General features: G+C 65.7%; 45 protein-coding genes (1 of these 45 cut by a window edge). 14 read left to right on the top strand and 31 right to left on the bottom strand.

What is annotated here, in order from left to right; translation table 11 throughout:
- The 3 genes in view from DN388_RS18510 to DN388_RS18500 are tightly spaced (at most 8 nt apart) and all read left to right on the top strand, a layout consistent with a single transcriptional unit that may run on beyond the window.
- Window positions 1-1,478 carry the 3' portion of a TonB-dependent siderophore receptor gene (locus DN388_RS18510; protein WP_255001547.1) on the top strand. Its footprint begins 958 nt before the window's first position, so 1,478 of the gene's 2,436 nt are visible here — the last part of the coding sequence; its start codon lies beyond the left edge, outside the window; its stop codon occupies window positions 1,476-1,478.
- 8 nt (window positions 1,479-1,486) lie between these two features.
- On the top strand, window positions 1,487-2,590 hold the full coding sequence (locus DN388_RS18505) for a PepSY domain-containing protein (RefSeq protein WP_253086216.1): 1,104 nt from the start codon (window positions 1,487-1,489) through the stop codon (window positions 2,588-2,590).
- Complete coding sequence (locus tag DN388_RS18500; RefSeq protein ID WP_088514279.1) at window positions 2,577-2,759, top strand: hypothetical protein; 183 nt, start codon at window positions 2,577-2,579, stop codon at window positions 2,757-2,759. Before DN388_RS18505 ends, DN388_RS18500 begins: the two co-directional genes overlap by 14 nt.
- Before the next feature lie 75 nt (window positions 2,760-2,834).
- Here the strand turns inward: DN388_RS18500 and DN388_RS18495 are convergent, their stop codons facing one another.
- The 8 genes from DN388_RS18495 to glnE form a co-directional block, all read right to left on the bottom strand.
- Entirely contained in the window at window positions 2,835-4,277 is a 1,443-nt protein-coding gene (locus DN388_RS18495) for a lipopolysaccharide kinase InaA family protein (protein WP_043863663.1), read from the bottom strand.
- A complete protein-coding gene (locus DN388_RS18490) occupies window positions 4,277-5,029 on the bottom strand; it encodes a lipopolysaccharide kinase InaA family protein (RefSeq protein WP_054915989.1) in 753 nt (250 codons plus the stop codon). Before DN388_RS18490 ends, DN388_RS18495 begins: the two co-directional genes overlap by 1 nt.
- Window positions 5,026-5,760 carry a lipopolysaccharide kinase InaA family protein gene (locus DN388_RS18485; RefSeq protein WP_043863661.1) on the bottom strand — a complete coding sequence of 245 codons (735 nt, stop codon included), beginning with the start codon at window positions 5,758-5,760 and terminating at the stop codon, window positions 5,026-5,028. Before DN388_RS18485 ends, DN388_RS18490 begins: the two co-directional genes overlap by 4 nt.
- Complete coding sequence (rfaP, locus tag DN388_RS18480; protein WP_043863660.1) at window positions 5,760-6,566, bottom strand: lipopolysaccharide core heptose(I) kinase RfaP; 807 nt, start codon at window positions 6,564-6,566, stop codon at window positions 5,760-5,762. The genes DN388_RS18485 and rfaP overlap by 1 nt, the downstream gene beginning before the upstream one ends.
- Window positions 6,563-7,687 carry a glycosyltransferase family 4 protein gene (locus tag DN388_RS18475; protein ID WP_088514278.1) on the bottom strand — a complete coding sequence of 375 codons (1,125 nt, stop codon included), beginning with the start codon at window positions 7,685-7,687 and terminating at the stop codon, window positions 6,563-6,565. The genes rfaP and DN388_RS18475 overlap by 4 nt, the downstream gene beginning before the upstream one ends.
- Complete coding sequence (gene waaC, locus DN388_RS18470) at window positions 7,687-8,745, bottom strand: lipopolysaccharide heptosyltransferase I (RefSeq protein ID WP_054915991.1); 1,059 nt, start codon at window positions 8,743-8,745, stop codon at window positions 7,687-7,689. The genes DN388_RS18475 and waaC overlap by 1 nt, the downstream gene beginning before the upstream one ends.
- Before the next feature lies 1 nt (window position 8,746).
- On the bottom strand, window positions 8,747-9,796 hold the full coding sequence (waaF, locus tag DN388_RS18465) for a lipopolysaccharide heptosyltransferase II (RefSeq protein ID WP_043863657.1): 1,050 nt from the start codon (window positions 9,794-9,796) through the stop codon (window positions 8,747-8,749).
- Window positions 9,797-9,959: 163 nt separating this feature from the next.
- Complete coding sequence (gene glnE, locus DN388_RS18460; RefSeq protein ID WP_255001540.1) at window positions 9,960-12,896, bottom strand: bifunctional [glutamate--ammonia ligase]-adenylyl-L-tyrosine phosphorylase/[glutamate--ammonia-ligase] adenylyltransferase; 2,937 nt, start codon at window positions 12,894-12,896, stop codon at window positions 9,960-9,962.
- 383 nt (window positions 12,897-13,279) lie between these two features.
- Between glnE and aceE the strand changes: the two genes are divergently transcribed.
- The 5 genes from aceE to DN388_RS18435 all read left to right on the top strand — a co-directional run bounded on the left by aceE (window position 13,280) and on the right by DN388_RS18435 (window position 21,963).
- A complete protein-coding gene (gene aceE / locus DN388_RS18455; protein WP_043863655.1) occupies window positions 13,280-15,925 on the top strand; it encodes a pyruvate dehydrogenase (acetyl-transferring), homodimeric type in 2,646 nt (881 codons plus the stop codon).
- A gap of 13 nt (window positions 15,926-15,938) precedes the next feature.
- Window positions 15,939-17,576, top strand: a complete 1,638-nt coding sequence (gene aceF / locus DN388_RS18450) for a dihydrolipoyllysine-residue acetyltransferase (RefSeq protein WP_058541811.1) — start codon at window positions 15,939-15,941, stop codon at window positions 17,574-17,576.
- A 316-nt stretch (window positions 17,577-17,892) separates the two neighbouring features.
- On the top strand, window positions 17,893-20,586 hold the full coding sequence (locus tag DN388_RS18445) for a GGDEF and EAL domain-containing protein (RefSeq protein ID WP_043863653.1): 2,694 nt from the start codon (window positions 17,893-17,895) through the stop codon (window positions 20,584-20,586).
- Window positions 20,587-20,655: 69 nt separating this feature from the next.
- Complete coding sequence (gene msrA / locus DN388_RS18440) at window positions 20,656-21,321, top strand: peptide-methionine (S)-S-oxide reductase MsrA (RefSeq protein ID WP_043863652.1); 666 nt, start codon at window positions 20,656-20,658, stop codon at window positions 21,319-21,321.
- A 9-nt stretch (window positions 21,322-21,330) separates the two neighbouring features.
- A complete protein-coding gene (locus DN388_RS18435; protein ID WP_255001526.1) occupies window positions 21,331-21,963 on the top strand; it encodes a glutathione S-transferase in 633 nt (210 codons plus the stop codon).
- Between the two features lie 179 nt (window positions 21,964-22,142).
- Here DN388_RS18435 and creD read toward each other — a convergent pair whose 3' ends face one another.
- The 4 genes from creD to DN388_RS18415 all read right to left on the bottom strand — a co-directional run bounded on the left by creD (window position 22,143) and on the right by DN388_RS18415 (window position 26,327).
- Entirely contained in the window at window positions 22,143-23,477 is a 1,335-nt protein-coding gene (gene creD / locus DN388_RS18430) for a cell envelope integrity protein CreD (RefSeq protein WP_043863650.1), read from the bottom strand.
- A 94-nt stretch (window positions 23,478-23,571) separates the two neighbouring features.
- Window positions 23,572-25,005, bottom strand: coding sequence for a two-component system sensor histidine kinase CreC (gene creC / locus DN388_RS18425; RefSeq protein WP_043863649.1), 1,434 nt, complete (start codon window positions 25,003-25,005; stop codon window positions 23,572-23,574).
- Complete coding sequence (gene creB, locus DN388_RS18420) at window positions 25,005-25,685, bottom strand: two-component system response regulator CreB (protein WP_229588950.1); 681 nt, start codon at window positions 25,683-25,685, stop codon at window positions 25,005-25,007. Before creB ends, creC begins: the two co-directional genes overlap by 1 nt.
- A gap of 141 nt (window positions 25,686-25,826) precedes the next feature.
- The gene (locus DN388_RS18415; RefSeq protein ID WP_043863647.1) at window positions 25,827-26,327 is read right to left on the bottom strand and encodes an ATP-dependent zinc protease; all 501 of its coding nucleotides are present in this window, start codon (window positions 26,325-26,327) and stop codon (window positions 25,827-25,829) included.
- Between the two features lie 180 nt (window positions 26,328-26,507).
- On the opposite strand from DN388_RS18415, the gene DN388_RS18410 reads away from it, so the two are divergent.
- Complete coding sequence (locus DN388_RS18410) at window positions 26,508-27,398, top strand: acyltransferase (RefSeq protein WP_043863646.1); 891 nt, start codon at window positions 26,508-26,510, stop codon at window positions 27,396-27,398.
- Here DN388_RS18410 and DN388_RS18405 read toward each other — a convergent pair.
- From DN388_RS18405 to glyA, 12 genes are all read right to left on the bottom strand, one after another.
- On the bottom strand, window positions 27,395-28,552 hold the full coding sequence (locus tag DN388_RS18405; RefSeq protein ID WP_043863645.1) for a glutathionylspermidine synthase family protein: 1,158 nt from the start codon (window positions 28,550-28,552) through the stop codon (window positions 27,395-27,397). The genes DN388_RS18410 and DN388_RS18405 overlap by 4 nt on opposite strands.
- Window positions 28,553-28,561: 9 nt before the next feature.
- Window positions 28,562-29,257, bottom strand: coding sequence for a DUF1190 domain-containing protein (locus DN388_RS18400; protein ID WP_054915998.1), 696 nt, complete (start codon window positions 29,255-29,257; stop codon window positions 28,562-28,564).
- Window positions 29,258-29,272: 15 nt separating this feature from the next.
- Complete coding sequence (locus DN388_RS18395; RefSeq protein ID WP_043863643.1) at window positions 29,273-29,701, bottom strand: DUF350 domain-containing protein; 429 nt, start codon at window positions 29,699-29,701, stop codon at window positions 29,273-29,275.
- 71 nt (window positions 29,702-29,772) lie between these two features.
- Window positions 29,773-30,339 (bottom strand): DUF2780 domain-containing protein, encoded by a 567-nt coding sequence (locus DN388_RS18390; protein ID WP_043863642.1) that lies wholly within the window; start codon window positions 30,337-30,339, stop codon window positions 29,773-29,775.
- 172 nt (window positions 30,340-30,511) lie between these two features.
- Complete coding sequence (locus tag DN388_RS18385) at window positions 30,512-32,866, bottom strand: glucose/quinate/shikimate family membrane-bound PQQ-dependent dehydrogenase (protein WP_058541809.1); 2,355 nt, start codon at window positions 32,864-32,866, stop codon at window positions 30,512-30,514.
- Between the two features lie 195 nt (window positions 32,867-33,061).
- Window positions 33,062-34,261 carry a formaldehyde dehydrogenase, glutathione-independent gene (gene fdhA, locus DN388_RS18380; RefSeq protein ID WP_043863640.1) on the bottom strand — a complete coding sequence of 400 codons (1,200 nt, stop codon included), beginning with the start codon at window positions 34,259-34,261 and terminating at the stop codon, window positions 33,062-33,064.
- A 123-nt stretch (window positions 34,262-34,384) separates the two neighbouring features.
- Window positions 34,385-35,242, bottom strand: a complete 858-nt coding sequence (gene purU, locus DN388_RS18375; RefSeq protein ID WP_043863639.1) for a formyltetrahydrofolate deformylase — start codon at window positions 35,240-35,242, stop codon at window positions 34,385-34,387.
- Window positions 35,239-35,871, bottom strand: coding sequence for a sarcosine oxidase subunit gamma (locus tag DN388_RS18370; RefSeq protein WP_043863638.1), 633 nt, complete (start codon window positions 35,869-35,871; stop codon window positions 35,239-35,241). The genes purU and DN388_RS18370 overlap by 4 nt, the downstream gene beginning before the upstream one ends.
- A gap of 130 nt (window positions 35,872-36,001) precedes the next feature.
- Window positions 36,002-39,019, bottom strand: a complete 3,018-nt coding sequence (locus tag DN388_RS18365) for a sarcosine oxidase subunit alpha (RefSeq protein ID WP_255001511.1) — start codon at window positions 39,017-39,019, stop codon at window positions 36,002-36,004.
- The gene (locus DN388_RS18360) at window positions 39,016-39,345 is read right to left on the bottom strand and encodes a sarcosine oxidase subunit delta (RefSeq protein WP_058541806.1); all 330 of its coding nucleotides are present in this window, start codon (window positions 39,343-39,345) and stop codon (window positions 39,016-39,018) included. Before DN388_RS18360 ends, DN388_RS18365 begins: the two co-directional genes overlap by 4 nt.
- Before the next feature lie 13 nt (window positions 39,346-39,358).
- A complete protein-coding gene (locus tag DN388_RS18355; protein WP_043863635.1) occupies window positions 39,359-40,609 on the bottom strand; it encodes a sarcosine oxidase subunit beta family protein in 1,251 nt (416 codons plus the stop codon).
- 15 nt (window positions 40,610-40,624) lie between these two features.
- Window positions 40,625-41,878 (bottom strand): serine hydroxymethyltransferase, encoded by a 1,254-nt coding sequence (glyA, locus tag DN388_RS18350; RefSeq protein WP_054916001.1) that lies wholly within the window; start codon window positions 41,876-41,878, stop codon window positions 40,625-40,627.
- Window positions 41,879-42,055: 177 nt separating this feature from the next.
- Between glyA and DN388_RS18345 the strand changes: the two genes are divergently transcribed.
- Complete coding sequence (locus DN388_RS18345) at window positions 42,056-43,099, top strand: low specificity L-threonine aldolase (protein WP_253086222.1); 1,044 nt, start codon at window positions 42,056-42,058, stop codon at window positions 43,097-43,099.
- Window positions 43,100-43,183: 84 nt separating this feature from the next.
- On the opposite strand, the gene DN388_RS18340 is transcribed toward DN388_RS18345, so the two are convergent.
- The 3 genes from DN388_RS18340 to DN388_RS18330 form a co-directional block, all read right to left on the bottom strand.
- A complete protein-coding gene (locus DN388_RS18340; protein WP_255001508.1) occupies window positions 43,184-45,121 on the bottom strand; it encodes a methyl-accepting chemotaxis protein in 1,938 nt (645 codons plus the stop codon).
- Between the two features lie 159 nt (window positions 45,122-45,280).
- Window positions 45,281-45,583, bottom strand: coding sequence for a cell division protein ZapA (locus DN388_RS18335; RefSeq protein WP_043863631.1), 303 nt, complete (start codon window positions 45,581-45,583; stop codon window positions 45,281-45,283).
- On the bottom strand, window positions 45,580-45,810 hold the full coding sequence (locus DN388_RS18330; RefSeq protein WP_255001497.1) for a hypothetical protein: 231 nt from the start codon (window positions 45,808-45,810) through the stop codon (window positions 45,580-45,582). Before DN388_RS18330 ends, DN388_RS18335 begins: the two co-directional genes overlap by 4 nt.
- Before the next feature lie 278 nt (window positions 45,811-46,088).
- On the opposite strand from DN388_RS18330, the gene DN388_RS18325 reads away from it, so the two are divergent.
- The 3 genes from DN388_RS18325 to DN388_RS18315 all read left to right on the top strand — a co-directional run bounded on the left by DN388_RS18325 (window position 46,089) and on the right by DN388_RS18315 (window position 50,360).
- The gene (locus tag DN388_RS18325; RefSeq protein ID WP_043863629.1) at window positions 46,089-47,714 is read left to right on the top strand and encodes a methyl-accepting chemotaxis protein; all 1,626 of its coding nucleotides are present in this window, start codon (window positions 46,089-46,091) and stop codon (window positions 47,712-47,714) included.
- A 382-nt stretch (window positions 47,715-48,096) separates the two neighbouring features.
- A complete protein-coding gene (locus tag DN388_RS18320; protein ID WP_082405773.1) occupies window positions 48,097-49,518 on the top strand; it encodes a cytosine permease in 1,422 nt (473 codons plus the stop codon).
- Window positions 49,515-50,360 (top strand): nitrilase-related carbon-nitrogen hydrolase, encoded by an 846-nt coding sequence (locus tag DN388_RS18315; protein WP_078480831.1) that lies wholly within the window; start codon window positions 49,515-49,517, stop codon window positions 50,358-50,360. Before DN388_RS18320 ends, DN388_RS18315 begins: the two co-directional genes overlap by 4 nt.
- Here DN388_RS18315 and gbcB read toward each other — a convergent pair.
- A complete protein-coding gene (gbcB, locus tag DN388_RS18310; protein WP_043863626.1) occupies window positions 50,357-51,457 on the bottom strand; it encodes a glycine-betaine demethylase subunit GbcB in 1,101 nt (366 codons plus the stop codon). The genes DN388_RS18315 and gbcB overlap by 4 nt on opposite strands.
- Window positions 51,458-51,739: 282 nt before the next feature.
- Between gbcB and gbcA the strand changes: the two genes are divergently transcribed.
- Entirely contained in the window at window positions 51,740-53,032 is a 1,293-nt protein-coding gene (gene gbcA / locus DN388_RS18305) for a glycine-betaine demethylase subunit GbcA (protein ID WP_043863625.1), read from the top strand.
- 686 nt (window positions 53,033-53,718) lie between these two features.
- Here the strand turns inward: gbcA and DN388_RS18300 are convergent.
- The 3 genes from DN388_RS18300 to dgcB are packed head-to-tail and all read right to left on the bottom strand — an operon-like array spanning window position 53,719 to window position 57,666.
- Entirely contained in the window at window positions 53,719-54,489 is a 771-nt protein-coding gene (locus DN388_RS18300; protein ID WP_043860354.1) for an electron transfer flavoprotein subunit beta, read from the bottom strand.
- Window positions 54,490-54,499: 10 nt separating this feature from the next.
- Complete coding sequence (locus DN388_RS18295; RefSeq protein ID WP_255001490.1) at window positions 54,500-55,720, bottom strand: electron transfer flavoprotein subunit alpha/FixB family protein; 1,221 nt, start codon at window positions 55,718-55,720, stop codon at window positions 54,500-54,502.
- On the bottom strand, window positions 55,717-57,666 hold the full coding sequence (gene dgcB / locus DN388_RS18290) for a dimethylglycine demethylation protein DgcB (RefSeq protein ID WP_043860356.1): 1,950 nt from the start codon (window positions 57,664-57,666) through the stop codon (window positions 55,717-55,719). The genes DN388_RS18295 and dgcB overlap by 4 nt, the downstream gene beginning before the upstream one ends.
- Window positions 57,667-57,671 lie beyond the last annotated feature (5 nt).

Raw genomic sequence — 57,671 nt, 5'->3', positions numbered from 1 at the left:
CCTGGAACGTCGACGACGACACCAGCCTGACCTTCATCTCGCAGTTCACCCGCGACGATACCGGCATCACCGGGCAGTTCCTGCCCTTGCAGGGCACCCGGCTGGCCTCGCCTGCCGGGGCAAAGATTTCCCACCACAAGAACCTCGGTGAGCCGGACTGGGATTTCTACGACCGCACCTACTACGCCCTGGGCTACGCCTTCGAGCACCGCCTCGACGACGTATGGCAGCTGCGCCAGAACCTGCGCTACACCAAGAGCGACCTGTCGTTCCGCGCGGTCAACGTGGCCACCTTCAATACCGTAGAACCCGACGGCACGGTCAACCGCGAGGCCGGGATCGTCAACGAAGACATCAGCCAGTTCGCCGTCGACAACAACCTGCAGGCCAACTTCAGCACCGGCGCGCTGGAGCACACCCTGCTGCTGGGCCTGGACCACCAGCGCTCCAACACCAACTACCAGTGGCTGTATGGCGGCTCGTACAACTACGACGCCAACGGCAACATCAGCGGCATCAACGTGCCGCCAATCAGCGTGATCCGACCGGTGTATGGCGCCGACATGTCCAACGTGAACTACTTCGCACTGCAGGACTACGGCCAGAAAACCCGCCAGACCGGCGTCTACGTGCAGGACCAGATCGCCCTGGACAACTGGCGCCTGACCCTGGGCGGGCGTGAGGACTGGATTCACACCGGCACCACCTTCCACAACAAGGGCGACGCCACCAGCACCCAGCGCGACAAGGCCTTCACCGGCAACGTGGGCCTGAGCTACGTGTTCGACAACGGCCTCACCCCGTACCTGTCCTACACCGAGTCGTTCCAGCCGACCACCGGCGCCAACGTGGATGCAGCACAGTCGTTCAAGCCCACCGAAGGCCGCCAGTACGAAGTGGGCGTCAAGTTCCAGCCGGTGGGCAGCAACACCCTGCTGACCGCAGCCGCCTACGACCTGCGCCAGAGCAACGTGAAGGTCACCGAAGGCAGCATCTCTCGCAGTGTCGGTGAATTGCAGGTGCGCGGCATCGAGCTGGAAGCCACCAGCGCCATCACCGACAACCTCAAACTGGTCGGCTCCTACACCTACACCGATACCGAGATCCGCAAGGGCGTGCCTGGCGAAGTCGGCAACCGCATGGCGCTGATCCCGCGCAACCAGGCCACCCTGTGGGCCGACTACACCTGGCACGCCGGCCCGCTGGACGGCTTCGGCATGGGCGCCGGGGTTCGCTATGTCGGCGATACCTACGGCAACACCGCCAACACCGAGGTGGCGCATGTAGGCTCCTACACCGTGTACGACGCTACCGTGCACTACGACCTGGGTCGCCTGGACAGCAGCATGAAGGGGCTGAGCGTGGCGGTGGAAGCCAAGAACCTGTTCAACAAGGACTACCTGGCCAACTGCGACGGGTTCTGGTGCTACTACGGCGACCAGCGCAACGTGGTCGCCAGCGTGAACTACGCGTTCTAGGGCCAACGATGAAGAGCCAAACCATACGTCGCTGGTCGTGGGTGCATACCTGGAGCAGCCTGGTGTGCACGCTGTTTCTGCTGTTGCTGGCGCTGACCGGGCTGCCGCTGATCTTCCACCACGAGATCGACCACCTGCTGGGCGATGCGCCCGAGCTCAAGGTAATGCCCGCCGACACACCCAGACTCGACCTGCAGGCCCTGGTGCTCAAGGCCCAGGCCCATCGCCCGGGCGAGGTGATGCAGTACTTCGGCTGGGACGAGGACGACAGCAACGGCGTGATCGCGATCATGGCCGCCACCGCCGGTACCGAGCCCAACTCGTCGCACACCTTCATGCTCGACGGGCGTAGTGGCGAGGTGGTGGAGATGCCCTCGGCCAACGGCGGCTTCATGCTGACCATGCTGCGCCTGCATGTGGACATGTTCGCCGGCTTGCCGGGCAAGCTGCTGCTGGCCTTCATGGGCCTGCTGTTCGTGGTGGCGATCATCTCCGGGGTGGTGCTGTACGCGCCATTCATGCGCAGGCTGAAGTTCGCCACGGTACGCCACGACAAATCGCGGCGCCTGCGCTGGCTCGACCTGCACAACCTGATCGGCATCGTGACCCTGACCTGGGCGCTGGTGGTGGGCGTGACCGGGGTGATCAGCGCGCTGTCCGACCTGGTCATCGCCGCCTGGCGCAACGACAGCCTCAGCGCGATGATCGCACCGTACCGCGATGCACCGCCGCTGACCGCACTGGCCCCGGCCAGCCGTCTGCTGGACATTGCCGCCGAGGCGGCGCCGGGCATGCAGCCGGACTTCATCGCCTTCCCCGGCACGCGCTTTTCCAGCGAGCACCACTATGCGGTGTTCATGAAGGGCAGCACCCACCTGACCGCTCACCTGCTGACCCCGGTACTGATCGATGCCAGCACCTTGCAGGTGACGGCGATTGGCGAGCGGCCGTGGTACATGGACGCGATGGGCCTGTCGCAGCCGCTGCACTTTGGCGACTACGGCGGCCGGCCGATGCAGATTCTATGGGCGCTGCTGGATGTGCTGACGATCATCGTGCTCGGCAGCGGCGTGTATTTGTGGTGGGTACGCAGGCGACGTGATGAAGCGTGAATCGAGGTTCTGGAAGGTGTTCGGCATGCCGGGCCTGATTGCCCTGCTGGGCGCAGTGGGGCTGTTCGCGGCGCTGCTGGGGGATGGCCCGTGGGATGTGCTGGCGTGGGTGGGGCTGGCCCTGCCGGTGGGGTACAGCCTGCGAGGTTTTTGGCCGGCCGCGCGATAGTCTTGGTCGGCAAGGCCGGCGCCTGCAAGGTTTCACGTCGTCTGCAGGAGCCGGCCTTGTCGGCGAAGGCGCAGGTCAGTCAGCCAGTTTCGGCAGGCACTCATCCAGCCGCTGGTGCAACGCACTGTCCGCCGGCCAGTTGCGCAACAACCGCGCCCGGTCACGGGCGAAGGCCTTGGCGAAACTGAGCTGGGTGGCGTGCTGGCACATCGCATCAAGGTCGATCAGCGACCATTGACCGTCCTGCCAGAACAGGTTGTGGCCCTTAAGGTCGCCGTGGCTGATGCGTTCGCCCATCAGCTGCTGCAACAGGGTCTGCAGCGCTTGCAGTTGCTCCTCTGGCACCTCGGCGCTGTCGACGTAGGGCGCAAAGCTCTCGATCAGGTCCGGCCCGTCGGCATACTCGGTCACCAGGTACGCACGGCTGCGCAGCCCCAGCACGCGCTGCTCCAGCACTGCCAGCGGCCTGGGCGTGGCGATGCCGAGGAACTCCAGGCGATGCCCTTCGATCCACGAATGCCAGGCCCGGCTGGGGCGCCAGAAGCGCTTGAACCAGTGGGCGGTGTTCTTGATGTTGTAGCGCTTGAGCACCAGGCTGCGACCGCCCGCCTCGACCCGTGCCACGCTCGCCGCGCCGCCAGTCTTGTACAGGTGGCCCTGGTCGATCAGCGCGTCGGCCTGCTCCAGCACCGGCAGCATGGCCGCCACCTCCGATCGACGGATCGCGCGCAGGCCCGAGGCCCCGCGCTGCACGCTGAACAGCGTGCACTCGCGACCGGCCTTGTCCAGGTAGTCCTTCAGACGCCAGCTGCGCACCTTGTCGATCTGCTTCTGCAAGGCTTCCAGCGGCAGCGCATGCTCGCCGTTGACCAGCACGTAGTGCACCAGCAGTTCCTCGACGAAGGGCTCCAGGCGCTTGGGCAACTGCGCAAAGAATACCCCCAGGTTCTGCAGCACCTGCTGACGCGACAGCGGCTGGCCCGGGGTTTCGGCCTTCACCCCCGCGCCATCGATCAGGTACAGCTCCCCGCCATGGCGCAGCAGGTTGTCCAGGTGCAGGTCGGCCTGCCACAGGCCCTTGGCATGCATCTGCGCCACGGCGCGCAGGGCTTCGCCCAGCACTTCCTGCTGGGCATCGGCAAGCACCGGCAGGCCCTCGACCGCCGCCCAGGCATCCGCCAGGCTGTGGGCGTGCTCAAGAAATTCGAACAGCAGCCAGCCGCCCTCGCCTTCACGCAGGCCGTCGGCCAGCAGCAACGGCGTGGTCAGCCCCTGGCTGGCCAGCAGGCGCGCACCGTCCAGTTCGCGCTGGAAGTGGCGGGCGGCGCTGCTGCCCACCAGCAGCTTGGCCAGCACCGGCTTGCCACGCCAGATCCCGGCACCGACATACCGCTGCCCCGGCAGCACCCGCAGCAGGCTGAGCAGTTGCAGCTCGGCCGGCCCGGCGGCGTCGGCCAGGGCAATGCTCAATGGCAGTTGCGGGCTGCGCCCGGCGTCCTTGAGTTCAGACAAACGCATCAGCGGGCCTCTTTTTCACGACGGCGATGCAGCAGGCGCTGCAGCCAGGTATCCACCAGCGTACTGTCGGCCGGTTGCTCCAGGTAGGCGGCCAGCATCAGCCGTACATCGCTCTCGCTCCATGCGCCGGCACGACGCAGCAGCGGCTCCAGGTCCTTGAGGCGATCACGCTGGCCCAGCAGCAGCGGCCGGGTTTTCTCCAGGTCGATCAACTGCGCCTGCCAGCCTTCGCTGCGCTCGCGCAAAAAGATGTGCTTGGGGTAGAAGCAGCCATGCACCTGCCCCGCCGCGTGCACCGTGCGGGCCAGTTCGCCACAGGCGCGCAGGATGCCCTGGCGTTGCTCCAGGGCCAGTTGCGGCCACTGCCCGAGCAGGTGGTCAAGATCGCTCCAGTCATCCAGCGCACGGGTCATCAGGATCGCGCGGCGCTCGCCGTCGACCCTGCGCTCGGCGTAGAACACCGCCTGCAAGGCCGGGATCTGCAGCTTCTGGTAGCGCTTGATGTTGCGAAACTCGCGGGCGAAAGTCGGCTCGCCGAAGGGGCTGTGCAAGGTGCGCGTGAGGTAGTCGCTCTGGCGCTTGAGGTAGAACCCCTTGCCCTCCAGCTCCAGGCGGTACACGCGGCTCCAGCCGCCGCGCCCGGTGTTGGGCTCGTCCACGGCGTCCAGCTGCAGCGCCCACAGCGCCTCGAAGCTGTTCAGGCCGTGGCGTTCAAGCAGTGCAGCTTCGGCACTGGCCAGGAAATCACTCATTCGCGCCCCTCGAAAAACGTCACGACGTGCCGCACGCGGCGCTTGTCCGACGCGTTCAGGCGATCGCGACGGCGATATTGCAGGTAAAACCGCAGGCGCTGGGTGGCCGACAGGTGATACTTGGCCACCTTGTCCAGGCAGGCCAGATCCTTGGTGATGCGATAGCGCAGCATGAAGCCGACCCAGAACGCACCGGTCGGGCAGTCGATGAAGAACAGCATGCCCTTGTCATCGACCAGCAGGTTGCGCCACTTGAGGTCGTTGTGGGTGAAGTGATGGTCGTGCATCACCCGCGTATGGCGGGCCAGCTGTCGGCTGACATGGTCGACCCAGCCGGCATCTGCCAGGCGCGGGTCGTTGCGCTTGGCCAGCGCCGAGAGGTCCTCGGTGCGCGGCAGCTCGCGGGTGATCATGGCGCCCCGGTGGAAGGCGAAGCCTCGCCGTTCCAGGCCGCAGGCCACCACCTCGGCGGTGGGGATGTCCCACTTGGCGAACTGCTTGAGGTTCTGCCACTCGGCCTTGATCCGCGGGCGCCCCAGGTAGCGGCGCAGGCCCTTGCCGGCGCCGGTGTAACGCTTGACGTAGTAGTTCACCCCGCCGCGCTCCACGCGAATCACTTCGCTGAGCGGGTCGTGGGTGAGGCGTTCGCCCTTGAGCGCGAACACCGCGTCGATGCTGCCGAAATCCTGTGCCAGGGCCGCGTAGGCCGGCTCCAGTGTCCAACCCGCCATCAGAGCGCGTCCCCATACCGTTGTTTACGCTCGTAGAGCTTGTTTGCCTTGCCCTCCAGCCAGCGCAGCAAGGTGGCGTGCTCGGCCAGAATCTGGCGCAGCGGCTGCTGGAAGTAGCCGCGCAGAAAGCGCAGCTTGTCGCGTCGGGTTAGGCCGATGTCCAGCGCCGAGAAGTACAGCGCGGCCAGGTCCTTGTCGCGCCAGCGTCGGGAAATGCTGGCGCGGGTCTGGGCCCGGTGCAGGTCGATCACCGACAGCCTGAAGTCGTCCGGGGTTACCGGGCGGTCGGTGTGCAGCAGAAAGTGGCAGATGTAGCAGTCGCGGTGGTTGACCCCGGCGCGGTGCATCATGCCGGTCATGCGCGCCACCTCGGCGATCAGCGCGCGCTTGAGACGCGGCGCCGGCGGCGTCCTGACCCAGTCGAGGCTGAAGTCCTCGAGGCTGACGGTGGGCGCCAGCTCTTCGGTGACGATGAACGAATGCTGGGTCGCCGGGTTGCTGCCGCGTTCGCCGTAGGCCACCGCGGTCATGGTCGGCACGCCGACTTGGTGCAGGCGCTGGATGGCCTGCCATTCCTGTCCGGCACCGAGCACCGGCAGCTTGGCGGTGAACAGGTTCTTGAAGATCTCGCCCCAGCCGATGCCGCGGTGGATCTTGACGAAATAACCGTTGCCCTCGACCTCGGTGCGCAGCGTGCGCCGGCCTTCCAGCTCGCGGTACACCTCGCCTTGCAGGGCCTCGACGGCGTCGAAGGCATCGCGCCCGGCCCACAGGCGCTTGAAGGGTTCAGCCAGTATCAGTTTCATGCGCGCTCCTGCGCCAGGATCACGTCGGCCGCATGCTGCGGCATGCTGTACAGGTCGGCGGTGTCGGCGAATGCCAGGCCGTTGCGGCCCCAGTCGGCACGCGCCGCATCGTCTTCGAGCATACGTTGCAGGTAGCGGTTGAGTTGCTCCTGCTCGAACGGCTCGTCGAGCACCAGGCCGGCATCGGCCTCAGCGATGTAATGGGCATAGCCGCACACTGCCGAAACCAGTACCGGCAACCCAGCCACCACGGCTTCGAGCAGCACGGTGCCGGTGTTCTCGTTGTAGGCCGGGTGGATCAGTGCGTCGGCCCCGAGCAGAAAGCGCGGGATATCGCTGCGGCCCTTGAGGAACTGCACCTGCTCGGTCAGCCCCAGGGTCGCGCTCTGCAGCTGGAACACCTTGGGGTCGTCCTGGCCGATGACCATCAGCCGGGTGCGCTTGCGCAGGCTGTTGGGCAAGGCGGCCAGCGCCTTGAGGCTGCGGTCCACGCCCTTGGTCTTGAAGCCCGAGCCGATCTGCACCAGCAGGCGCTCGTCGTCCGCCAGGTTGAACTCGCGGCGAAACTCGGCGCGGATCTCGGCGGCATTGGCCGGCGCCCGGCGGTCCTGGCTGATGCCCGGAGGCAGCAGGTGGAAGCGCTCGGCGGGGGTGTCGTAGTGCTTGACGAACAGCGGCTGCTGGACCTCGGAGATCATCAGGATCTGGGTCTTGGCGTCCTTGCCGAACACCGCACGCTCGTACTCGGCAAAGTGGCGGTAGCGGCCCCAGCGGCGGTACAGCGAGTGGCGCAGGTTCTGCGCCTTGTCCTCGAAGCAGCCGTCGGCGGCGTAGTACACGTCCAGCCCCGGCATCTTGTTGAAGCCGATCAGGCGGTCGACCGGGCGCCTGGCCAGGTCGGCCTGCATCCAGTCGGTGAGCTTCTCGTTGCGCCGATGGTTGAACAGCGCCTTGACCGGCGCCACCAGCACTTCGAAGCCCTCGGGCACGTCGCCCTCCCAGATCAGGGTATACACCCGGATCTGGTGGCCACGGCGCTGGCACTCCAGGGCGATGCGCATGAAGTCACGCTGCAGGCCGCCGAAGGGGAAATACTTGTAGAGCACAAAGGCCAGTTGCATCAACGCACATCCTCTGCCCGCAGCAACGCGCTCAACTGGCTCGCCACACGCTCGGGGTTCAGGCGAGTGAAGCACAGCGGCCACTCGCGTTTGAGATCGAACCGGCGCCGGTCGTCGGCGCTCGGCTTGTAGGTGCACTTCTTCTGCAGGCACGGGGCGCAGGGGAAGTCACTGCCCAGGTGCACCTGGGCCTTGCCGTAGGCCCCGGTCAGGCCCGGGTTGGTAGGGCCGAACAGCGACAGGGTAGGCACATCGAGTGCCGCCGCCAGGTGCCCAAGGCCGGTGTCGACGGCCACGCAGGCCTTGGCGGCAGCCAGCACCCGGGCGACCCCGGCCAGGTTCAGCCTGGGCAGCACCTGGGCGTTCTTCAGGCCCTGGGCGATGCGCTCGGCGCGGGCCTTTTCGGCCGGGTTACCCCATGGCAGGCAGATATGCAGGCCGGCACGCCCCAGGCGTTCGGCCAACTGGCGCCAGTACAGTTCGGGCCAGTGCTTGGTGTCCCAGGTGGTGCCATGCAGGAACACCACGTAGGGCTTGGTGGGTATCTCTTCCAGGCGCGAGCGATCCAGGCCGTAGTCACCCAGCCCCGAGGGCAGGTCGTAGCCCAGCGCCAGGGCGAACAGCTGGCGCACCCGCTCCACCGCATGCTGCCCGCGGGCCACCGACAGGCGCCGGTCGTAGAAGCGGCTGGCCAGCCCCTCGCGTGCCGAGTAGCGGTCCAGCCCGGCCACCGGCGCCTTGACGTAGCGGGTCAGCCAGGCGCTTTTCACCAGGCCCTGGGCGTCGATCACCAGGTCGTACTTGCGCTCGCGCAGGCGCTTCTTGAACTGGCGCCATTCGCCGTTCTTCAAGGTTTGCCAGAGGTTCTTGCGCCAGCGACGGATGGCCACCGGGATCACGTGATCGACCGCAGGGTGCCAGGTGGGGATTTCGGCGAAGCCTTCCTCGACCACCCAGTCGAAGCGGATGCCGGGAATGGCGTGCGCCGCGTCGGTCAGTGCCGGCAGCGCGTGGATGACATCCCCCAGCGAGGAGGTCTTGATCAGCAGTACCCGCAACTTAATCGACCTCGACCGTGACGTCGACCAGCGACGGACCGTTGAGCCGCTGCAACGCCGAGGCCACCGCCTCCGGTTCCAGCAGACGCAGGCAATTGTAGTGGCCGAAGCGGCAGGTGCGGTCGAAGCACGGGCTGCATTCCAGCCCCAGGCGCACCACCTCGACCTGGTCGGCCAACGGTGGGGTGAAGCCCGGCGAGGTCGACCCGTACACCGCCACCAGCGGGCGATTGAGCGCTGCAGCCACGTGCATCAGCCCCGAATCGTTGGACACCACCGCATCGCTGCACGACAGCAGGTCGATCGCCTCGGCGAGCGAGGTCTCGCCGCTGAGGTTCACCGACTCTTCACGCAGGCCCGGGATCAGCCACTCGCGGATCGATTCACCCACCGCATGGTCGTTTTTGGAGCCGAACAGCCACACCTGCCAGCCTTCGCGAATCTTGATTTCCGCGACCTTGGCGTAATGCTCCGAGGGCCAGCGCTTGGCCTCGCCGAACTCGGCGCCGGGGCACAGCGCCAGCACCGGGCGGTCCAGGCTCAGGCCGAACTTGGCCAGCGCCGCATCGCGGCTGGCGGTCTCGATCTGCAGGCTGGGGCGCGGGTAGGGTTTGGGCAGCTCGGCACCGGCGGGGTAGCCCAGGGCCATGAAGCGCTCGATCATCAGCGGGTAGCGCGCCTTGTCGAGGGTGCGCACATCGTTGAGCAGGCCGTAGCGCAGCTCGCCACGCCAGCCGGTGCGCTGCGCGATACCGGCAAAGAACGGCACCAGCGCAGACTTGAGCGAATTGGGCAGCAGGATCGCCTGGTCGTACTGACCGGCCAGCGACTTGCCGATGCGCCGGCGCGTGGCCAGTTCCAGCGCGCCGTGGCCGAGCGGGAAGCTCAAGGCCTGGCGCACTTCGGGCATGCGCTCGAGGATCGGGCGGCTCCATTCGGGTGCCAGCACATCGATCACGCACGCAGGGTGACGCTGCTTCAGCACATGGAACAGCGTCTGCGCCATTACCATGTCGCCCACCCAACTGGGCCCAATGATCAAAATTCTCATGCTTTATCCAGAAACGATCAGGGAGGCTACAGCCTGTTTTCCAACAGCCTGGCCTCCCCTCTTTATAATCAGGCGTGGTGCGACCAGTGTACGCCACTCAGTGTAGGACGTGGTCGCCGCCGCTTCATTGCGCCGTATCGCCTGGTGGCTGTTCAGCCCGCGTTCAGGTCAACCCCAGCTCGCCCCAGATGCGCCGTACCTGCCGGCGCTCGTCGACGAACTGCCCGGCGTCGATCACCCCGGCCTGCTTCTGCAAGGCCTGGCGGTGCGCGGCGGAGCGGAAGGCCTTGTACACTTCACGCAACAAAATTGCATCGCTGGCCGGCATCAGCCCGACCTCCTCCAGCCCTTCGAGAATGCGGATGTTGTCGGTGTAGCGCAGCAGTGCCGGGTGCGTGTGGGACCAGGCCAGGGCCGCGTATTGCACCATAAATTCAATATCGACGATACCACCGGCATCCTGCTTGATATCGAAGGCAACCCCGCTGTCGAAGGCGTTGGGCCCAAGCCCGGCCTGGGTCGCCCGGGTGCCGAGGTTGTCGCGCATCTTGGCGCGCATGTCGCTGACTTCGGCCCGCAGCTTGTCCAGGTCGCGGGCCTGTCCCAGCACCTGCGCCCGCACCCCCTCGAAGGCCGCCCCCACCTGCGGGCAGCCCACCAGCACCCGCGCACGCACCAGTGCCTGGTGTTCCCAGGTCCAGGCCTCGTTGCGCTGGTAGCGCTCGAAGGCGCCCAGCGAACTCACCAGCAAACCCGAAGCGCCGGACGGGCGCAGGCGCATGTCCACGTCATACAGCTGGCCGGAGTTGGTCTGGGTGGTCAGCAGGTGAATGATGCGCTGACCCAGGCGGGTGAAGAACTGCGCACTGTCGATGGGCTTGGCGCCATCGGTCTCGGCCTGGGGGTCACCGTCGTGGATGAACACCAGGTCCAGGTCCGAGCCGTGGCCCAGCTCGATGCCGCCGACCTTGCCATAGCCGACGATGATGAAGCCGGGGTCGCACAGGCTGCCATCGCTGCGCTTTGGCTGGCCATGACGCGCCACGGTCTGGCGCCAGGCCAGGGCCAGCACCTGGTTGAGAATGGCTTCGGCCAGCCAGGTCAGGTAGTCGCTGACCTTCATCAGCGGCAGGTTGCCGGCGATTTCCGAGGCGGCCACGCGCAAGCTGTGGGCCAGCTTGAAGTGACGCAGCGCTTCCATCTGCTGTTCAAGGTCATCCTCGGGGATGCGCGTGAGACGCTCGCGCAGCTCGGCGGCCAGCTCCGGTGCTTGGGGCGGGCTGAACAGGCGGCCTTCGTTGAGCAGTTCATCGAGCAGCAGCGGGAAGCGCGTGATCTGCTCGGCGATCCACGGGCTGGCGGCGCACAGGGTCAGCAGGCGGCGCAACGCACCGGGGTTTTCGGTCAGCAGCACCAGGTAGGCCGAGCGCCGCGCCACGGCCTCCACCAGCGGTAGCACGCGTTCGAGCACCAGGTCCGGGTCGGCATGCTCCACCGCCTGCGCCAGCAGGCGCGGTATAAAGGCATCGAGGCGTTCGCGGCCCAGGCGCTGCATGGCACGCAACTGCGGGCTGGCGCGCAGGCTGGCCAGCTGCTTGAGCGCCCTGGCCGCATCGGCGAAGCCGGCGTCGGTCAACTGACGGCAGGCGGCCTCTTCGTCCTGGGCTTCTTCCCACAGCGGCAGCCACTCGCCACCGACCACCACTTCGCCCTCCTCGCCTTCCTCTTCATCGGGGTCGGCGATCACCTGGCGGAAGTGCCAGTCGATGCGCCCGCGCCAGTGCATCAGTTGCGCGTGGAAGCTCGCCCAGTCGGCAAAACCGAGCATGAAGGCGATACGTGCGCGGTCCAGTTCGTCGTCGGGCAGCATCTGGGTCTGGCGGTCGGCGATGGCCTGGATGGCGTGTTCGGTATAACGCAGGAACTCATACCCTTCACGCAGCTCGCTCACCACCGCCGGCGGCAGGTAGCCCTGGCCTTCGAGCGTCGCCAGCACCTTGAGCAACGGTCGCTGCTGCAGGCTCAGGTCGCGCCCGCCGTGGATCAGCTGGAACGCCTGGGCGATGAACTCCACCTCGCGGATGCCACCGGCGCCCAGCTTGATGTTCTCGGCCATGCCCTTGCGCCGCACCTCCTGCTGGATTAGCTGCTTCATGGTGCGCAGCGCCTCGATCGCCGAGAAGTCCAGGTAGCGCCGGTACACGAACGGGCGCAGCAGGTCCTGCAGCTGCGCGCCGGCCTGCTGGTCGCCGGCCACTACGCGGGCCTTGATCATGGCGTAGCGTTCCCAGTCGCGGCCCTGGTCCTGGTAGTACTGCTCCAGTGCATTGAAGCTGAGCACCAGCGCGCCGGACGAGCCGTAGGGGCGCAGGCGCATGTCGACGCGGAACACGAAGCCGTCGACGGTGATCGGGTCCAGTGCCTTGATCAGGCGCTGGCCCAGCCGGGTGAAGAACTCCTGGTTGTCCAGCGGGCGCTTCACGCCCACGGTTTCGCCGCCCTCGGGGTAGGCGAAGATCAGGTCGATGTCCGACGACAGGTTCAGTTCCACCGCCCCCAGCTTGCCCATGCCCAGCACCACCATCTGCTGGGGCAGGCCGCTGCGATTGCCGGTGGGGGTCCCGAACTGCGCACACAGGCGCGGGTACAGCCATTGATACGCCTGGTCGATGGCGGCATCGGCCAGGTCGGACAGGTCGCGGCAGGTCTGCACCAGGTCGGCCTGGCGGGTCAGGTCGCGCCAGATGATGCGCACCTGCTGGCGGGTGCGCTGGCGGCGCAGGTTGCGCGCCAGTTCGTCTTCGCTGCCGGCGGCCTGCGCCGCACCGGCCACCTGGGCACACAACTCGCCGGCGGCGAAGGCGCGGTCGAGCTCGCCGCTGGCGGCCAGGGCCAGCAGCATCGCCGGGTCGCGCACGCTCTGTTCAAGCACGAAATCGCTGGCCGCCGCCACGCGGGCGAACTCGGTCCAGCGCTGCTCGTTCCAGTCGTCCAGGCTCAGCCCGTCGACGGCCGCGACGGCGTTGCGCAAAGAGGTGGCATTACGGCTGACCAGCGGTTGCAGGGCAGCGGGCAGTTCGGCCAGCAGGGGCAGGCTCATGGTCTATCCTTGATCGGCGTGAAAGGGTTGGTGGCACTTGGGCAAGGGAACTCGGCGTACGGTTCGACTGTCGTACAAAGGTAATAAATAGCTGAAAAACGTAATTCTTTGATAGAAATCATCGCAAACAACCGCATGCCGACCAGTTTTTAACCACCGGTATCGTTTTATCCCACAACCCGAACAGGGGCCACGAGCCTTATCCGTGTAGTTTTACTACTGCTTTTTTACTGTCAACGCATGTAATGAGGATCGATTTGTAGTAAAACTACACGCCGCCGGTACAACGCCCGGTAATCCAAGAATTTCATGTCGTCTGCCCAAAAGGCCAGTCGCAAACTCAGGCAACCGATTCTGGAAGCCTTTCCGCCCTGGAGCAAGCCATGCAAGACCTCGATCCCGTCGAAACCCAGGAATGGCTGGACGCCCTGGAGTCGGTTCTCGACAAAGAAGGCGAAGACCGCGCTCACTATCTGATGACCCGTATGGGCGAGCTGGCCACCCGTAGTGGCTCCCAGCTGCCGTATGCCATCACCACGCCATACCGCAACACGATTCCCGTCACCCACGAAGCACGCATGCCTGGCGACCTGTTCATGGAACGCCGCATTCGCTCGTTGGTCCGCTGGAACGCGCTGGCCATGGTAATGCGCACCAACCTGAAAGACTCGGACCTGGGCGGCCACATCTCCAGCTTCGCCTCCAGCGCCACGCTGTACGACATCGGCTTCAACTACTTCTTCCAGGCCCCGACCGACGAGCACGGCGGCGACCTGATCTACTTCCAGGGCCATGCCTCGCCGGGCGTCTACGCCCGTGCCTTCATGGAAGGCCGCATCAGCGAAGACCAGATGAACAACTTCCGTCAGGAAGTCGATGGTCAAGGCCTGTCGTCCTACCCGCACCCGTGGCTGATGCCTGACTTCTGGCAGTTCCCGACCGTGTCGATGGGTCTGGGCCCGATCCAGGCGATCTACCAGGCACGTTTCATGAAGTACATGGAAAGCCGCGGCTACATCCCTGCCGGCAAGCAGAAGATCTGGTGCTTCATGGGCGACGGCGAGTGCGACGAGCCGGAATCCCTGGGCGCGATCTCCCTGGCAGGCCGCGAGAAGCTGGACAACCTGATCTTCGTCATCAACTGCAACCTGCAGCGCCTCGACGGCCCGGTTCGCGGCAACGGCAAGATCATCCAGGAACTCGAAGGCGTGTTCCGTGGTGGTGGCTGGAACGTCAACAAGGTGGTCTGGGGCCGTTTCTGGGACCCACTGCTGGCCAAGGACGTCGACGGCATCCTGCAGCGCCGCATGGACGAAGTCATCGACGGCGAGTACCAGAACTACAAGGCCAAGGACGGCGCGTTCGTCCGTGAGCACTTCTTCAACACCCCGGAGCTCAAGGCCATGGTCGCCGACCTGTCCGACGACGAGATCTGGAAGCTCAACCGTGGTGGCCACGACCCGTACAAGGTCTATGCAGCCTACCACCAGGCGGTCAACCACAAGGACCAGCCTACGGTCATCCTGGCCAAGACCATCAAGGGTTACGGCACCGGTGCTGGCGAAGCCAAGAACACCGCGCACAACACCAAGAAGGTCGACGTCGACAGCCTGCGTCACTTCCGCGATCGTTTCGACATCCCGGTCAAGGACGAAGACCTGGAGAACCTGCCGTTCTTCAAGCCTGAAGAAGGCAGCGCCGAAGCCCGTTACCTGAGCGAGCGCCGTTCTGCCCTGGGCGGTTTCGTGCCACAGCGCCGGGCCAAGAGCTTCAGCATCCCGACCCCGCCACTGGAAACCCTCAAGGCGATCCTGGACGGCTCGGGCGACCGTGAAATCTCCACCACCATGGCCTTCGTGCGCATCCTCGCGCAGCTGGTCAAGGACAAGGAAATCGGCCAGCGCATCGTCCCGATCATCCCGGACGAAGCGCGTACCTTCGGTATGGAAGGCATGTTCCGCCAGCTGGGCATCTACTCGTCCGTCGGTCAGCTCTACGAGCCCGTCGACAAGGACCAGGTGATGTTCTACCGCGAGGACAAGAAGGGCCAGATCCTCGAGGAAGGCATCAACGAAGCCGGCGCCATGTCGTCGTTCATCGCCGCCGGTACCTCGTACTCGAACCACAACCAGCCGATGCTGCCGTTCTACATCTTCTACTCGATGTTCGGTTTCCAGCGTATCGGCGACCTGGCATGGGCCGCTGGCGACAGCCGCACCCGTGGCTTCCTGATCGGCGGTACTGCCGGGCGTACCACCCTCAACGGTGAAGGCCTGCAGCACGAAGACGGTCACAGCCACATGCTGGCCGCGACCATCCCGAACTGCCGCACCTATGATCCGACCTACGGCTACGAGCTGGCGGTGATCATCCAGGACGGCATGAAGAAGATGACCGAAGAGCAACAGGACGTCTTCTACTACATCACCGTGATGAACGAGTCCTACCAGCAGCCTGCCATTCCGGCCGGTGTCGAGGAAGGCATCATCAAGGGCATGTACCTGCTCGAGGAAGACACCAAGGACGCAGCGCACCACGTCCAGCTGATGGGCTCCGGCACCATCCTGCGCGAAGTGCGTGAAGCGGCGAAGATCCTGCGTGAAGAGTTCAACGTCGGTGCCGACGTGTGGAGCGTCACCAGCTTCAACGAACTGCGTCGCGACGGCCTGGCCGTGGAGCGCAGCAACCGCCTGCACCCTGGCCAGAAGCCCAAGCAGACCTACATCGAGGAGTGCCTGGGCGGCCGCAAGGGCCCGGTCATCGCCTCTACCGACTACATGAAGCTGTTCGCCGAGCAGATTCGTCAGTGGGTACCGAGCAAGGAATTCAAGGTCCTGGGTACCGATGGCTTCGGTCGCAGCGACAGCCGCAAGAAGCTGCGTCACTTCTTCGAAGTCGACCGTCACTTCGTGGTGCTGGCTGCCCTGGAAGCCCTGGCTGACCGTGGCGAGATCGAACCGAAGGTCGTGGCCGATGCCATCACCAAGTTCGGCATCGACCCGGACAAGCGCAACCCACTGGACTGCTGAGGAGTATTTTTAAGTGAGCGAACTCATTCGCGTACCTGACATCGGCAGCGGTGAAGGTGAAATCATCGAGCTGTTCGTCAAAGTCGGCGACCGTATCGAAGCCGACCAGAGCCTGCTGACCCTGGAGTCGGACAAGGCCTCCATGGAGATCCCGGCCCCCAAGGCCGGTGTGATCAAGGCCCTGAAGGTCAAGCTGGGCGACCGCCTGAAAGAAGGCGACGAACTGCTGGAACTGGAAGTCGAGGGCGCCGCTGCGGCGCCCGAGGCACCGGCTGACGCTGCGCCTGCCGCCGAACAAAAGCCTGCTGCCGCCCCGGCTGCAGAGGCTGCCCCGGCACCGGCCGCTGCACCTGCGGCTGCCACTGTGCAGGACATCCACGTGCCGGACATCGGCTCGTCGGGCAAGGCCAAGATCATCGAGCTGCTGGTCAAGGTCGGCGACAGCGTCGAAGCCGACCAGTCGCTGATTACCCTGGAGTCCGACAAGGCCTCGATGGAAATCCCGTCGCCGGCTGCCGGCGTGGTGGAAAGCATCGGCGTCAAGCTCGAAGACGAAGTCGGCACTGGCGACTTCATCCTCAAGCTCAAGGTCCAGGGCGCCGCCGCGCCAGCAGCGCCTGCCGCTGCTGCACCGGCTGCCAAGGCTGAAGCGGCCCCGGCTGCTGCGCCTGCCGCCGCACCGGCTGCCAAGGCCGAAGCCGCACCGGCCCCGGCCGCTGCGCCAGCGCCAAGCGGTGCCAAGGTTCACGCCGGCCCTGCCGTGCGTCAGCTGGCCCGCGAGTTCGGCGTCGAGCTGAGCGCCGTGGCTGCCAGCGGCCCGCACGGCCGCGTGCTCAAGGAAGACGTGCAGGTGTACGTCAAGGCCATGATGCAGAAGGCCAAGGAAGCACCGGCTGCCGGCGCGACCGGTGGTGCGGGCATCCCGCCGATCCCGGCAGTCGACTTCAGCCGCTTCGGTGAAACCGAAGAAGTGCCGATGACCCGCCTGATGCAGGCTGGCGCCACCAACCTGCACCGCAGCTGGCTGAACGTGCCGCACGTGACCCAGTTCGACAGCGCCGACATCACCGAGCTGGAAGCCTTCCGCGTTGCGCAGAAGGCCGTGGCCGAGAAAGCCGGCGTCAAGCTGACCGTTCTGCCCTTGCTGCTCAAGGCCTGTGCGCACCTGCTCAAGGAACTGCCGGACTTCAATGCGTCGCTGGCCCCTAGCGGCAAGGCGATCATTCGCAAGAAGTACGTCAACGTCGGTTTCGCCGTGGATACGCCAGACGGCCTGCTGGTCCCCGTGATCAAGAACGTCGACCAGAAGAGCCTGCTGCAGCTGGCAGCAGAAGCGGCGGCCCTGGCTGAAAAGGCCCGCACCAAGAAGCTTTCTGCCGACGACATGCAGGGCGCCTGCTTCACCATCTCCAGCCTCGGTCACATTGGCGGCACCGGCTTCACGCCGATCGTCAACGCGCCGGAAGTGGCGATCCTGGGTGTGTCCAAGGCCACCATCCAGCCGGTGTGGGATGGCAAGGCGTTCCAGCCCAAGCTGATGCTGCCGCTGTCGCTGTCGTACGATCACCGCGTGATCAACGGTGCCGCTGCCGCGCGCTTCACCAAGCGCCTGGGCGAGCTGCTGACCGACATCCGCACCATGCTGCTGTAACTGCTGCCCGCCGTGCTCCCCTGCCGGGGAGCACGGACACTGTTTTCGAGCTGCCACGCTCGTACCTCAACCCCGCCATCTGGCGGGGCTTTTTTGCCTGCGATTCATGCCGTGCCGCTCAACGTCCCACCTTGAGCGGCACCGCCAGACGCAATCCGTCGCGGCATTACTGAAGAATTTGTACCTGTCAGCCGATACAGATCAAGCCAGGCCACTCTATTGCTTGTCAGCCTCAAGCACATGATGCAACCTTGCTCAAACGCGTAGCAGCACTTCGCCCAGCCCGCGCCAACAGCCTTCTTGAAGCGAGCTTCCCATGAAAAGCCAACCTGATGCCGCCAGCCGTACGGTGGCCGAGGTAGTGACGCAGTTGCCGGTGCCTTCGCGGCTCGGCATGCTGCGTTTCGAGCGGCTGAATGAGGCCAGCTGGGCCATGCTGTTCCTCGACCCGGGCTGCGAGCGTCAGTTCGGCCAGGCGGCCGTCGACCTGTGTGCGCTGATCGGCTCGCCCTATGCCAGCCTGATGGAGCCCGAGGCACGCTACAAGCTGCACGACACCATCGAGCTGCAACTGGCGCAGCGTCCGTACTACCTGGTGCGTTATACCCTGCACACCAGCCTGGGCCCGCTCAATATGCTGGAGCTGGGCGAAGCCTACCGGCAGCACAACCGCCAGTTGCTGCGCGGCTATCTGCTGGTGCTCGATGCCCAGCCCAACGACACACCCGACCTTTCGGCGGCAGAACTCGAAACCCGCAACAACCGCCTGCAGATCGCCCTGCAGCTCAACCAGCAGGCGCAGCAGGAACAGCTCGAGCACCTGGAGCGTGTACGCGCCCAGCAAGACCTGATCCTGCGCCTGGCGCGCCAGCGCTACAGCGCCGACAACTCGCTGCAGGAAGCCGCCGAGCTGATCACCCGCAGTGCCTGCGAAATCTACAGCATCGACTGCGCCAGCATCTGGTACCTGGAAGGCCAGCAACTGGAACCGATCTCGGCGTTCTACCGCGCCACCCAGGAGTACCGCCTGCCCGAGGCGATCGATGCCGGGCGATTTCCCGACTACCTCGAGGCGCTGCACACCAGCCGCGCCATCGATGCGCACAACGCGGCGCGCGACCCACGCACCCGCGAAATCTCCGAGAGCCTGCGCCAGCGCGGTATCCACGCCATGCTCGATGCCAGCATCCGCATCGACGGCCAGGTGGTCGGCGTGCTCTGCCTGGAACACAGCGGCTCGACCCGGGCCTGGCAATCGGATGAAATCGCCTTTGCCGGCGAGCTGGCCGACCAGTTCGCCCAGGTCATCAACAACCACAACCGGCGCACCGCCACCAGCGCCCTGCACCTGTTCCAGCGCGCGGTGGAACAAAGCGCCAACGCCTTTCTGCTGGTCAACCGCGATGGCGTGGTGGAATACGTCAACCCCAGCTTCACCGAGATCACCCAGTACACACCCGAAGAGGTGCATGGCCACCGCCTGTCCGAACTCACCGCACTGGAGAACCTCAGCGAGCTGCTGTTCGACTCGCCGTCGAGCCTGGCCATGGGCAACAGCTGGCAGGGCGAATTCAAGAGCCGGCGCAAGAACCTCGAGCCCTACTGGGGCCAACTGTCGATCTCCAAGGTGTATGGCGACAACCGCGAGTTGACCCACTACATCGGCATCTACGAAGACATCACCCAGAGCAAGCTGGCCCAGCAGCGCATCGAACGCCTGGCCTACACCGACAACCTCACCAGCCTGGGCAACCGCCCGGCGTTCATCCGCAGCCTCGACGAGCGCTTCGAGCGCGACAGCGACAGCCCCATCTGCCTGCTGCTGGTGGACATCGACAACTTCAAGCGCATCAACGACAGCCTCGGGCACCAGACCGGCGACAAGCTGCTGATCAGCCTGGCCCGGCGCCTGCGCAACAGCCTGAGCCCCGGTGGCAGCCTGGCGCGCTTTGCCAGCAACGAGTTCGCCGTGCTGCTGGAGGACAGCAGCCTGGATGCCGGCCAGCAGGTGGCCCAGCAGTTGCTCAACACCCTCGACAAGCCGATGTTCGTCGACAACCAGCTGATCAGCGTGACCGGCTCGGTGGGCCTGGCGTGTGCGCCGCTGCACGGGCGCGACCCGCAGACCCTGATGAAGAACGCCGGCCTGGCCCTGCACAAGGCCAAGGCCAACGGCAAGCACCAGGTGCAGGTGTTCACCGAGGCGCTCAACGCCGAGGCCAGCTACAAGCTGTTCGTGGAAAACAACCTGCGCCGCGCCCTGACCCAGAACGAACTGGACGTGTTCTACCAGCCCAAGCTGTGCCTGCGCAGCGGCCGCCTGCTCGGCCTGGAGGCCTTGCTACGCTGGAACCACCCGGAGCGGGGCATGATCCGCCCCGACCAGTTCATCAGCGTGGCCGAGGAAACCGGGCTGATCATCCCCATCGGCAAGTGGATCGCGCGCCAGGCCTGCCGCATGAGCCAGCTGCTGAGCACCGAGGGCATGGGCAACCTGCAGGTGGCGATCAACCTGTCGCCCAAGCAGTTCTCCGACCCGGAGCTGGTCAGCTCGATCGCCAACATCCTCAAGGAAGAAGCCCTGCCGCCACACCTGCTGGAACTGGAACTGACCGAGGGCCTGCTGCTCGAAGCCACCGAGGATACCCACCGCCAGCTCGACGAGCTCAAGCAACTGGGCCTGACCCTGGCCATGGACGACTTCGGCACCGGCTACTCCTCGCTCAGCTACCTGAAGAAATTCCCGATCGACATCATCAAGATCGACCGCAGCTTCATCCACGAGATCCCGGACAACCAGGACGATATGGAAATCACCTCGGCAGTGGTGGCCATGGCTCACAACCTCAAGCTCAAGGTGGTGGCCGAAGGCATCGAGACCGCCGAACAGCTGGCGTTCCTGCGCCGCCACCGCTGCGACGTCGGCCAGGGCTACCTGTTCGACCGGCCGATCCCCGGCAGCGAGCTGATCGAAAAACTCAAGCGCTATCCGCGTGGCCCAATCGCCTGACAGCGGCGAAACACTCGGGCACACTACGGGTCTACCCCCTACACATCCTGCCTTGAAGAGGAACCGCCCATGGTCCTGCGCTCGGAGATTCTGGTGAACAAAAACGTACTGCCTGCCGCCGAACAGGCGCTGCCGGGTCGCGAGACCCCGATGACGCTGCCCGAGAAGCATTTCGTGTTCGAAGACACACCGCTGCTGGGCCCGTTCTTCGAAGACGTCGATTTCGCGATCTTCGGCCTGGGCTGCTTCTGGGGCGCCGAGCGGCGCTTCTGGCAGCGTGAAGGTGTGGTCAGCACCGTGGTCGGCTACGCCGGCGGTTTCACCCCCAACCCCACCTACGAAGAAGTCTGCTCGGGCCTGACCGGCCACACCGAAGTGGTGCTGGTGGTGTTCGACAAGGCCAAGGTCAGCTACCAGGACCTGCTGACCATGTTCTGGGAGCTGCACAACCCCACCCAGGGCATGCGCCAGGGCAACGACGTCGGCACCCAGTACCGTTCGGCCATCTACTGCACCAGCCCCGAACAGCTGGAACTGGCCGAGGCCAGCAGGCAGGCCTACCAGGCCGAGCTGAACAAGGCCGGTTTCGGCCAGATCACCACCGAGATCGCCCAGGCACCGACCGTGTACTTCGCCGAGGCCTATCACCAGCAGTACCTGGCCAAGAACCCGAATGGCTACTGCGGCATCGGCGGCACTGGCGTGTGCCTGCCACCCAGCCTGCAAGGCAACTGAGGCCACGCCATGAGCACACCGAGCATGACCCTGTTCCATGCCGCCGCCTCGCCGTTCGTGCGCAAGGTTCGCGTGCTGCTGCACGAGACCGGGCAGGCGGAGCGGGTAGCCCTGCATCCCGTCGACCTGAGCCCGATCAAGACCGATGCCGATCTGAACCTGGGCAACCCGGCGGGCAAGATCCCGGCGTTGCGCCTGGAGGACGGCACGGTGCTGCATGACAGCCGCGTGATCGTCGAGTTTCTCGACCATCAGCATGTGGGCAACCCGCTGATCCCGCGCGAAGGCCCGGCGCGCTGGCGGCGCCTGACCCTGGCGTCGCTGGCCGATGCGATCATGGACGCGGCGGTGGTGGCGCGCTACGAGACCTTCCTGCGCCCTGAGGACAAGCGCTGGACGCCGTGGGTCGACGCCCAGCAGGACAAGATCCGGCGCGCGCTGGCGCACCTGGAAGACGAGCACCTGGCCGAACTGGCCTCGGTGTTCGACGTAGCGGCAATCGGGGTGGCCTGCGCGCTGGGCTACATCGACCTGCGCCTGCCGGACCTTGGCTGGCGCGAGCGCCAGCCGAAACTGGCAGCCTGGTATGCCGAGGTGAGTCAGCGCGAATCGATGCTAAAGACCGCCCCTTCTGTGGCCTGATCGGGCCTCATCACGGGTCAAGCTCACCCCCACAGATCTGCTGCTGCCCTTGAGGCTTGTACCGGACCTGTGGGAGCGGGCTTGACCCGCGATGAAGTCGACGCTGATCTCGGCAGCCCAGATCAACCTGATTTCCCCCACCATCACAGCCCCCAGCGTGCGTTCCTCTCTCAACCCGCTCATTTCAAGATCCCCTGCCCAACCTGATACCAGTCCAGGCGGCGCGTCAGCACCATGAACACCCCAAGCAGGCCGAACAGCAGCAACGAGCCCATCAGCAGCGCGTAGTCCTCGGCGCCCAGCAGCCCGTAGAGCATCGCGTACAGCACCAGCAAGCCCGCCGCAAACCCCAGCCCGCGCGCCAGGCTGCGCAGCACGTGGCACAGGTAGAAGCCGATCAGCAGCACGCAGCCGCCTGCCGACAGCGCATATGCCAACCCGAACCCCAGATGCTCCGACAACGACAGCAACAGCAGGTAGAAGAACGCCAGGGCCACACCCACCAGCGCGTACTGGATCGGGTGCACGCTGAGGTTCTTGAGAATCTCGAACAGGAAGAACCCGGCAAAGGTCAGCGCAATGAACAGCAGCGCATACTTGATCGCCCGCTCGCTCTTGAGGTACTGGTCCACCGGGTCGACGAAGCTCACGCCGAAACTGCGCCCGTGAAAGTCGTCGCAGGCGTTGTTGACCACGCACTGGGTCAGCGCATCCTCCAGGTTGGTGGAGAAGAACGAGGTCTGCCAGCGCGCGCTGAAGCCGTGGGCGTCAATCTCGCGGCTGATGGGCAGGTAGTTGCCGATGAAGCTTGGATGCGGCCAGTTCGCCGCCATGTTCACCGTGGTGCTGCGCCCTACCGGCAGCACATGCAGGCGCCCGGTGCCCTGCAGGCTCAGGTCGAAGGCGTAGTCCAGGCGGGTCTCGGCGCGGCCGTCGAGGTCTGGCAGCGTCACGTGCACACCGCCGCCCAGCCAGCCCAGCCCCGTGCCCGCGGCGAAGGCCAGCGACTGGCCATTCACGTTCAGTTCCAGGCTCTTCTCGATACCGCGGATATCGCTGATGCCCACGGCCAGAAACGCCGGGTCGAAGCGGTAATCGTCGAAGTCTTCGGTGATGCCCCACTGCGCCGGCACCTTGAATTGCCCGCTGATGCGGTTGTCGGCGTGGAACAGGCGCGCCTGGTAGATGCCCCGCGAACGCAGCTCGGTGTCGACCTTGGCGTCGACCTCCAGGGTTTCGGGCAGAAAGTACAGATGCCCGGCCACCGTGCTGGTCTGCTGCTGGGTGCTGCCATCCACGGTTTTCCAGGTGCGCTGGATCTTGCGGTACGGCACCACCAGCAGCGGCCCGCTGATCTGCTGGCTGTAGCTGGAGCTCTGGGCGATGTCCTCGACCACACTGTCGCGCTGCTGCTGGCGGTCCTGGATGAGGCCGCCGATCATCAGCAGGGGTATCAGCAGCAACACGATCAGAAAGGCGATGGCGCCCAGTTTGATGCTCAGGGTTCGGTTCATGGGCAATGGCTCCGGTTTCGATGGAGCCAGTCTGCCCGCCGTGCATGGAGCGGGTTGGGCGCTTGTGTGGAGTTATGTGGAGAGTGCGTGGAGCTCAGCCCAGCCGCTCGTTGGGCAGCCACAGGCGCACCCGCACGCCGTCCTCGACGTTGGCCACCTCCAGCGAGCCGCCATGCAGCTGCATCACTTCCTCGACAAAGTTCAGCCCAAGGCCTGTGCTCTTGCGCCCCGTGCCCGGGCGCGGCAGCGAGTAGAAGCGCTCGCTGAGCCGGCCCAGGGCATAGTCCGGTATCGCCGCCCCCTGGTTGTACAGGCTCAGCGCCAGCCGTGGGCCCCGTGTCTCCAGGTCGACCACCAGCAGGCCGCCCGGCGGGGTGAAGTCCAGGGCGTTCTCCAGCAGGTTGCCGATGGCCTGGCGCAGCAGAAACGGCTCGCACAGCAGCCGCACGCTGGCCGGTACCCGCTGGCGCACCTGCAGGCCGGCGCTTTCGATGCGCGCGCTCTGGGCCAGCAGCACCTCGTCCACCAGCGCCGCCAGCGGCACCTGCTGCTGGTCTTCCAGGCCCTGGCGCTGCTCGACCTGGGCCAGGTCCAGCAGCCGCTCGATCAACTGCTGCATGCGCGCGCTCTCGCTTTCGATATTGCTTGCAAAGCGTTGACGCTGCTCGTCGCTCATCGGCCCCTGCAGCAGCTCGCTGGCCCCGCGAATCGCCGCCAGCGGGCTTTTCAGCTCGTGGGTCAGGGTATGCACGTAGCGCTCCACATACGCCCTGCCCTCCAGCTGCGTGCGCATGCGCTCCACCGCACCGGCCAGTTGCGCCAGCTCGCCGCCGCGGTAATGCGGCAAGGCCACGCGTTCACCCTCGCTGACCGCCTGTGCATAGCGCGTCAGCCGACGTAGCGAGCGCGCCAGCCACCACGACAGCCCGGCGCCCACCAGCAGGCCCAGCACGATCAGGCCAAGGCCCAGGTTGAACAGGCGCCGCTCGGAGCGATCGATGTACGGCTGCAACGACTTGTTCGGCTTGGCCACGGTGACCACGCCGATGATCTTGCCGGCATCGATGATCGGCGCCGCCACGTGCATCACCGACGACTCCGGGTCGTCCGGATCGCTGCGGGTGGAGCGGGCGCCGTACTCGCCGCGCAGGGTCAGGTACACGTCGTTCCAGCGCGAGTAGTCCTGGCCCAGTGCTTCGCCGCTGGAGTCGAGCAACACCTTGCCGTTGGCGTCGGTGACGTAGATGCGGTGGTTGACCTCGTTCTTGGCCAGGCCCCAGATATCGGCCCTGGGCTGGCGCTTGCCGTAAGCCTTGAGCAGCTCGGGCAGCCGGCCCTGGCCGAGGGTGCCGGCCTTGACCTCGTCGCGCAGAATCTCGGCCAGCAGGTTGGCGGTGTCCACCAGGGTTTCCTCGGTGGACTGGCGCACACCCGGGCGCACCTGTTCGCGCACGGTGTTGAGGATGAAGTAGCCGGTCAGCCCGACGAACAGGAAGTACACCAGGAAGATGCGGATGCCCAGGCGCATCAGCTGTGCCCGGGGCTGTAGCTGTAGCCCAGGCCGCGGTGGGTCTGGATAGGTTCGGCGTCGGCCTGCACGGTGCGCAGCTTGGCGCGCAGGCTCTTGATGTGGCTGTCGACGTTGCGCTCGTAGCCGGCCTCGGCCGGCACGCCGGTGGCATCCAGCAGTTGCTCGCGGCTGAACACCCGTTCGGGTTGTTCGAGCAGGCATTGCAGCAGGCGAAATTCGTGCCGGGTGAGGGTGAGCGATTGACCGCGATAGCTGATCTGCAGGCGCTGGGAGTCGATGCTGAAGGGCGTCTCGGGGGCCTCGGGTCCGCTGCGCGGGGTCATGCGCTTGAGGATGGCGCGTACCCGCGCCGCCACTTCACGCGGGCTGAAGGGTTTGACCACATAGTCGTCGGCACCGATCTCCAGGCCCACCACGCGGTCGATCTCCCCATCGCGGGCGCTGAGGAACATCACCGGCACCTCGCTGAAGCGGCGCAGCTGGCGGCAGGTTTCGAAGCCGTTGATATCCGGCAGGCCGATATCGAGAATGATCAGGTCAGCCGGGCGCTGACGCTGCTGTTCCAGCGCGGCGCTACCCAGGGTCACCCATTCGGTGCTGTGACCGTCGCCTTGCAGGGCAAAGATCAGGGTGTCGGCGATGGCCGCTTCGTCTTCGACTATCAGTATGTGGGGCATGGGTGGTGCAGGCCTGGCAGGTTTGGGTGCACTTGTAGGGGATTATCCCTCGACTGACAAGGCCCTATCGCGGGTCAAGCCCGCTCCCACGGGAGAACGACGGCCCTTGTGGGAGCGGGCTTGAGCCGCGATGGATTCAACTCAGCATTCAGGCTTGCCCGCCGTGAACCGGCGCGCCGGGTTCACCGCCGCGCCGAACTCGCGCAGCGCCTTGGCCCCGATCAGCAGCGGGTAGTTGAAGCTGCTGCGGTCGGTCAGGTTGACCTCCACCGTGCGCTTGACGTCGCCCAGGCACAACTCCAGCTCCACCACCGGACGCTTGGCCGGGTCGGGTGCTTCGCCGTCCTCGTCTTCATCGGCGCGGCTCTTGATCTTGCTGATGCGCGCCACCTTGTGTTCATACACCTTGCCGTCGGCATCCTTGGTCGCCAGGCGGAACCGCACCCAGTCCTCACCATCGCGCTTGAAGCGCTCGATGTCCTTGGCCGACAGCGACGCGGTCAGCGCGCCGGTGTCCATCTTGGCCTTGAACGTCTGGTCGAGGTCCGCCACGCCAATATATTCATAACGGCCATACAGGGTCGGCTCGGCGGCCATCACCGGCAAGGCCAGCAGGGAAAGCAGTGCAAGTACGGATTTCACCGGGTCAGCTTCCTTGAGAAAAGTCTGTGTTTAGACTGCCGCAGCAGCATAGGTTCGTCGCCACAGGGTATTCAACACAATGTGAAACATTTGTCCGCGCCGTGGGCTGCCCAGAATTTGGCCTGAACCGAATCCCTGCTTATCATGGCCGACCGCCTAACCGAAAATCAGAGTTTTCTTATGCGCCGCCTGCTTACCGGCAGTCTTGTGACCCTGCTGCTCTTGCTCAACACCCTGGTGCTGATCGGCCCGTTGCTGGTCTTCGCCCTGCTCAAGCTGGTACTGCCCGGCCGCTACCGCGACTACGCCTCGTGGGCGGTGATGTGGATCGCCGAGACCTGGGCCGAGATCGACAAGCTGATCTTCGCCCTGTGCATCCCCACCCGCTGGGACGTGCGCGGCGCCGCCGACCTGCGCCTGGACACCTCCTACCTGATGGTCAGCAACCACCAGAGCTGGGTGGATATTCCCGCGCTGATCCAGGTGTTCAACCGGCGCATTCCGTTCTTCAAGTTCTTCCTGAAAAAGGAACTGATCTGGGTGCCGTTCCTGGGCCTGGCCTGGTGGGCGCTGGACTACCCGTTCATGAAGCGCTACAGCAAGGCCTTCCTCGAACGCCACCCGCACCTCAAGGGCCAGGACCTGGAGATCACCAAGGCCGCCTGCGAGCTGTTCAAGCGCCAGCCGGTGACCGTGGTCAACTACCTCGAAGGCACCCGCTTCACCCCGGCCAAGCGCGATGCCCAGGGCTCGCCGTTCCGCCACCTGCTCAAGCCCAAGGCCGGCGGCGTGGCGTTCGTGCTCGCCGCGCTGGGCGAACAGCTCGACGCCCTGCTCGACGTGACCCTGGTGTACCCCGGCGACACCGCGCCGGGGTTCTGGGACCTGGTCAGCGGTGCAGTGCCGCGGGTGATCGTGGACATCCAGGTACGCGCACTGGACCCGGCCCTGTGGCGCGGCGACTACGAGAACGACCCGCAATTCCGGCGCAGCGTACAGGACTGGGTCAACCAGCTGTGGCACGACAAGGACGCGCGCATCGAGCAACTGCGCCAGGAGCTGCGCCGCTAGCCGATGATCGCGTGGGGCACGAAGCGGCTGCTGTCCTTGGTGATCAGCGAGTTGTCCTCGCGAATGCCGATGCCTGCCGGCTGATCGCCAACCACCCAGCTGCCGATCACCGTGTGGCTGCCGGCAAACCGTGGCAAGGCATGAAACTGCTGGATCACGTGGGGGCCACTGCCATACGGCCCCTCCTCCTTCACCCGCTGCCCGTCAGGGGTATGAATCTCCACATTCGCCCCCTCCCGCGAGAAGAACGGCTTGCGCACCCACCCCGGCGCCAGCGGCCGTTCGGGCGTGGCGTCGATGAATGCGGGCAGCAGGTTCGGGTGCCCTTCGTGCTGCTCCCACAGCAGCGCCAGCATGCCCTTGTTCGACAGCAGCGCCTTCCAGGGCGGCTCGACGAACAGCGTGCCGCTGCCGGCAATCGCCGGGCCGTAGCGGTCGTGGAACATGTCTTCCCACGGGTAGAGCTTGAACAGGCTGGGGATCGGCGCCCCACTGCGGTCGATGAAACGCCCGGCCGGGTTCAGGCCGATGTCTTCCACATCGATCAGGCGTGTATCGAGCCCGGCAGCGGTGGCAATGTCGCACAGGTACTGCACCGTGCCACGATCCTCCAGCGAGTCCCTGACCGAGGCAAAGTAGAACGGCGTGGCAAAGGTGTTGGCGCCGAACACCTGGCCGAGTTTCTCTTCAAGGCTGTTGAACTGGTCGGCATCGGCCGGCAGTACACCGCGCTGCATCTGCTGCTCAAGCCACAGGTACTGGAAGAAGCCGGCCTCGTACAGCGAGGTGGGTGTGTCGTAGTTGGCTTCCAGAAGTTTGGCCGGGCCATGGCCGTCGTAGCTCAGGTCCATGCGCCCGTAGAAATGCGGGTGCCCGTCGCGCCATGAGCGGCGAATCAGGTCGCGGTAGTCACGCGGGATGGCCAGGCGGTCGAGCAGCTCTTCGCTGTCCACTGCCCGCGCCACCAGGTCCATGCACAGCTCGTGCAACTGGCGGGTGGGTTCTTCGAGGTCGTCCTCGATCTGGCGCAGGGTGAACTGGTAGCACGCCGACTCGTCCCAGTACGGCTCGTCGCCGAAGGTGTGGAACCTGAAGCCGTAGTGTTCGGCGGTGGCTTTCCAGTCCGCGCGCGGGGTGCAGGCAATACGTTTCATCGCCCGCCCTCAGGAACCGAAACCGAAGCCGCCACGGCCTGGTACATGGGCCGCGAAGCCGGGGTGGCTGCCCACCGTCCAGGGCCGTGCCGAGGCCATGAAGCGCGCCGGCAGCACCGACGCATGGGCATCGGCACCAGCCCCGCCGTTGAAACGGCTGGACGGCGTGTGGTCCTCGACCAGCCCGGCATACTGGTTGCCGCTGTTGACCTGGTCGGTCAGCGAGCTGGCCCTGAACCCTTCGCGCCCTTCACGCTCGTGGTAGATCGCCTCCGACAGGTAGCGCGGCTCGACATTGACGTAGTCGTAGCGGCCACCGCCGCCGCCATACACGGCCGACGAGGTGGTGCTGGAGGTCTGGTTCAGCCCGTCGTCATACACCTGGCGCTCGGTGGTCAGGGCGAAGCCTTGCATGCGCGGCATGTGAAAGCTCGCGCCCTGACCTGGCTCGCACTGCTCGAAGCTGGCCAGGCAGTCTTCCAGGCGGGTGAAGCGTGGGGCGTTGGCATCGTGGTGCTGGCGGGCGACGTTCCAGGCGTTGTCGCACACCGAACGGCTTACCCCGGCCAGGGCGCAGCTGTCGACGTCCTGGTAACGCTTGACCTCGCTGACCACGCGGGTGGCGCTGCGATCACTGTCACAGGCGGCCAGCGCCAGCGGCAGGCTGCCCAGGGCAATCAGCCGAATGCTCGTGCTGCGTTTCATGGCTGTGCTCCGCTGTCAGGCCGCTGGGGTCATGCACGCGGCATTGAGCATGCCGATGCCGATGGCCACGGCGGCCAGCAAGATGGCGGCCGCGTTTTCCTGACGGCGGATACGCTCGTCCATGCCCTTGACCACCACGCTGACCACCACGAACGCGAGCAACTGCACGGCGCCGGCGATCACCGACCACAGCAGGAAGTCGAGCAGCGAGATCGAATGGGAGATGGCCCCGGACACGGGGATGGCGAAACCCAGCAGCGCACCGCCCAGGGCGATGGCGGCAGCGCTGTTGCCTTCGCGGATCAGGGCAAATTCGTTGTAGGGGGTCAGGCGGGTATAGATGAACGCATAGAGCGCGAACAGCACGGCGGCGCCGGCCATGTAGAACAGAAAACCCAGCACGGCATCGGCCGGCAGGGACATCTTCAGGGCATCCATGAACATCGGGGTCGCACTTCCTTGCTTGAACGGGGCGGGACATATACCACACCGCCCCGCCTCGGCAAACCGCCGGCTTACACCGAAGGCACGGCGGCCGGGGTGCCCCAGATGCCGCCCAGGCTCTGCAGCAGCGAACCGGCCACGCCCTGCTGGCCCAGGTACTGCAGGATCAGCGGGGCGAACTGGGCGATCATGCCGGTGTTCATGCCCAGGGCGCCGAAGGCGTTGTTCAGGTCGTCGGTGTCCTTGACGTTGCCCAGTGCGTTGCTCAGGGCCGAGGAATTGCCGCTCTTGCCGAGCAACTCGCCCAGGCCGCTGAGGCCGCCCAGGGCATTGTCGCCGGACAGCAGGTCAAGGCCGGGCACGGCCTTGCTCAGTTGCGAGTAGTCGCTGCTGCTGAGCTGATGCCTGGCCAGGCCCAGCAGCGCGCCGGTGCCGCCAATGGCCTGTTCGGGGGTGATATCGAGTTGGTCGCCCAGGGTATTGAGCAGGTTGGCCGAGGGGGCCGGAGCTTGAACGGCAGCGTCCTGCTGTTTGTTGCCTTGCATGGCAGACACGGCGTTGGCGGCATCGTTGAGATTGAAGGCCAGGGCCGAGGTGGTGGCGAGTGCCAGCAGGGAGAGCAGTGCGAAACGTTTCATGGGGCGGACCTCGTAGGAAAGCGAGGTTTCGACCCGTATCTGCGGCGAATGTTCCGCCGTCATCGCCTGTAGGAGCCGGCCTTGCCGGCGAAAGCAGCACCGCGATATCCAGAGGTACGCGGTGGCCGCTTTCGCCAGCAAGGCTGGCTCCTGCAACAGATGGCAACCCGCCCTACGGCAAGGCGTACGCAATCACGTAATCACCCCGATCCGGCGACTGACGCGCACCGCCAGCACTGATCAGGATGTATTGCTTGCCGGTCTTGGGCGACACGTAGGTCATCGGCCCCGACTGGCTGCCCACCGGCAGACGCGCCTTCCAGATCTCGTTGCCGTTGCCCGAGTCGAACGCACGCAGGTAGAAGTCCTGGGTGCCGGCAAAGAACAGCAGGCCCGACTGGGTCGACAGCGAAGCGCCCAGGGTCGGCATGCCGATCGGGATCGGCAGGTGCATGCGGATGCCCAGCGGCCCGGTATCCTGCACGGTACCGACCGGCACCTGCCACATCAGTTTCCTGGTCTTCAGGTCGATGGCCGACATGGTGCCGAACGGCGGCTTCTGGCACGGAATACCGGCCGCGGACAGGAAGCGCTGGCGCATCGCGCCATACGGCGTACCGTCCTGCGGCACCACACCCATCTCGATGCCGCTGGCCCCCTTGGGAATGTCTGCACGCGGGATCATGTAGTTGGCCAGGCCCAGACGCATGTCGTTGACGAACATGTAGTTGCTGGTCGGGTCGACCGACACGCTACCCCAGTTCATGCCACCCAGCGACCCGGGGAACTGCAACGCCGGGTCCAGCCCTGGCGGGGTGTACACACCCTCGTGGCGCATGCCCTTGAACGAGATGCGGCACAGCAGCTGGTCGAACGGGGTCGCGCCCCACATGTCCGACTCTTTCAGGGTCTGGTTGCCGATCGACGGCATCTCTACCGAGAACGGCTGGGTCGGCGAATAACGCTCGCCCGGCACGTTGCCCTGGGGCACCGGCTTCTCTTCGACCTTGGCAATCGGCACGCCGGTTTCACGGTTGATCACAAAGATCTCGCCCTGCTTGGTCACCTGGGCCAGCGCCGGTTGCACGCCACCCTTGTCATCCGGGATGTCGTACAGCAGCGGCTGGGCCGGCAGGTCGAAGTCCCACAGGTCGTGGTGGGTGGTCTGGAAGTGCCAGCGCACCTGGCCGTTCTTCACGTCCAGCGCCACGATCGAGGAGCTGTACTTGTCGTCCAGTTCGGTACGGGTGCCGGCGAAGAAGTCCGGGGTGGCGTTGCCGGTCGGCAGGTACACCAGGCCCAGCTTGGCGTCATAGGACATCGCCGACCACACGTTGGGCGTGCCACGGGTGTAGGTCTGGCCTTCGGGCGGACGCTTGGTGATGTTCGGGTTGCCCGGGTCCCAGGCCCAGGCCAGCTCGCCGGTCCGCACGTCATAGGCACGCACCACGCCCGGCGGTTCGCCGGTGGAGAAGTTGTCGGCCACGCGGCCACCGACGATCACCACATCGCCGGCCACCAGCGGGGTGGAGGTCTGCTGGTAGTAGCCCGGCTTGATCTCGCCCATGTCGACGCTCAGGTCGACCACGCCGTTATCGCCAAAGTCGGCACATGCTTCGCCGTTTTCGGCGTTGATCGCGATCAGGCGGGCATCGCCGGTGGGCAGGAACAGGCGCTTGGCGCAGGCCTGCGGGCCGGCGTCGGCGGCCAGCGGGGTTTCGGAGTAGCCCAGGCCACGGCAACGCTGCCAGTTCGGCGCGCTGCCCTTGGGGTCGAACATCCAGCGCTGCTTGCCGGTGTCCACGTCCAGGGCGAAGACCTTGCCGTAGGCGGTGCAGGAATACAGGGTGTCGCCGATCTGCAGCGGCGTGTTCTGGTCTTCGGCGCCGGCGCCGGTGCTTTGCGGCACGTCACCGGTATGGAAGGTCCAGGCCACCTGCAGCTTGTCGACGTTGCCCTTGTTGATCTGGTCCAGCGCGGCAAAGCGGTTGCCGGCGGTGGTGTTGCCCCAGTGCGCCCAGTCCTTCTGCTCGGTGCCCGGCTTGACCGGCTGCACCGCAGGCTCGCTGCTGGCGGTGACCACGTGGGTGGGCACGAACATGTAGCCCAGGGTGGCGACCACGCCAACGGCCAGCACACCGGCCACCGCGAACGCGCCACGCCCGGCCGCACGACCGTCGGCGCGTTGCAGGCTCGGGAACACCAGCGCGATGACCAGGCCGATCACGGCAAAGGTCAGTACCCGCGAGACCAGCGGCCAGAAGTCCAGGCCGGCATCCCACACCGCCCAGATCGCGGTAAGCACCAGGGCCACCGCGTACAGCCAGGCGCCCGACGGCTTGCGCCGCGCGATCAGCACACCGCTGACCAGCATCGCCAGGCCCATCAGAAGGAAGTACCAGCTACCACCGAGGCTGCTCAGGTACGCACCGCCCCCTGCCAGCACCAGGCCGATCAGGGCGATCAGGATGCCCAGACCTCCCAGCAGCCACTTTGCGGTGCCCGGAGCACCTGCCTGTTCGTTCATGTGATTACCGTCCTAAACGTAGTGAAAAACCACCGTCAACAGTTGGCCGACCCAATCCCGAGCATAGTCGGCGCATTTAGGTAGCTTGCTTGTTAACCAGTTAGTACGTTTAAGGGTAACAAAAAATTGCGGGCTACTGCGACAATTTGTCTGTCAGCCCGGCTTCAGGGGCCTGAAACCGGGTAGACATTGGTCTTACGCTGCGCTGAACAGCGTGTGCGGGTCGATCACGAATTTCTTCGGCACGCCGGCATCGAACTCGCCGTAGCCCTCGGGCGCCTGATCCAGGCTGATGACCTGCACGCCGACCACCTCGGCGATGTTGATGCGGTCCCACATGATGGCCTGCATCAGGGCGCGGTTGTACTTCATCACCGGGGTCTGCCCGGTGTGGAAGCTGTGGGACTTGGCCCAGCCCAGGCCGAAACGGATGCTCAGGCTGCCCATCTTGGCTGCGGCGTCCACCGCGCCCGGGTCTTCGGTCACGTACAGGCCGGGGATGCCGATCTTGCCGGCGACCCGCACCACCCCCATCAGCGAGTTGAGCACCGTGGCCGGCGCCTCGTGCTGGGCCCCGGCATGCCCGTGGCCACGGGCCTCGAAGCCCACCGCATCGACCGCACAGTCCACCTCCGGCTCTCCCAGCAGGTTGGCGATCTGTTCGTGCAGCGGGGTGTCCTGGGACAGGTCGGCGACCTCGAAGCCCTGGGCCTTGGCATGGGCCAGACGTACCGGGTTCACATCACCGATGATCACCACCGCCGCGCCCAGCAGCCGCGCCGAGGCGGCAGCGGCCAGGCCGACCGGGCCGGCACCGGCCACGTACACCGTGCTGCCGGGGCCGACACCTGCGGTGACCGCACCGTGGTAGCCGGTGGGCAGGATGTCGGAGAGGCAGGTCAGGTCGCGGATCTTCTCCATGGCCTTGTCGCGGTCGGGCAGCTTGAGCAGGTTGAAGTCGGCGTAGGGCACCAGCACATACTCGGCCTGCCCGCCGGTCCAGTCGCCCATGTCGACATAGCCGTAGGCGCCGCCGGCGCGGGCCGGGTTGACGCTCAGGCACACGCCGGTGTGTTGTTCCTTGCACGAGCGGCAGCGCCCGCAGGCCACGTTGAACGGCACCGAGACCAGGTCGCCCAGTTGCAGGTTCTCGACGTCACGGCCTTTCTCGATGACCTCGCCGGTGATTTCGTGCCCCAGCACCAGGCCGGTCTGGGCGGTGGTACGACCGCGCACCATGTGCTGGTCGGAGCCGCAGATATTGGTGGAGACCACCCGCAGGATCACGCCGTGTTCGATCTTGCGCCCACGTGGGTCCTGCATTTTGGGATAGGGGATTGTTTGCACCTCGACCTTGCCTGCGCCCAGGTACACCACACCACGATTGCCAGACATGCTTTCACCTCGCTCATTGTTGTTATGTCGCGCTGAATGTTCTGTCCGTCTCTCGGGCCTCATCGCGGGTCAAGCCCGCTCCCACAGTCCCTGTGGGTGCGGGCTTGACCCGCGATACGCCCGCTACAGCACCACCGTGCGATTGGCGTTCAAAAACACCCGCCGCTCGATGTGATACCCCACCGCCCGCGCCAACGTCAGGCACTCGATATCGCGCCCGCGGGCAATCAGGTCTTCAGGGTAGTGGCTGTGATCCACGGCTTCCACGCCCTGGGCAATGATCGGGCCCTCGTCCAGGTCGTTGTTGATGTAATGCGCCGTGGCCCCCACCAGCTTCACGCCCTTGTTGTAGGCCTGGTGATACGGCTTGGCGCCCTTGAACCCCGGCAGCAGCGAGTGATGGATGTTGATCGCCCAGCCATCCAGGCGTCGGCACAGCTCCGGCGACAGCACCTGCATGTAGCGCGCAAGGATCACCAGCTCGGCGCCGGACGCCTCGATCACCTGCAGCACCTTGCGCTCCTGCGCCGGCTTGTCCTGCGGGTCGAGGGCAAAGTGGTAATAGGGGATGCGGTGCCAGTGCGCCAGCGGCTCCAGGTCCGGGTGGTTGGAAATCACCGCCACCACGTCCATCGCCAACTGGCCGATGCGCTGGCGGTACAGCAGGTCGTTGAGGCAATGATCGGCCTTGGACACCATGATCACCACCTTGGGCCGGTGCCTGGGCGCAGTCAGCTCGAAGGTCATGCCGAACGCTTCGCCACGGGCGGCCAGGCCTGCGCGAAAGGCCTGCTCGTCGAATGCCTCGGGCTGGCGAAACTCCACCCGTATGAAGAACCGCGCCGACAGCCGGTCATCGAACGAATGATGCTCGGTGACGTAGCACTGCTGCTCGTACAAGTAGCGCGTCACCGCGTCCACCGTACCCAGCAGGCTGGGGCAGTCGGCGGTAAGGATCCAGGTGTCCGGCGCACGGCTCATGAGGCGATGCTCAGGCCATGTTCGGCGCAGGCATCCTGCAGCCACAGCCACCAGTAGTCGCTGAAGCTGCGCCGGATCAGCAGCTCCCAGGTGTCCTCGCCGGTGCGCCGGATCACCAGCTGGGACTTGGCGAACACCGTGCCCACCGCCTTGCCCACCGGGAAGTTGTTGGGGTGCACGTCGTAGCTGGTGGACTTCATCAGCACCTCGCGCACCCTGGGCCCGCTCAGTTCGAGCAGGGTCTGTCCGCCGCTGACGTTGACCACCTGGATGTGTTGCCCGTCGAGGGCTTCGCGCAGCTTCTGCTCGGCGGCCAGCTCCTCGCCACCGGGCACGATCAGCAGCCACTCGTCGGGGCCCATCCACTGCAGCGAGGTCTCGCCGCTGGCGACCACGGTGAGTGCGACCGGCAGTTCCAGGCCCAACGCCTGTTGCACGCCGCTGACGAAAGCCGGGTCGTGGGCGTTGCCGCGCAGGGTCAGGTGGCCGAGGAACTTCTTCTCGCGCAGGGTCACGCCGGGGTTCTTGCGGCCCTTGCCGACCAGGCTGGGCAGGTCGGCGTGATGCAGGGGTGATTCGGCCCTGGCGTCAGTCTCGGGGCGTTGCGGGTAGACGTTGATTGCGCTCATTACATACCTGCCTTGAATTCAGTAGTGCGGTGATCTCTTTGTAGGAGCCGGCCTTGCCGGCGAAGGCCGCGACCCGGTTGCAACCCGGTGCGCGGTGGTCGCTTCGCCAGCAAGGCTGCTCCTGCAACCATCAGATGTTCTGCCGCTCACCCTTCGGATCAAAGAACACCGAGGCGCAGATCTCGGCCTCGATCACGCTGCCATCGGCCTGCGGCGAAAACACCCGCTCGCCCATGCGTTTGAGCCCGCCCTTGACCACCCCCATGGCAAACGAATAGCCCAGCGAGTTGCTCGCGTAGCTCGAGGTCACGTGCCCTACCATGTCCATCGGAATCGGCTGTTTGGGGTCCAGCACCAGCTGCGCGCCCTCGGGCAACCATTGGCTCGGGTCCACCGGCTTGAGCCCCACCAGTTGCTTGCGGTTCTCGCGCACGCAGTCTTCCCGGTTCATGCCGCGCCAGCCGATCCACGAGAACGGCTTGGTGCGCCCCACGCACCAACCCATGTTCAGGTCGTCCGGGGTCATCGAGCCGTCGGTGTCCTGGCCGACAATGATGAAACCCTTCTCGGCGCGCAGCACGTGCATGGTCTCGGTGCCATAGGGGGTGAGGTTGTACGGCTTGCCGGCGGCGACGATCTGCTCCAGCACGCCCATCGCGTAATTGGCCTGCACGTTCACTTCATACGACAGCTCGCCGGTGAACGAGATGCGGAACACCCGCGCCGGCACCCCGCCCACCAGGCCCTCCTTCCAGCTCATGAACGGGAAGGCGTCCCTGTCCAGGTCGATGTCGGTCACTTCAGCCAGCAGCTTGCGGCTGTTGGGCCCCGACAGGGTCAGCGTGGCCCAGTGGTCGGTGACGGAGGTGAAGTACACCTTCAGCTCTGGCCATTCGGTCTGCTGGTAGATCTCCAGCCATTGCAGCACCCGCGCCGCGCCGCCGGTGGTGGTGGTCATCAGGAAGTGGTTGTCGCCCAGGCACGCGGTCACGCCATCGTCGAAGACCATGCCGTCTTCCTTGCACATCAGGCCGTAGCGCGCCTTGCCCACGTCGAGCTTGGTCCAGGCGTTGGTGTAGATGCGGTTGAGGAACTCGCGGGCGTCCGGGCCCTGGATGTCGATCTTGCCCAGGGTCGAGGCATCCAGCAGGCCGACGCTGTCGCGCACCGCCTTGCATTCGCGGGCCACCGCCGCCTGCAGGTCTTCGCCGCCGCGGGGGAAATACCACGGGCGCTTCCACTGGCCGACGTCCTCGAACTCGGCGCCGTTCTTCACATGCCAGGCATGCAGCGCGGTGAAGCGCACCGGCTCGAACAGGTGGCCGCAATGGCGCCCGGCCACCGCGCCGAAGGTCACCGGCGTGTAGTTGGGGCGAAACATGGTGGTGCCCATCTGCGCAATGCCGATGCCCAGCGAGCGTGCGGCGATCGCCAGCCCGTTGATGTTGCCCAGCTTGCCCTGGTCGGTGCCGAACCCCAGCGCGGTGTAGCGCTTGACGTGCTCCACCGACTCGAAGCCTTCGCGGGTGGCCAGTTCGATGGCGGCCGCAGTCACATCGTTCTGCTGGTCGACGAACTGCTTGGGTGCCCGCGCAGTGTTGCGGTCATGGGGCACCTGGAACAGCGCCACGGTGGGCTCCTCCGGACGCACCAGCACCTTGGGCAGGACGCCCTCCACTGCCTTGAAGCCGGCCTCGGTGGCCGCACGCACGCCGCCTTCGAAACCGTCGGCCAGCGCATCGCCCAGGGCGAACACGCCATTGACGCCACCCACGCACACGCGCTTCTGCGGCGCTTCGCCGGGCACGAAGCCGAGAATGTCGTCGCGCCACAGCGGCTTGCCGCCCAGGTGCGAAGCCAGGTGCACCACCGGGCTGTAGCCGCCCGACGTCGCCACCAGGTCGCAGTCCAGCCATTCGCCGGGGCTGGTGACCTGGTGTGCGGCCACGTCGATCGCCGCCACCCGCGCTGCCGTCACATGCTTGCTGCCGCGCGCCTCGATCACCGCGCTGGAGGTGAGGATGCGAATGCCCTTGGCACGTGCCTCCTCCACCAGCGAGCCACGGGGGTTGTGCCGCGCATCGGCGACCGCGACCACCTTGAGCCCGGCGTCGTGCCAGTCCAGCGCCACGCGATAGGCGTGATCGTTAGTGGTCGACAGCACCAGCTTGCGCCCCGGCGCCACGCCATAACGGCGCACGTAGGTAGATACCGCGCCGGCGAGCATGTTGCCCGGCACATCGTTGTTGCCGTACACCAGCGGCCGCTCGTGGGCACCGGTGGCCAGCACCACACGCCCGGCGCGCACACGGTGCATGCGCTGGCGCACCTGGCCGATGGGTGCGCGGTCGCCCAGGTGATCGGTGAGGCGCTGGTGGATCGTGAGGAAGTTGTGGTCGTGGTAGCCGTTGACCGTGGCCCGCGCCAGCAAGGTGACCTCGGGCATGCCCTGCAGCTCGTCGATCACCTTGGCCACCCACTCGGCGGCGGGCTGGCCGTCGAGGGTCTCGCGGGTATCGAGCAGGCTGCCGCCGAACTCCTCCTGCTCGTCGGCCAGGATCACCCGCGCCCCGCTGCGCCCGGCTGCCAGTGCCGCAGCCAGCCCGGCGGGGCCTGCGCCCACCACCAGCACATCGCAGTGGTGGTTCATGTAGTCGTAGCTGTCCGGGTCGTTTTCCAGCGGCGAACGGCCCAGGCCCGCGGCCTTGCGGATGTACTTCTCGTAGGTCATCCAGAACGACTGCGGGTACATGAACGTCTTGTAGTAGAACCCCGGCGGCATCAGCTTGCCGCCGACCTTGCCGAGGATGCCCATCACGTCTGTGTTCACGCTGGGCCAGCCGTTGGTGCTGGTGGCCACCAGGCCGGCGTACAGCGCCTGCTGGGTAGCGCGCACGTTGGGTATCTGGGTGGCCTCGCTGGCACCGATCTGCAGGATCGCGTTGGGCTCTTCGCTGCCGGCGGCGATGATGCCGCGTGGGCGCGAGTACTTGAAGCTGCGCCCCACGATGTCGACGCCATTGGCCAGCAGCGCGGCGGCCAGGGTGTCGCCCTGGTAGCCCTGGTAGCGCTGGCCGTTGAAGGTGAAGTCGAGGACCTGGCTGCGGTCGATACGACCGCCGTTGGGCAGACGATAGCGCTGGCTCATACCTTTTCTCCCTGGCCGGTGACAGCCAGCTGCGGGACGTTTTCCTGGGCGCGCGCCTGGGGCCTGGCACCAATCGGATAGGTTTCGAGAATCTCGTAGGTCACGGTGTCGCGGGTGGCGTTGAAGTACTGGCGGCAGCCCGCGGCATGGATCCACAGCTCGTGGTGCAGGCCGCGCGGGTTGTCACGAAAGAACAGGTAGTCGCCCCACTGCTCGTCGGTGCAGGCACTCGGGTCCAGCGGGCGCGGAATGTGGGCCTGGCCGGCGGCATGGAATTCTTCCTCGGAGCGCAGTTCGCCGCAGTGGGGACAGAAGATGTGCAACATGGAGTGTCTCCTGTTAGTGGGCGACAGCGGCAGCGCCGTGCTCGTCGATCAGGGCGCCGTTATGGAAACGGTCGATGGAAAACGGCTTGGCCAGTGCATGCATCTCGCCGGTGGCCAGGCTTGCGGCGAACACGTGGCCCGAGCCCGGCGTGGCCTTGAAACCGCCAGTGCCCCAGCCGCAGTTGAAGAACATGTTAGCCACCGGGGTCTTGGAGATGATCGGGCAGGCGTCCGGGGTGGTGTCGACGATGCCGCCCCACTGGCGGTTCATGCGCACCCGCGACAGGATCGGGAACATCTCGACGATGGCCTGCAGGGTATGTTCGATCACCGGGTACGAACCGCGCTGGCCGTAACCCACCCAGCCGTCGATGCCGGCGCCGATCACCAGGTCGCCCTTGTCCGACTGGCTGATGTAGCCGTGCACCGCGTTGGACATGATCACGCTGTCGATGATCGGCTTGAGCGGCTCGGACACCAGTGCCTGCAGCGGGTGCGACTCGATGGGCAGGCGAAAGCCGGCCAGCCTGGCCATGTGCCCGGAGTTGCCGGCGGTGACCACGCCCACGCGCCGCGCACCGATGAAGCCCTTGTTGGTCTCGACGCCGACCACCGCGCCGTTTTCCTTGCGAAAGCCGATCACCTCGGTCTGCTGGATCAGGTCCACGCCCAGGGCATCGGCGGCACGCGCATAGCCCCAGGCCACGGCATCGTGACGCGCCACGCCGCCGCGGCGCTGCACGGTGGCGCCGAGAACCGGATAACGGGTGTTCCTGGAGCAGTCCAGGTGCGGAATCTCGTCGGCCACCTGCTTGCTGTTCAATAGTTCGCCGTCCACGCCGTTGAGCCGGTTGGCGCTGACCCGGCGCTCGGAGTCGCGCATGTCCTGCAGGGTGTGGCACAGGTTGTAGACCCCGCGCTGGGAGAACATGACGTTGTAGTTGATGTCCTGGGACAACCCCTCCCAGAGCTTCATCGCGTGCTCATAGAGGTGCGCCGACTCGTCCCACAGGTAGTTGGAGCGCACGATGGTGGTGTTGCGCGCGGTGTTGCCGCCGCCCAGCCAGCCCTTCTCGACCACCGCCACATTGGTGATGCCGTGCACCTTGGCCAGGTAGTAGGCGGTGGCCAGGCCGTGCCCGCCGCCGCCGACGATGACCACGTCGTAGACCTTCTTCGGGGTGGGCGTGCGCCACATGCGCTGCCAGTTCTCGTGGTGGCTGAGCGAGTGCTTGAAAAGGCCGAAGCCCGAATAGCGTTGCATGGTCTGTTACTCCACTCAGCGGTAAACCGGAAAATCCGCACACAGTGCCGACACGCTCCTGGCCACGTCGGCCTCGACATCGGCATCGCCCAGGTGGTCGAGGATGTCGCAGATCCAGCCGGCCAGCTCCGTGCACTGGGCCACCTTGAAGCCACGGCTGGTGACGGCCGGGGTGCCGATGCGCAGGCCCGAGGTGACGAACGGCGACTGGGGGTCGTTGGGCACGGCGTTCTTGTTGACGGTGATGTGGGCGCGCCCCAGGGCGGCATCGGCGTCCTTGCCGGTCAGGCCCTGGCGGATCAGGCTGACCAGGAACAGGTGGTTGTCGGTGCCACCGGACACCACGTCGAAACCACGCTCGATGAACACCGCAGCCATCGCCCGGGCGTTGTCGATCACCTGTTGCTGGTAGGCCTTGAAGCCGGGCTCCAGGGCCTCCTTGAAGCACACCGCCTTGGCCGCGATCACATGCATCAGCGGGCCGCCCTGCCCGCCGGGGAACACCGCGGCGTTGAGTTTCTTTTCCAGCGCTTCGTTGGCCCTGGCCAGGATCAGCCCGCCACGCGGGCCACGCAGGGTCTTGTGGGTGGTGGTGGTGACCACGTCGGCATAGGGCAGCGGGTTGGGATACAGGCCCGCCGCGACCAGCCCGGCGACGTGGGCCATGTCGACGAACAGGTAGGCGCCGACCTTGTCGGCGATCTGGCGAAAGCGTGGGAAATCGAGGGTTTTGCTGTAGGCCGAAAACCCGGCAATGATCATCTTCGGCTGGTGCTCGACGGCCAGGCGCTCGACCTCGTCGTAGTCGATCAGGCCGGTGCGGGTATCGATGCCGTATTGCACGGCGTTGTACAGCTTGCCGCTGAAACTGACCTTGGCACCGTGGGTGAGGTGGCCGCCGTGGGCCAGGCTCATGCCCAGCACGGTGTCGCCGGCCTGCAGCAGGGCCAGGTACACCGCGGCGTTGGCCTGGCTGCCGGAGTGCGGCTGGACGTTGGCATAGTCGGCGCCGAACAGCTGCCTGGCACGATCGATGGCCAGTTGCTCGACCTTGTCCACGTGCTCGCAGCCGCCGTAGTAGCGCTTGCCCGGGTAGCCTTCGGCGTACTTGTTGGTCAGGCCGCTGCCCTGGGCCTGCATCACGCGCTTGCTGGTGTAGTTTTCCGAGGCGATCAGTTCGATGTGGTCTTCCTGGCGCTGTTCCTCGGCGTTGATCGCCGCCAGCAGTGCATCGTCGTAACCCTGGATCTGGTCGTGCTTGGTGAACATCGCATCTCTCCCGGCAGTGGCATGGACAGCGCCCTTTGGCTGCGATGGTAGGGCTGGCGCGGGCCGTCCAGATGCCTGCGCACGCCACGCAAAGGTGCGTTTACGACATGGCCCTTGTAGTCGGCGATTTGATAGTTGGTTTAGAGTGCTTGCCTGCGTCGACCACAGGACAGTGCAATGACAGAACAAAGCCAGCAATTTGCCAGCGACAACTATTCCGGCATCTGCCCCGAAGCCTGGGCGGCGATGGACAAGGCCAACCAGGGCCACGAACGCGCCTACGGCGACGACCAGTGGACCGCCAAGGCCTCCGACCACTTTCGCAAACTGTTCGAGACCGACTGCGAGGTGTTCTTCGCCTTCAACGGCACCGCCGCCAACTCCCTGGCCCTGTCGTCCCTGTGCCAGAGCTACCACAGCGTGATCTGCTCCGAGACCGCCCACGTCGAGACCGACGAATGCGGCGCGCCGGAGTTCTTCTCCAACGGCTCCAAGCTGCTCACCGCCCGCAGCGAAAACGGCAAGCTCACGCCCGAGTCCATCCGCGAAGTGGCGCTCAAGCGCCAGGACATCCACTACCCCAAGCCACGCGTGGTGACCATCACTCAGGCCACCGAAGTGGGCAGCGTGTATCGGCCCGAAGAGCTCAAGGCGATCAGCGCCACCTGCAAGGAACTGGGCCTTAACCTGCACATGGACGGCGCGCGCTTCAGCAATGCCTGCGCGTTCCTGGCCTGCTCGCCGGCCGAACTGACCTGGAAGGCCGGCATCGACGTGCTGTGCTTTGGCGGCACCAAGAACGGCATGGCGGTGGGCGAGGCGATCCTGTTCTTCAACCGCAAGCTGGCCGAAGACTTCGACTACCGCTGCAAGCAGGCCGGGCAGCTGGCGTCGAAGATGCGCTTTCTGTCGGCGCCGTGGGTGGGGTTGCTCGAAGACGGTGCGTGGCTGCGCCATGCGCAGCACGCCAACCACTGCGCGCAGTTGCTCAGCGGGCTGGTGGCGGACATCCCGGCGGTGCAGTTGATGTTCCCGGTAGAAGCCAACGGGGTGTTTCTGCAGATGCCGGAGCCGGCACTGGAAGCGCTGCGCGCCAAGGGCTGGCGGTTCTACACCTTCATCGGCAGCGGCGGCGCACGGTTCATGTGCTCGTGGGACACCGACGAGGCACGGGTGCGCGAGCTGGCGGCGGATATTCGTGCGGTAACGCTGGGTCGCTGATGGCCCCTTCGCCGGCAAGGCCGGCCCCTACAGACACCGCCAACCTGTAGGAGCCGGCCTTGCCGGCGAAGCAGTCACCCTGATCTAGAGCCTGAACCCACCCATCTGCCGCGCCAGGTCATCAGCCAGCCCGCGCAACGCCTGGCAATCCACCCGACACGCCTCCACCTGCGCCACCGTCTGGCGCGCCAGGTCGGAAATCCCCTGCACGTTGCGGTTGATCTCCTCGGTCACCGCCGACTGCTCCTCGGTGGCCGTGGCCACCTGCAGGTTCATGTCGGTGATGTGTTCCACCTGCCCGGTAATGGTGGTCAACGACGCTCCGGTCTGCTGGCTCGACGCCACGCCGGTGCCGGTCGCCGCCTGCCCCGCCTGCATCGACGCCACCGCGCTGCCCGCCCCCTGCTTGAGGCGCTGGATCATCTGCTGCACCTCGTCGGTGGACACCTGGGTTCGCTGGGCCAGGGTACGTACCTCGTCGGCCACCACAGCGAAGCCACGGCCCATCTCCCCGGCCCGCGCCGCCTCGATCGCTGCGTTCAACGCCAGCAGGTTGGTCTGCTCGGAAATGCTGCGGATCACCGCCAGCACCTCGTCGATGGACGCCACCTCCTGTGCCAGTTGGCCAACCGCACTGGCCGCCACGCCGATCTCGCCCGACATGCCTTCGATGTGCGCAATCGAGCGCTGCACCACCTCGCGCGCCTGCAACGCTTCGGTGCGCGCGGTCTGCGAGGCGTGCGCGGCCTGGCCGGCATTCTGCGCGATGTCCTGCACGGTGAGGCCCATCTGGTGCACGGCAGTGGCCACCATCTCGGTCATCTCCTGCTGGCGATGGGAGCGCCCGGCGGTGTCCTCCACCACCGCGCTCACCTGCCCCACGGCGCTGCGCAGGTGCTCGGTGGTGCGCAGCACCTCGCCGATCAGGTCGCGCTGGCTGTCCAGAAAACGATTGAAACCCCGGGCCAGGTCGCCCAGTTCATCGGCCCGCGACTCGTCCAGGCGCTGGGTCAGGTCGCCACCGCCCTGGGCAATCGCGGTCAGCGCACCGGTCACCCGGCGCAGCGGGCGCACGATGCCGCGCGCCAGCCATACCACCAGCAGCAGCGACAGCAACGCCACCGCCGCGCCGATCAGGCTGGTGAGCCACACGGCCTGGTTCACCTGGGCGTAGATCTGCGCCTCGGGCACCTCGGCCACCAGGGTCCAGTTCAGGTCGCGCAGCGGCAGGCTCAGGGCCAGGTAGGTCTCGCCATCGCGCTCGAAGCGGCTCTGCTGCAGGCCCTCGTGCGGGGTCAACGCACGCTGGGCGGCGCCTTCGCCGATCTGCTCGGCCAACTGGCGCTTGCCGCTGAACTCGGACTGCGGGTGCACCTGGATCAGGCCATCGCTGCGCACCAGGAACACCCGGCCGCGCTCGCCGAAACTGAAGTCGTGGATCAGTTGGGACAACTCGGTCATGCGCAGGCCCAGCCCGGCAATGCCCACCAGCTGGCCGGCTTTTTCCACCCGAAAGTCGATGAACAGCGCCAGGTCGCCACTGCTGATGTCCGTGTCGATATTGAGCAGGCGCGGCTTGCCACTGTCGATGAACCCGAAGAACCACGAGTCCTTCGGGTTGTCGCGGCTCAAGGTGCGGTCCAGCCCGCCCTGGTTGTAGTAGTGATTGCTGCGCGTGGCGGCGAACAGCGCGGTGAACGCCTGGTTGTGCACACGCACCGACTCCAGGTACTCGACGAACGCACCGGCCTGTTCGGGGGGCTCCCCCGCTGCCAGCCAGTCGCGCAACAGGGTGTTGTTGGCAATGTCGGCCGCCGCCGTCAGAGGCCGGCCCAACATGCGCTCGATATCGTTGCGCATGGCCTCGATGCTCGCCGGCAGCGCCGTCTCCACCAGGTAGCGCTCGGTCAGTCGATTGACCGCCACGGTGTAGATACCAACCACGATCAGAATGCTCGCCACCAGGGCCGCGCCCATGCTTGCGATCAATTGCCACTGGATACTGCGCCGCCAGAACTGCATGAATTTCCCCTGAGTTAAACCAGCCGTGTACCGCGAACACCAGGCCAATTGTATACAACAGAAAATACAATGCTAGCAGTCAGCCACACTCGGGCCGCTCACTGCCCCCAGGGGTCAGTGAGCCAGCACAGTAAAGAGGGAATGCACGCGAGGGGGAAATCAGCTGTTGCCGATTGTCCGGGCAATGACGTCGACCGTGGCGCTGACTTGCTCTTGATAACGGTCGAGGGCTTCCTGATGTGCCTGTTGCAGTTCGATCTGCTGCGAGCACAGGTTCAGGGCGGCCAGCACCAGCAACTTGTCGCCGATCAGCGACGGGTACTTGCGCTTGGTATCGGCCAGGGAGGCCTTGAGCATCTGCACCGCCTGCGCCAGGGTCTGCTCCTGACCTTCAGGGGCCTTGATCGAATAGTCATTGCCCATTATCGACACGACATTGATCGACTGCGCGGTGGTCTTCATGCGGTAACGGCGCCGCCACCGGCACGTTCAACCAGCGCCTGGATACGCGCGGCGGTTGCACCTTGCTTCTCTTCCTGCTCCATCAGGCTCAGTTGCAGGCTTTCGTTCTCGTCCTTGGTCTGGGCCAGTTCGTCGCTCAGCTGCGCGTTCCGCTCGGCCAGGTCGAGGTTCTTCTGCACCAGGTCGTTGACCAGTTGCTCCAGTTGACTCAGGGATGTTTCCAGCATGATTGCGTTCTCACGGTTTTTCAGGGGGCGCACACGATAAAGAAATCTCACCGCACTCGCCAGGGATATCGGGGCCAGAGCCTCGACCGGGTGCAGATTGACCCGTCGATCGGCAACCGGTTCCAGCGCTTGGTCGGATGCCGGGGTAAAAAAAATGACCGGTGGTTCACATTTAGTTACATGCCCCCTCAAGTCTGCCCTGCTTTGACCGATAGGCAATAAGAGTTGCCCCACGACGCATGGACCGCGCGCATTCCTATTCCCTGCCGGATAAAACCATGTCATTACGTAACATGAACATCGCCCCGCGCGCACTTCTGGGGTTTTCGCTGATCGGCGCCCTGATGCTTGCATTGGGCATCTTTGCCCTCAACCAGATGGGGCAGATACGCAAGGCCGGCGAAGCCATCGAACAGATCAGCGTGCCCAGCATCACCAACCTCGACCAGCTCACCCAACTCACCCTGCGCCTGCGCACGTTGTCCTACCGCCTGCTGCTCAACCGCGAAGCCGCCACCCTGCAGGACACCGTGCAACTGCTGGCCAAGCGCAATGCCCAGATCGACGAAGCGCGCCGGGCCTACGAGCCACTGATCGAAGGCGACGAGGAACGGGGCGCGTACAACCAGTACGTGCAGCTGCTCAACCAGTACCGCCAGCTCGAAAACCGCATGGTAAGCCTGTCGCAGGCCGGTGATGTGGAAGCACTGCGCAGCCTGATCAACCACGACCTGCTCGACAACTCCGAGCAGATCAGCGCAGTCACCGATCGCCTGGTCAAGATCAACACCGATCAGACCCGTGTGACCAACCAGACCGCCGCCACGCAATACGACACGGCCTTCACCCTGGTGATCGTGCTGCTGGTGGCCGCCACCGCACTGACCCTGCTGTGCGCGCTGCTGCTCACCCGCAGCATCGTCAAGCCGATCGACGAAGCGCTGCAGGCGGCCGAGCTGATCGCCGATGGCAACCTGACCAAACCGATCAACACCACCGGTACCGACGAAGCGGCGCGCCTGCTGCACGCCATGGGCAAGATGCAGCACAAGCTGCGCGACACCCTGCAGCAGATTGCCGGCTCCGCCACCCAGCTGGCCTCGGCGGCCGAAGAGCTGAATGCAGTCACCGACGAAAGCGCACGCGGCCTGCAGCAGCAGAACAACGAGATCCAGCAGGCCGCCACTGCCGTCACCGAGATGACCAGCGCGGTGGAAGAAGTGGCACGCAACGCGGTGAGCACATCCGAGGCGTCCAAGCAGGCCACCCGCTCGGCCGGCGACGGTCGCGACCTGGTCATGGAGACCGTCAGCGCCATCGAGCGCATGAGTGCCGACGTGCAGGGTACTGCCGAGCTGATCGGCAACCTGGCCGGCGAGTCGCGTGACATCGGCAAGGTGCTCGATGTGATCCGCGGCCTGGCCGACCAGACCAACCTGCTGGCCCTCAACGCCGCCATCGAGGCGGCGCGTGCCGGTGAAGCCGGGCGCGGCTTCGCCGTGGTCGCCGACGAAGTGCGCGCCCTGGCCCACCGGACCCAGCAGTCGACCAGCGAAATCGAGCGCATGATCGGCAGCATCCAGGGCGGTACCGAACAGGCGGTGAACTCGATGCGCCACAGCACCGAACGCGCCGAGTCGACCCTGAGCATCGCCCGCGGCGCCGGCCTGTCGCTGGAGACCATCACCACCGCGGTGGCCGAAATCAACGAACGCAACCTGGTGATCGCCAGCGCCGCCGAAGAGCAGGCCCAGGTGGCCCGCGAAGTGGACCGCAACCTGGTGAACATCAACGACCTGTCGGTGCAGTCGGCCACCGGGGCGCACCAGACCAGCGCCGCGAGTGCCGAACTGTCTCGCCTGGCGGTGGGCCTGAACGGCCTGGTCGCACGCTTCAGCGTGTAGGTCGCCACCGGGCCCCGGCGCAGTGCGCGCCGGGCGCCCGGTTTTTTTCGATCGGCCCCCGCTCGCCGTCGAAAACACTATCTCGTCAGACTTATCTAAAGTTGCTCACAAACTATTCCTAATATTAAGTAGGAATATTCACTGCACTTTAACTTCGGCATCAAAAACCTCACGCCGCACGATAACTTTTCGCAATAACCTCCCCGCATTGCAGACTGGCATAAATACCAGTTTACAAATCAGAATGGCTCTACATCGGACATTACAGACATTTTAAGGCAAGTACCTGCGCGCTCGCTGAAAGTGTGTCGTTGTTCCGTTAGTTGCAGCTTCATCTAACCTCATCAGCATTGAAACTTTCGCCCGAATGCCTGGGAACGCCATGAACAATGCGGCACCTGCACCTGAAACGTCAGGCCTGAAGATAGAAACCCGTACCATCCACCCGGTGCCCCTTGACGAGCGTCACGGCAAGGCCTGGCACCTGGGCCCCTTCTGGTTCACCGGCAACTTCGTACTCACCACCATGGTCACCGGCTTCGTCGGGCCCGCCCTGGGTCTGGCCGCCTGGCAGGCGGTGCTGGCGATCCTGCTCGGGGTGGCCCTGGGCACCCTGTGCATGGCCCTGCATGCCAACCAGGGCCCGCGCCTTGGCCTGCCACAGATGATCCAGTCCCGTGCCCAGTTCGGCCTGCGAGGCGCCGTGCTGCCGTTCATGGCGGTGGTGTGCGTGTACATCGGCTTCAACGTGTTCAACGTGATCCTGGCCACCGATGCACTGACCACTGTGCTGCCGGGTAGCGATGCCTTCTGGTACGCACTGCTGATCGCGGTGGCCGTGGTGATCGCCGTGGTCGGGCACGACCTGCTGCACACCGTGCAGCGCTGGCTCACCTACCTGCTGATCGGCGTGTTCGGCCTGCTCACCCTGGCAGCGCTGCTGTTGCTGGAGGCCGACACCGTTCAGCGCCAGCTGCAGTTTTCGTGGTCGGGCTTTCTCATCCAGCTGTCGGCCGCCGCCGGCTACCAGATCAGCTACTCGGTGTATGTCTCGGACTACTCGCGCTACCTGCCGCCCAGCACCTCGGCGCGCAAGGTGGTGCTATGGACCTATCTGGGCGCCGCAGGCTCTGCGGTGTGGCTGATGTCGCTGGGCGCACTGGTAGCCTCGGCAGTGGTGGCGCCCGAAGCCATCAGCAGCCTGCAACACCTGGGCAACCGCTTCCTGCCCGGCTTCGGCACCTTCGCGATCCTGATGGCGGTGCCGGCGCTGGTGGGCATCATGGCCGTCAACTGCTACGGCGCGCTGCTGACCGGCATCAGCGCGATCACCGCGTTTCGCCCGCTGGCGCCGGGGCTGGCCGGGCGTGCCCTGGGCCTGGGCGGCATTGGCGCGGTGGTGTACCTCACCGCCATCGCGTTGCCCGACAGCTACCTCGACAGCTTCAACCTGTTCCTGCAACTGATGCTGTATGTGCTGGTGCCCTGGAGCGCAATCAATCTCACCGACTACTACCTGTTGCGCAAAGGCAACTACGTGATCCCGGCCATGTTCGACCCGGCGGGCGAATACGGCCAGTGGGCCTGGGCCGGCATCCTGGCCTACCTGGGGGGGCTGCTGGCGATGCTGCCCTTCGTGTCGCTGGCCGGCGTGCAAGGGCCGGTGGCGGTGGCGTTGTCCGGCGCCGACCTGGCCTTCGTTCCCGGCTTCATCGTTTCGGCCCTGCTGTACTGGCTCCTGATGCGCCACCTGCGCGGCACCCCGCCGCCCCCGGTCGCCGAGCCCAAGGCGCCGCAGCCATGACCCCATCCCCGCAAACCGTGCGTGTCGGGTGCTACCAGTTGGCGCCCACCATTGCCAATCCAAGCTACAACCTCGACCGTACCCGGGTGGCCATCGCCGAGGCCGCCGAGCGCGGCGCGCAACTGCTGGTACTGCCCGAGCTGGCGCAGAGCGGCTACGCGTTCTACGACCGCGAAGAGGCCCACGCGCTGTCCGAGCCCCGTGACGGGCCGACCCTCGAGGCCTGGGCCCGGCAGGCCGCCAAGTACCAGATCATCGTGGTGGGCGGCTTCTGCGAGCGCCTGCCCGACGGCCAGGTGGCCAACAGCTCGGTGCTGATCGAGCCCGACGGCCGACGCACCTTCTACCGCAAGGCCCACCTGTGGGACCGCGAAACGCAGATCTTCACCCCCGGCAGCGAGCCGCCGCCGGTGGTGGACACCCACCTTGGGCGCATCGGCATGATGATCTGCTACGACCTGGAGTTTCCCGAATGGGTGCGCCTGGCGGCGCTGCGCGGTGCCCAGCTGCTGTGCGCACCGGTGAACTGGCCGGACACCTCCCGGCCCGGCTTCCAGCGCCCGGCCGAGGTCATCCGGGTTCAGGCCAGCGCCTCGGTCAACCGGCTGTTCGTCATTGCCTGCGACCGCTGTGGCGAGGAGCGCGGGGTTGGCTGGGTGGGCGGTTCGACCCTCACCGATGCCGACGGCTATGTGCTCAAGGGCGGCAAGCGTGTCGGCAAGAAGCAGCTGCTGCTGGCCGACATCAGGCTGGGCCAGGCACTGGACAAGCAGATCAGCGACCACAACCACGTGCTGGCCGACCGGCGCCCTGCGCTGTACCACGAGCTGCTGCGCGACTAGAACTCGATGCGCACGTCACCACGCGGCACGCTGCAGCACGACAGGATATAGCCTTCGGCCTCGTCGTCCTCGGTGATGCCGCCGTTGTGCTCCATGTCCACCTCGCCACCCAGCTTGAGCACCTTGCAGGTGCCGCAGATACCCATGCCGCAGGCCTTGGGGATCATCAGCCCGAGCTTGGCGGCTGCCGCATGCACCGTCTCTCCCGGCGCCACGCGGATGCTCTTGCCGCTGGCGGTGAACTCCACCTGGTGCTGGTCGGCCACGTCCACTTCGGCGGCCTCGGCGGCCTGCTCGGCGTTCTCTACCGCATCGGCCTTGGCCTCGGGCGGCGTGGCGCCGAACGACTCCTCATGGTAGCGCTGCATGTCATAGCCGCTGGCTTCGAGCATGCGCTTGACCGCGTTCATGTAGGGCGTAGGCCCGCAGCAGAAGATCTCGCGTTCCAGGTAATCGGGCGCGATCAGCTCCATCAGCTTCTGGTTCAGGTAGCCGCGATAACCGGCCCATGCCTCGCCCAGGCCATGCTTCTCGCAGATGATGTGCAGGCTGAAGTTGTCGATCCGCGAGGCCATGTGCTCCAGCTCGCGGTGGTAGATGATGTCCTTGGGCGAACGCGCGCTGTGCACGAACACCATGTCGACATTGGCATTGGTGTCATAGAACCAGCGCGCCATGGACATCACCGGGGTGATGCCCACCCCGCCGCTCAGGTACAGCACCCTGGGGCTGGGGAAGTCCATCGCGTTGAACAACCCCACCGGCCCGTGCACGGCCAGCTCCTGGCCTTCATGCAGGGTGTCGTGCAGCCAGTTGGAAACCTTGCCGCCGGGTACGCGCTTGATGGTCACCGAAAAGCTGTAGGGCACCGAGGGCGAGCTGGAGATGGTGTACGAGCGCATGATCGGCTGACCGTCGATTTCCAGCTCCAGGGTCACGAACTGCCCCGGCTTGAAGAAGAACAGGATCGGCTGGTCGGCCATGAAGCAGAAGGTGCGCACATCCCAGGTTTCCTGAATGACCTTGACGCAGCGCACGGTATGCCGGCCGTTGGCCCAGGTCTGAGTGGTCACCGGGTTGAGGAAGTTGTTCGACATGCTCGTCTCCGCGGCCGATCGGGGCCTGTTATGGCGACGATGATGCGCAAGGTGCAGGCGGCGCACATTCCTGTTCGCGACATCGGCGTACTTATCGCGACCAGCCCCCGCCCACAAGGGCTCGCGCGTCGGGAACGGATCTGGCCATGTCGCCCATGGGCATGGTTGCCGCCGCGGGCGAACGCACACTCCATCGCACATCAACCTGCTGTCTGAGCCCTGCGTCGCCACACGAACGATTAGCCACTTTCGCGGCCCGCACGGGCCATGAGGACCTGAACGATGGACGTCACCGCAACCTTGAGCCTGGGCGACCCACTGGACGCTGCACGCAAGGCCACCGCCGACATGCTGCAGACCCGCGAGCGCACCTTCTCGCTGCCGCAACCCTTCTACACCGATGAGCGGCTGTTCCAGATCGACATGCAGGAGATTTTCCACAAGGAATGGCTGATTGCAGGCATGACCTGCGAGATCCCGGCCAAGGGCAACTACCTGACCCTGCAGATCGGCAAGAACCCGATCATCGTGATCCGCGGTGCCGAGGGCAAGGTGCATGCCTTCCACAACGTGTGCCGCCACCGTGGCTCGCGCCTGTGTACCAGCGACAAGGGCAAGGTGGCCAAGCTGGTGTGCCACTACCACCAGTGGACCTACGAGCTGGACGGGCGGCTGCTGTTCGCCGGCACCGAGATGGGCGACGACTTCGACATGCAGCAGTACGGTCTCAAGCCGGTGAACGTAAAGACCGCCGGTGGGTACATCTTCGTCAGCCTGGCCGACAACCCGCCGGCGATCGATGACTTCCTCGCCACCCTGGCCCATTACATGGAGCCTTACGACATGGAGAACACCAAGGTGGCGGTGCAGACCACCCTGATGGAAAAGGCCAACTGGAAGCTGGTGCTGGAGAACAATCGCGAGTGCTACCACTGCAACGCCTCGCACCCGGAGCTGCTCAAGACCCTGCTCGAATGGGACGACGTCACCGACCCGCGCGCCGACCAGGCGTTCAAGGATCACGTGGCGGCCAGCGCTGCGGCGTGGGACGCGGAGAAGATCCCCTATGCGCATGCCAGCTTCGGCCTGCGCAACCGTATCGTGCGCATGCCCCTGCTCAAGGGCACGCTGTCGATGACCCTGGACGGCAAGCTGGGCTGCCAGAAACTGATGGGGCGCATCCAGAACCCCGACCTGGGTTCGATGCGCATCCTGCACCTGCCGCATTCGTGGAACCACTGCATGGGTGATCACATCATCGTGTTCACGGTATGGCCGATCAGTGCCCAGGAGAGCATGGTCACCACCAAGTGGCTGGTGCACAAGGATGCGGTTGAGGGCGTGGACTACGACCCGGCACGCATGCGCCAGGTGTGGGACGCGACCAACGACCAGGACCGGCGCCTGGCCGAAGAGAACCAGCGCGGCATCAACTCGACGGCGTATCAGCCGGGGCCGTATTCGAAAACCTACGAGTTTGGCGTGGTGAATTTCGTGGACTGGTACAGCGAGCGGATGCTGAGCAACCTGGGCGCGGCGCCGGCGCCGTATCTGAAGGGGGTGGCGGCGCAGTAGTCCCATTCGCCGGCAAGGCCGGCTCCTACGCATCAACTGTAGGAGCCGGCCTTGCCGGCGAAGAACCCCATACAATCTGTACAAATTTTGACCAACACCCGCAAACCCCAGCCCCTACTGCCCCATACCTACTCCACCAACACTTTATCCACAGCCACACCCACAGCAATTGTGGGCAACCCTTGTGGAAAACTTCCGCTCAGCGCCCTTCAATTCACAGCGTGCAATAGATCAAAAAGTGATCAAACCTCTGTAAGCCTTTGAATACGTGCCCCCCAGCACTGCACGAACACCTTATCCACAAAGCCGCCAACAGACTTTGTGTGCAAGTATCCCTCTTTGCAAAACCCATGTGGATAAACCGCCGAAACCCCCGATTTTCGCTGCCGCGTGAGTATTTCGCGGTGGATTGACGAGGTTTTGTGCGTTTTTTGATCAAATAGCTGAACACCTTTAACCACGTGGCCTGCAGCCATGTCCGAACAGATTATCCACAGAGCCGCCAACAAGGATTGTGAGCAAAACTGCCGTCTCGCTGGACGACGGGCATGAAAAAACCGCGAAAAATTCGCGGCGCGTATTGATCACTATTTGAACAATAGCCTGCAGGCCACGGTTGACGTGGCCTGCAGCCATAGGCAAACACTTTATCCACAGAACCGCCAACAGACTTTGTGCACAACCCTTCAGCGCAGCACACCCTCCTCCACCAACAGCTTCAGGATCGCCTCGGCGCCTTCGCTCGGGGTCACGCCCTTGAGTACCTGTCCACCGCCGCCACTGGCCTTCGCCGTGGCGGCTTTCATGCGGTCGGCACCGCTCTTGGCCTTGATTACCTTGAGGCGTTTGGGCCGGGGTCTGGCCGGCTGCAATACAGCATCTGTGAATAACTCGTCCTCCACCACCGCCACCTCATGGGCCGCCAACAGCCCGCGTTGCGCCGGCCCATAGGCGCTCTGGCGCGGCACCGGCGCGGCGTTATCCACAGTGGCGAGCATCGGCAGGCGCACGCTCAGGCGACGCCGCTGCCCCCGTGGCAGGGCCTGCAGCACCTGGGCCACGCCATTGTGGATGGATTCCACCTGCGCCAGCCCCACCACCAGCGGCCAACCCAGGCGCTCGGCCAGCAGAAACGGCAGCATGCCCGAGCCTTCGCCGGTTTCGGCCTGGCTGCCGCTCAGCACCAACTGCGCCCCCGCCTCGCGCAGGTAGTCGCCGAGCACGCCCAGCACATCGGCGCCTGCGGGCTGCTGCAGCACGTCCAGCTGCGCCAGCCCCATGCCCAGGTACGCGCGCAGCGCAGGCTCGTGCGGGTCGCCGGCGTGCAGCACCTGCAGGTTATCCCCAGCCAGTTGCAACCCCAGTTCCACAGCCCGCGCATCCTGTTCGGCGCGGCGCATGCGCCCCGAGGTGGGGTGGGCGCCGATCGAGACCAGGCTGATGACCTTGGTGTTCATGAATGCCCCCTCAGGCCGCATCGCGCCGGGCGCTGTTGCGATAGTTGTCCACAGCCTCGATCAGCGCCTGCAAAATCGCCGCGCTGTCGCCGATGACCGCCAGGTCGGCACGCTTGATCATGTCGCAGCCGGGGTCCAGGTTGATCGCCACCACCTTGTCGCAGGCACCGATGCCCTGCAGATGCTGGATCGCCCCGGAGATACCCACAGCCACATACACCCGCGCCGTGACCCAGGTACCGGTGGCCCCCACCTGGCGATTGCGCGGCATGAAGCCATCGTCCACCGCCACCCGCGAGGCCCCTTCGGTGGCCCCCAGCGCGACGGTGGCCCTGTGGAAAAGTGCCCAGTCCTTGACCCCGTTGCCGCCCGACAGGATGAATTCGGCCTCGGCCATGGAGATGGTGGCCGGGTCCACCGGCACCGGGCCGAGGTCTTCGATACGCGCCAGGCTGCGCGCCGCGCCTGTGGACAACTCCACCGGCAGGGCTTCATGGCGGGTTTCGCTGACCGGCTCGGCACATTCGGCCGCCGCCAGGATCAGGCGCGCCAGCCCGCGTACCAGGTCCTGCTGGCCAGCCCCGGCGCGCCCGCTGCACAGCCCGTCCTTGACCTGCCACACCCGCGTGGCCGGGCGCTCGCCCAGCGCCGCGGCAAGGCGCCGGCCCAACTCGCCGCCACCGCTGCGGCTGTCGGGCAGCAGCCAGTGGCGCGGGTTGAACTGGTTATCCACAGCCCGCAGGCCTTGCACCCGCTGCTCCGGTGCATAACCTGCGAACGCGTCACCGTCGATCTGCAGCAGGCGGTCGACGCCGAACGTGCCGAATGCGGTTTCCTTGTGCTCGCCAAACACCACTGCCAGCACCGCGCCGTCGCTGCCGGCCAAGCCGTGGGCCAGCCCGAGCACATCCCGGTCGTGGCTGCTCAGGCGCCCGCCGACCATGTCCGGCACCACCACGATGTAGAACGCCGGCAACGGCACCTGATGCAGCGGCACCAGCACCTCGGCGGCGGCGCTGCGCTTGCTCGTAGCGCCCTGGCTGGCGCCGCTGCGATCGATGCGCTTGATCCCATTGGGTCCGATGAAACCCACCGCATGCGGGTTCTTGCGCAGCACGCCATTGGGCCCCATCCACTGCGTCTGTTGGGCCTGCATGGCTGCGTGCAGCGGGTGCAGACGGTTGCGTGCAATCCACTCGGCACGCGGGTCACGCCGGATGATGTCGCTCATGGGTCCACCTGCGCAGGTTCTGGTTGGCTTGCTACCGGCGTGCTGGCAACCGTCGCTTCACGCAGCGCGTCGGCCACCAGCTCGGCCAGGTCCTTGATCTGCGGGCGTGGTTCGACCACGCCTTCGAGCATCGCGGTGCACTGCGGGCAGCCCACGGCCACCACCTCGGCGGCGGTCTCGCGGATGTCCTGCATGCGCATGTCGGGAATGCGCTGCTTGCCCGGAATGTCGGTGATCGGCGCTCCGCCACCGCCGCCGCAGCAACGCGAGCGAAAGCCGGAGCGCGCCATCTCGCGCACCTCGATGCCCAGCGCGCGCAGCACCTGGCGCGGCGCCTCGTACTCGCCGTTGTAGCGGCCCAGGTAGCACGGGTCGTGATAGGTCACGCTGGCGCCCTTGTGCGGCGCCAGGTCGAGGCGGCCGGCGGCGATCAACTCGGCGATGAAGCTGCTGTGATGCTGCACCTGATAGTGCCCGCCCAGCGCGCCGTATTCGTTCTTCAGTACATGGAAGCTGTGCGGGTCGCAGGTGACGATGCGCGTGAAGCGGTACTGCGCCAGGGTCCGGATATTGCGCCGGGCCAGTTGCTGGAAGGTGGCCTCGTCGCCCAGCCGGCGGGCCACGTCGCCGCTGTCGCGTTCCTCCAGGCCAAGCACGGCAAAGCCTACATTGGCCGCCCTGAGCACCTTGACGAAAGCGCGCAGGGTGCGCTGGTTGCGCATGTCGAAGGCGCCGTCACCCACCCACAACAGCACGTCGGTGCCGTGCACCTCGCCCAGCACCTCGAGGTCGAGGTCGGCGGCCCAGTTCATGCGCCCGCCCGGGGCGAATCCGCCGGGGTTGTCGGTGGCGATCAGGTTGTCCAGCACCTCGGCGCCCTTGTTCGGCGTGGCGCCTTTTTCCAGGGTCAGGTGACGACGCATGTCGACGATCGCATCCACGTGCTCGATCATCATCGGGCACTCTTCCACGCACGCCCGACAGGTGGTGCACGACCACAGCGTGTCGGCATCCACCAGGCCGTCGACGATCGGCTGGTGCGGGTTGCCGCCGTGTTCGCCGAGCGGTTTGCCGGGGTACGGGCTGCCGGCAAACTTCGCATCGGTGCCACCCGCCAGGCCCACCACCATGTCCTGGATGAGTTTTTTCGGGTTCAGTGGCTGGCCGGCGGCGAACGCCGGGCACGCGGCCTCGCATTTGCCGCATTGCACGCAGGCGTCGAAGCCAAGCAACTGGTTCCAGGTGAAGTCCCTGGGTTTTTCCACACCCAGCGGTGCGCTCGGGTCTTGCAGATCCAGCGGCTTGAGCCCGGTGGAGCGTCCGCCGCCGAAGCGTTCGGCGCGCCGGTGCCAGGCCAGGTGCAGGGCACCGGCGAAGGCGTGCTTCATCGGCCCGCCCCAGGTCATGCCGAAGAACAGCTCGCTCACCCCCCACAGCACGCCCAGCCCGAGCAAGGCCACCAGCACCCAGCCACCGGTACCTTCGGGCAGGATGCCGGCTACCGGCAGGGTGGCGATGAAGAAGCTGGCGGAAAACACCAGCAGGCTTTTCGGCAGGCGCATCCACGGGCCTCTGGACAGGCGCGCGGGCGGGTTCAGCCGGCGCCTGTAGACGAACAGCGCACCGCCGAACATCAAGGCGGTGGCCACCAGCAGGGCGTAGCCGAGGAGGCGGTTGTGCAGGCCGAAACCGTGCACCAGGATCGCCAGTACGGCGGCCAGCACGAAGCCGCCGGCGGTGGCGACGTGGGTGTTGGCCATGTACCTGTCGCGGGCGACCACATGGTGCAGGTCGACCATGTACCGGCGTGGCATGGCCAGCAGGCCCTTGAGCAGCTCGACCCGCGATGGCCGGCCTTGGCGCCACATCCGCACGCGCCGCAGCGCGCCGAGCACGGCCAGGCCGAGGGCGGCGAACAGCAGCAGGGGTAGCAGGGTGTTCAACATGGGAA

Origin of the sequence: Pseudomonas sp. S12(2018) (genome assembly GCF_024355235.1) — a bacterium.
Classification (GTDB): domain Bacteria; phylum Pseudomonadota; class Gammaproteobacteria; order Pseudomonadales; family Pseudomonadaceae; genus Aquipseudomonas; species Aquipseudomonas palmensis.
The sequence above is the reverse complement of the archived record's forward strand: the minus strand, read 5'-3'. Positions and strand labels throughout refer to the sequence as shown.

Coding starts and splice junctions, on each gene's coding strand:
- msrA (WP_043863652.1), top strand. CDS start 20,656: ATGGTCCTGCGCTCGGAGATTCTGGTGAACAAAAACGTACTGCCTGCC.
- DN388_RS18435 (WP_255001526.1), top strand. CDS start 21,331: ATGAGCACACCGAGCATGACCCTGTTCCATGCCGCCGCCTCGCCGTTC.
- DN388_RS18385 (WP_058541809.1), bottom strand. CDS start 32,866: ATGAACGAACAGGCAGGTGCTCCGGGCACCGCAAAGTGGCTGCTGGGA.
- DN388_RS18300 (WP_043860354.1), bottom strand. CDS start 54,489: ATGAACACCAAGGTCATCAGCCTGGTCTCGATCGGCGCCCACCCCACC.
- creC (WP_043863649.1), bottom strand. CDS start 25,005: ATGCGCCTGGGCATCCGCATCTTCCTGGTGTACTTCCTGTTCGTCGGG.
- DN388_RS18345 (WP_253086222.1), top strand. CDS start 42,056: ATGACAGAACAAAGCCAGCAATTTGCCAGCGACAACTATTCCGGCATC.
- waaF (WP_043863657.1), bottom strand. CDS start 9,796: ATGAGAATTTTGATCATTGGGCCCAGTTGGGTGGGCGACATGGTAATG.
- DN388_RS18405 (WP_043863645.1), bottom strand. CDS start 28,552: ATGAAACGTATTGCCTGCACCCCGCGCGCGGACTGGAAAGCCACCGCC.
- DN388_RS18485 (WP_043863661.1), bottom strand. CDS start 5,760: ATGGCGGGTTGGACACTGGAGCCGGCCTACGCGGCCCTGGCACAGGAT.
- DN388_RS18355 (WP_043863635.1), bottom strand. CDS start 40,609: ATGCAACGCTATTCGGGCTTCGGCCTTTTCAAGCACTCGCTCAGCCAC.
- DN388_RS18490 (WP_054915989.1), bottom strand. CDS start 5,029: ATGAGTGATTTCCTGGCCAGTGCCGAAGCTGCACTGCTTGAACGCCAC.
- glyA (WP_054916001.1), bottom strand. CDS start 41,878: ATGTTCACCAAGCACGACCAGATCCAGGGTTACGACGATGCACTGCTG.
- DN388_RS18340 (WP_255001508.1), bottom strand. CDS start 45,121: ATGCAGTTCTGGCGGCGCAGTATCCAGTGGCAATTGATCGCAAGCATG.
- creB (WP_229588950.1), bottom strand. CDS start 25,685: ATGCCCCACATACTGATAGTCGAAGACGAAGCGGCCATCGCCGACACC.
- DN388_RS18320 (WP_082405773.1), top strand. CDS start 48,097: ATGAACAATGCGGCACCTGCACCTGAAACGTCAGGCCTGAAGATAGAA.
- DN388_RS18360 (WP_058541806.1), bottom strand. CDS start 39,345: ATGTTGCACATCTTCTGTCCCCACTGCGGCGAACTGCGCTCCGAGGAA.
- DN388_RS18505 (WP_253086216.1), top strand. CDS start 1,487: ATGAAGAGCCAAACCATACGTCGCTGGTCGTGGGTGCATACCTGGAGC.
- fdhA (WP_043863640.1), bottom strand. CDS start 34,261: ATGTCTGGCAATCGTGGTGTGGTGTACCTGGGCGCAGGCAAGGTCGAG.
- DN388_RS18370 (WP_043863638.1), bottom strand. CDS start 35,871: ATGAGCGCAATCAACGTCTACCCGCAACGCCCCGAGACTGACGCCAGG.
- DN388_RS18475 (WP_088514278.1), bottom strand. CDS start 7,687: ATGCAACTGGCCTTTGTGCTCTACAAGTATTTCCCCTTCGGCGGCCTG.
- glnE (WP_255001540.1), bottom strand. CDS start 12,896: ATGAGCCTGCCCCTGCTGGCCGAACTGCCCGCTGCCCTGCAACCGCTG.
- DN388_RS18335 (WP_043863631.1), bottom strand. CDS start 45,583: ATGAAGACCACCGCGCAGTCGATCAATGTCGTGTCGATAATGGGCAAT.
- DN388_RS18495 (WP_043863663.1), bottom strand. CDS start 4,277: ATGCGTTTGTCTGAACTCAAGGACGCCGGGCGCAGCCCGCAACTGCCA.
- DN388_RS18330 (WP_255001497.1), bottom strand. CDS start 45,810: ATGCTGGAAACATCCCTGAGTCAACTGGAGCAACTGGTCAACGACCTG.
- creD (WP_043863650.1), bottom strand. CDS start 23,477: ATGAACCGAACCCTGAGCATCAAACTGGGCGCCATCGCCTTTCTGATC.
- gbcA (WP_043863625.1), top strand. CDS start 51,740: ATGGACGTCACCGCAACCTTGAGCCTGGGCGACCCACTGGACGCTGCA.
- DN388_RS18365 (WP_255001511.1), bottom strand. CDS start 39,019: ATGAGCCAGCGCTATCGTCTGCCCAACGGCGGTCGTATCGACCGCAGC.
- DN388_RS18400 (WP_054915998.1), bottom strand. CDS start 29,257: ATGAAACGCAGCACGAGCATTCGGCTGATTGCCCTGGGCAGCCTGCCG.
- rfaP (WP_043863660.1), bottom strand. CDS start 6,566: ATGAAACTGATACTGGCTGAACCCTTCAAGCGCCTGTGGGCCGGGCGC.
- DN388_RS18390 (WP_043863642.1), bottom strand. CDS start 30,339: ATGAAACGTTTCGCACTGCTCTCCCTGCTGGCACTCGCCACCACCTCG.
- gbcB (WP_043863626.1), bottom strand. CDS start 51,457: ATGTCGAACAACTTCCTCAACCCGGTGACCACTCAGACCTGGGCCAAC.
- aceE (WP_043863655.1), top strand. CDS start 13,280: ATGCAAGACCTCGATCCCGTCGAAACCCAGGAATGGCTGGACGCCCTG.
- dgcB (WP_043860356.1), bottom strand. CDS start 57,666: ATGTTGAACACCCTGCTACCCCTGCTGCTGTTCGCCGCCCTCGGCCTG.
- DN388_RS18325 (WP_043863629.1), top strand. CDS start 46,089: ATGTCATTACGTAACATGAACATCGCCCCGCGCGCACTTCTGGGGTTT.
- DN388_RS18445 (WP_043863653.1), top strand. CDS start 17,893: ATGAAAAGCCAACCTGATGCCGCCAGCCGTACGGTGGCCGAGGTAGTG.
- DN388_RS18395 (WP_043863643.1), bottom strand. CDS start 29,701: ATGTTCATGGATGCCCTGAAGATGTCCCTGCCGGCCGATGCCGTGCTG.
- DN388_RS18295 (WP_255001490.1), bottom strand. CDS start 55,720: ATGAGCGACATCATCCGGCGTGACCCGCGTGCCGAGTGGATTGCACGC.
- DN388_RS18410 (WP_043863646.1), top strand. CDS start 26,508: ATGCGCCGCCTGCTTACCGGCAGTCTTGTGACCCTGCTGCTCTTGCTC.
- DN388_RS18315 (WP_078480831.1), top strand. CDS start 49,515: ATGACCCCATCCCCGCAAACCGTGCGTGTCGGGTGCTACCAGTTGGCG.
- purU (WP_043863639.1), bottom strand. CDS start 35,242: ATGAGCCGTGCGCCGGACACCTGGATCCTTACCGCCGACTGCCCCAGC.